The following is a 57384-nucleotide window of genomic DNA, read 5'->3' as shown; positions in this document are numbered from 1 at the left end:
GATCTGGATTGCCGGCTGCAGCACGGGCGAGGAAGCCTATTCCATGGCCATCCTGTTTCGCGAAGTGATGGCCGCCACGGGATCCGGCTTGAAAATTCAACTGTTTGCCTCCGACGTGGACGAGGACGCCGTTGCCGCTGCCCGCGAAGGTTTTTATTCAGCCGCGATAGAGGCCGACGTCTCGGCCGAAAGGCTGTCCAATTTCTTTTCGAAGGAAGACCTTGGCTATCGTGTTTTGCCGGAAATACGTTCGTCCATCGTCTTTACCGTGCACGATGTGCTGGCCGACCCGCCATTCTCCCGCATCGACATGGTTTCCTGCCGGAACCTGCTGATCTATCTGGAACCCGAATCGCAAGCGAAGGCCATCGCTCTTTTTCACTTCGCCCTCTGTGACGGTGGCATATTGCTGCTGGGCAGCTCGGAAACCGCAGGCAGGGTGGAAGGGCGATTTGAGACGATTTCCAAACCAGACCGCGTTTATCGACGCATTGGACATAGCCGTCCCGGCGAGATGATGTTTTCGCTGGGTGTCGATTCTGCCAGAATGCGGCCGCAATCAAGTCGCCAGCCGTATTCACCTAGACCCACCGCTCTCGCCGATCTCTGCCGACAGCTGGTTCTGGAGAATTTCGCGCCGGCCGCCATTTTGATCAACCAGAAAAATGAGTGCCTCTATTCTTTGGGGCACATCGCTCGTTATCTGGCGCTTGCACCCGGCTATCCAACTGTCGATCTTTTCGCCATGGCGCCGCAGAACCTGCACATAAAGCTGCGGTCGGCAATCCAGCGCTGCAGACAGCAGAATGAGCCTGTGATCGTCTCCGGCGGCGAAATCTCCGGCGAGAATTACAAAAGGCGCTTCGATATTCACGTTCGGCCTGTCGAAAACGAGGGGCAGAGCCTGTGCCTGATCTGCTTCGCCGATAAGCCGAAAGAGGCAAGGCGCGTGGCGACAAACGCTGCTGTCGACTCTGCCGATCTGACGCGCGTACGGGAGCTCGAGAGCGAGCTGGAAGCAACCAGAACGGAACTAAATGGAGCAATCCGCAACCTGGAGCTTTCCGGCGAGGAGCAGAAGGCTGTTAACGAGGAGGCTCTGTCGTTCAATGAGGAATATCAGTCCGCCAATGAAGAACTGTTGACCTCGAAAGAAGAATTGCAATCGTTGAACGAGGAGTTGACGGCGCTGAACGGCCAGCTTCAGGAAACGCTGGAAAGGCAGCGCACGACCTCCAATGACCTGCAGAACATTCTCTACAGCACCGCGGTCGCCACCCTTTTTCTCGACGCCGACCTCAAGATCAGGTTTTTCACACCGGCGACGAAGACGCTCTTCAACGTGATTGTCGGCGATATCGGCAGGCCCCTGGCAGATCTGAGCTCGCTTGCCGTCGACACGACGCTGCTGAGCGATGCTGCCCTCGTGCTGGCTGATCATGTTCCGCTTGAACGCAATATCGAAGCCAGGAGCGGCCTGTGGTATATGCGTCGCATCATGCCCTATCTGGATGAGGATCGAGCCGTCGAAGGTGTCGTGATCACCTTTGTCGATGTCAGCGAATTGCGGCGGACGTCCGAGGCCCTCCAGGAAGCCAAACGTCAGGCGGAGGCAGCCAATGCGGCAAAATCACGCTTTCTCGCCGCCGCAAGCCACGATTTGCGTCAGCCGCTGCAAACGATAAGCCTGCTGCAAAGCCTGCTGGTTCGAAGAGTGAAGGAAGACGGTGCGCGGGCGTTGCTCGTCAGGCTCGACGGAGTCCTCGGCACGATGTCGGGCATGCTGAACGATCTGCTCGACATCAATGAGATCGAGGCGGGCAAGGTCACCGCGGAGATGGGCAACATTCCCATTCAGTCGCTGTTTGCCAAGTTGCGGGGCGAACTGACGCTGACCGCCAATGCAAAAGGACTGGATCTCCGGGTCGTCGACAGCAGTCTTGTGGTTCACACAGACCCGCATCTGCTGGAGCAGATGGTACGCAACCTGATGTCGAATGCCTTCAAATTTACCAAGACTGGCAAGGTTCTGCTGGGATGCCGCCGGCATGGCGATATCGTCAGCGTCGAAGTCTGGGATACAGGCATCGGCATCGCCGAAGCAGAACTACAGGCGATATTCAACGAATACCACCAGATCGACAACGACGCGCGCGAACGCAGCAAAGGTCTGGGCTTGGGCCTGTCGATCGTCAAGAGGCTCGGCGGCTTGCTCGGCCACCAGATCCAAGTCCGGTCGCGGCAATCGAAGGGATCGGTGTTTGCCATCGAAGTCGGTCGGGTAATATCCGATATGCAGGAGCCTGTGGAACAACGCATTTCACCGACGGCATCGATTGCGCATCCCACCACGCGTTCCGCCACGATCCTTGTTATCGAGGACGATCCCGAGATACGCGACCTGCTGCAGCAACTCCTCACCGATGAAGGCCACGTGGTGTTGGCGGCCGCCAATGGCCCTGCGGCGCTCAAGCTCATGAGAATGCAGGTGAAAACGACGGATCTTATCATCTCAGACTACAATTTGCCGAGCGGGATGAACGGAGCACAGGCGATAAGAGAAATACGCAACGTGAGAGGCGACGAAATTCCCGCCATCATCCTCACAGGCGATATTTCGACCAGGACAGTTGCAGATCTATCCAGCAAGCATCTGATCCGGTTGAGCAAACCTGTCAAACCCGATGAGGTCATGAATGCGATCGCTCAATTGTTGGCGTTACCAATCGTAAAACCGGCGGCTTTGGACGTCGACGTCCCGGAGAGAACGGTCACGATCGGCCAATCGGTGATTTTCGTGATCGACGACGATGAAGAACTGCGCGCGGCATTGTGCCTCGTGCTTGAAAAACATGGTCTTTCCACGCAGTCTTTTGCCAGCAGCGAAGCGTTTCTGAGAAGGATGCCTCACGATCAAGACGGATGCCTACTGGTCGATGCCTACCTTCCAGGCATGAACGGGGTCGAACTCCTACAAAATCTCAAGCAGTCCGGCAACAGGATGCCGGCGATCATGATCACCGGCAGCAGCGATGTGCAGATGGCGGTCAACGCCATGAAGGCCGGCGCGGCCGACTTCATCGAAAAGCCGATTTCCGATTCCCACCTGCTGGAAATCATCGAGCGTGCGCTGGCGCATTCCCATGATGTCGCGAACCGCAGCCTGTGGACTGCCAAGGCCGTCAGACAGATCGCGTCCCTGACCGTCCGTCAAAGGCAGATCATGGAACTCGTCCTTGCGGGACATCCCAGCAAGAATATCGCCGCCGACCTTCATATTAGCCAGCGCACGGTCGAAAACCACCGCGCGTCGATCATGGCGAAAACCGGTTCGAAATCCCTGCCTGCGCTGGCGCGCCTCGCTGTGGCGGCCGCAGAGGCCGCATAGAACGGCGCCATTCGGGATTTCGGCGCCATCGCTGAGTATTTTCCGAAGCTTCATGTCCAGCCCGCAATGGAATAAAAACATGCAATGCACTGGACTCATTCTCGTGCGTGACCTCGGTTGCCGTCGATCTCGTAAAACGCACCACTGAACGACACTGCCGGTGGCGTGCGAGATCGCTTTCAATGTGTCGGCAAATCCCATTTCAGGAGAGCATTATGAAACTTCGCGCAATCGCCCTGTCGACCGCCCTGCTCGCAATCGCGGCAGGCGAAAATTCAGCATATGCCGCACAGAACGTGAAGGTGGGAGCGCTGCGTTGCGACATCGCCGCCGGTCTCGGCCTTATCATCGCGTCCAGGAAGGAAATACAGTGTAACTTTGTATCCACTCAAGGTCGCGCCGAAAAGTACTACGGTGTGATAGAGAAACTTGGGATCGATATTGGCGCCACCAACGGCGGCGTTCTCGCCTGGAACGTCTTCGCACCAATCGCCGGAATGAAACGCCATGCACTTGCGGGAAAATATGCCGGCGCCGATGCATCGGCATCCCTCGGCGTCGGGTTGGGAGCAAACATCCTTCTCGGCGGTTCGAAACGCTCCTTTGCACTGCAGCCCATATCGCTCGAACTTCAGTCGGGCGTGGCCCTGGCGGCCGGCGTCACCTCGCTGACGCTGCGTTCCGATAAATAATGGCCACGAGGTCGACTTGCCAAACGCCGCCGCGAACCCGCCGTCCGCATTCTGGACGCAACGCGTCGTCGGTGCCGGTCCGGATCCTGTCGCCCGCACCGAATGAGCCGCATCAATAGACCTTGCCGGCAGTGGTGGGATCGGCCGTCGTCTTGCCCATGTTGAAATCGGCAATCAGTTTCGTCGTCGCATTGACCAGCAATCCGACATCGGAGCCGATGCCGACGAAGCCTGCACCCATCTCGACATAGCGGCGGGCCAGCGTCTGGTCCGCCGTGAGGATGCCTGATGCCTTACCGTGGGATTGGATGCGCGTCAACGCATCCTCGACGGCAGCCTGCACCTCCGGTGCGCCCGGTCTGCCAAGGAAACCCATGTCGGCGGCGAGGTCGGCAGGGCCGACAAAGACACCGTCGACGCCATCGGTCGAGGCGATCGCATCGAGATTGGCGAGCCCTGCCCGGCTTTCGATCTGCAACAGCAGGCAGATCTCGTCATTGGCCGTCTGCAGATAGTCCGGAATGCGGTTGAAGCCGGAAGCGCGCGCCAGCGAGGCGCCGACGCCGCGGATGCCGTGCGGCGGATAGCGCACGGCGCGGACCATGGCTTCGGCCTGCTCCTTCGTCTCGACCATGGGCACGAGGATCGTCTGCGCGCCGATGTCGAGGATCTGCTTGATGATCCAGCCCTCGCCGATCGGCGGCCGCACGATCGGATGGACCGGGTATTTCGACATGCCCTGCAACTGCGCCACCAGCGTCTGGATGTCATTGGGCGCATGTTCGGCGTCGAGCAGCAGCCAGTCATAGCCGGCACCGGCGCAGATTTCCGCCGTATAGGGACTGGTCAAGGCTACCCAGAGACCAATCTGGGCCTTGCCCTGTTTGAGGGCGGCCTTGAACGTGTTCTTCGGTGCAGGCATCGGCGGATTCCGGATTACTTGAAGAAGCAGGAGATCGTGCCATAAGGCCCGAAATCGGCATTGATCGTGTCGCCATGACGCGCCTCGACCGGGCGGATGAACGAGCCGGCGAGCACGACCTGCCCCGCCGCGATCCCGTCGCCATACTGCGCCAGACGGTTGGCAAGCCAGGCAATGCCGCGTGCCGGATGGTTGAGCACGCCGGCACCCAGGCCCGTCTCCTCGACCTCGGCGTTGCGGCTGACGATGGCGCCCATCCAGCGCATGTCGACCGTATCGGGCCGCATCTGCCGGCCGCCGATGACGATGCCGGCATTGGCGGCATTGTCGGAGATGGTATCGACGATGGTGCGCGCCTTCTTGGTCTCCAAATCGACGCGCAGGATGCGGGTGTCGAGGATTTCCAGCGCCGGCGTCACATAATCGGTGGCATTGAGCACGTCGAAGACGGTGACACCCGGCCCCCTCAACGGCGCCTTCATCACGAAGGCGATTTCTGCCTCGATGCGCGGCTGGATGAACCGGTCTTGCGGGATGACCGCGCCATCCTCGAACCACATGTCGTCGAACAGAACGCCGGAATCGGGGATGTCGATGTTGAGTGCATATTGCATCGCCTTCGATGTCAGCCCGATCTTCCAGCCGATCACCTTGCGGCCGGCGGCGATCTTCTTCTTCACCCAGGCATCCTGGATCGCATAGGCATCATCCATCGTGGCGCCGGGATGCCGAAGCGAGATGAGGCCGGTCTGGGTCCTGGTCTTCTCGGCAGTGTCGAGCCGTTCGGCAGCCTGTCTTACCTCTTCCGCTGTCAGCATGATCAAACCTCGTCGGCCACGGTGTTGCGCAAGAGGCCGATGCCGTCGGCCTCGACTTCGATGACATCGCCGGGCTTCAGCCAGATCGGCGGCTCGAAGCGGGCGCCGGCGCCGGTCGGCGTGCCGGTGACGATGACGTCGCCTGGCACCAGTGTGGTGAAGGTCGAGATATAGTTGATGATCTTGCGGAAGGAGAAAATCATCCGGCTGGTCCGGTCCTGCTGGCGCACTTCGCCGTTGACGCGCGTGGTGAGCTGGATATCGGCCAGTTGCGCCTCGTCGGTAAACGGCACCAGCCATGGGCCGATCGAGCCGGTGCGGTCGAAATTCTTGCCCTGGGTGACGTTGAACTTGGCGTGCCGCACCCAGTCGCGGATCGTGCCTTCGTTGCAGAGCGACAGCGCCGCGATGTGATCGAGCGCCTGCGCTTCGGCAATGCGCCGGCCACCCTTGCCGATAACGATGACGATCTCGCCTTCATAGTCAAGCTGCGGGCTTTCCGGCGGCCGGATCAGCGGCTGGTCATGGCCAGTGAACGAGCGCGGAAAGCGGATGAACAGTGACGGATTGGAGGGTGCGGCCTGCCCGTCCTTGTATTCCTCGTTGCGATCGGGAAAATTGACGCCGACGCAGATCAGCTTTTCCGGCGCCGGAATGGGGATTTCATAGCGGATGTCGTCGAGCGAAAAATCCGGCCCCAGCGCTGAAGCCTCATCCGCCAGCCGGACCAGTTCCCCAGCCTCGATCACCTCGCGCAAGGTCGGCCATTGCGCCCCATAACGGGCTGCAAGATCGACAATGCCGCCATCTTTGACCAGCCCGTATTTGAGCGTGCCAGCGTGAGAAAACGCGGCAAAACGTGGCCGTTCGTTCATATCCGTCTCCTGATCTTCACGCTTGCGCGTCTTATTTTAGCGTGCGGGCGATCTCTGTGATGACCGCAAAGGCGGCCTCCGCATCGTCGCGCGTCATGTCGAACTGTCCCGCCTGGAAACGGATCGCGATCCGCCCGTCGACGCGGGTCTGGGTGAGGTAGATGCGCCCGTCGTCGTTGATCGCATTGACCAGCCGGATATTGTGCTGATCCGCATCGTCCTCGCCCTGGTGGCGGAAGGAGAAGAGCGACAGGACGGGGGCGCTGACGATCTCGAAATCCGGCTCCGCAGCCAGCCTCTCTGCCAGCTCAACGGACCAGGCGACGTGATTGCGGATCATGGCGCGCAACCCTTCGAGCCCGTGATAGCGCAGCAGAAACCAGATCTTCAGCGCCCTGAAGCGGCGGCCGAGCGGCACGGACCATTCGGAATAGTTGATGATGCCGTCATGGCCATGGGTTTTCAGATATTCCGGCTGGATTGCCAGCGTGCGGACCTGTTCCTCCGGATTGCGGATGAACTGCACCGAGCAATCGAACTGGGCGCCGAGCCATTTGTGCGGATTGAAGACGATCGAGTCGGCTTCCTCCACGCCCTGCCAGAGGGTGCGGAATTCAGGGCAGATCATTGCCGAGCCTGCCCAGGCGGCATCGACATGCAGATAGAGGCCATATTTCTTCGCCACGGCGGCGACGTCTGCGATTGGGTCGCAGGCGCCGATCGAGGTGCCGCCGGTACAGGCGATGATGCCTGCCGGGATCAGGCCTGCCGCGCGGTCGGCGGCGATGGCCGCGTCCAGCGCCTCCGGATCCATGCCGTTCAGCGGCCCCTTGGTCGCAATCCTGACGAGATTGGCCTCGCCGATACCGGAAATCCAGATTGCCCGGTCGATCGAGGTATGCACCTGCTTGGACGCATAGACACGCACGGCGGGATGCGCCGCCAATCCGTCCTGGTTCCCCTTCCAGCCTAGCGCCCGCTCGCGCATGACGAGGACGGCCGCGAGCGTCGCGGTGGACGCCGAATCCTGGATCACGCCGGAGAAGCCATCCGGCAGGCCAAGCCCCTGGCGCAGCCAATCGACGACGCGGGTTTCGAGCTCGGTCGCCGCCGGAGAGGTCTGCCAGAGCATGCATTGCGCGGCGATGGACGTCACCAGATAGTCCGCGATCACCGACACGGGCGCGGCATTGGCGGGAAAATAGGCGAAGAAGCGCGGATGCTGCCAATGGGTGAGCCCATCGGGGATGATCCGCTCGAAATCGGCAAAGATCGCTTCCATCGGCTCACCGGCCTCCGGCACGACCTCGCCGATCTGCTTGATGATGTCGCCCGGCTTGGTCCGGGCGCGCACAGGGCGCTCCCGCAATCCGTTGCGATAATCGACACCCCAATCGGCGGCCTTTTGCGACCAATGCCTGAATTCTTCGCTGTCCATTGCCATGCTTTCGTGATCTCGTTTTTCCGCCTCGCGACCGTCGGTTACGGCGCGACGATCGGCTGAGACTTTAGCACGGAATCGACCACGTCGGTGCCGGCAAACGTGCTGCCTTCCTCGAACCAGGATCTTGGCGCCGGCGCACCCCAGAGCGTCTGGCGCTGCGGGTCCTTGAGGTCCCATTTGATCGGCTCGAGATCTGGATCGACCGTCTGGTAGTCCGAGCAATAGATCTCGATACGGTGGCCGTCGGGATCGCGGATATAGAGGAAGAAGGCGTTGGAAATGCCGTGCCGGCCGGGGCCGCGCTCGATATTGGCAAGCCAGCCGGTGGTCGACATCAGGTCGAGCAGATCGATGATGTTGAGCGGCGTCGGCACCCAGAAGGCGGTGTGATGCAGGCGCGGACCGCGGCCATTGGTAAACGCGATATCGTGCACGCCGCCCTTGCGGTGCGTCCAGGCGGCCCAGAGGCGGCCCGTCTCTTCATCGGCGGTATATTCCGTCACCCGGAAGCCGATCTCATTATAGAAGGCAACGCTCTCGTCGACATTGGGCGAGAAGCAGTTGAAATGGTCGATGCGCAGCGGCTTGACGCCCCTATAGAGCGCATATTTCTGGTGGATCGGCGGCAGCCGGTCCATGGTCGCATAGAATTCCAGCGGAATGCCATGCGGATCGCGGGTGCGGAAGGTGCGCGACTGATAGGGCCGCTCGACCCATTCGACCGGCAGGTCTTTGCCCCTAAAGAAATGTTCGGCCTTGTCGAGATCCTCCTCCGAAAACACCTTGAAGCCGAGGTCGCGGGCTTCGGCAGTGGCGGATTTCCTTAGCACGATGCAGTGGTGGCCGCGCTCTTCCATCGCCCGGAGATAGATCGCTTCGCCGGTCTCGTCGGTCACCTGCAGGCCGAGTGTATCGACATAGAAGGCGCGCGACTTGGCGAGATCAGTAACGGCGAGCTCGACATGGCTAAGCCGCACGATGTTGAAGGGCGGATAGAGATTGGGTTTCGGCAGGGGCATTCATTCCTCCTCGGAGCCTGTCTCGGCAGGCAAATCTGTGAGAATGCGGCGGGGGCGACGCCCTCAGCCGCCGAGTTTCTGGATGGCGTGGGGCGCGGTGGCGAAGGCGATGTTCTTGGTTTCCATGTAGAAATCGAACGACCAGTCGCCGCCGTCACGGCCGATGCCGGAATTCTTGACGCCGCCGAACGGCGCCGGCAGATGCCGGACATTTTCCGAATTCACCCAGATCATGCCGGCATCGAGCGCGTCGGTGAAACGGAAGGCGCGGGTGACATCAGACGTCCAGAGATAACCGGTCAGGCCGTATTGGACGTCATTGGCAAGTGCCAGCGCTTCGGCTTCGTCCTTGAAAGGAATGGCGGTCAGCACCGGCCCGAAGATCTCTTCCTGGGCGATGCGCATCTGGTTGTTGGCGCCGGTGAACAGCGTCGGCGAGACATAGCAACCACCACCAGGGCCGGCGAATTTCTCGCCGCCGGCAGCAACCGTCGCACCTTCGCCTTTGCCGATCGCGATATATTCGAGCACCTTCTTCTCATGCACCGGATGGATCAGCGGGCCGATCACCGTCTCGGGATCGAGCGGATGGCCGATCTTGATGCGCTTGGCTTTTTCCGCCACCAGGGCGGTGAACTTGTCGTAGACGCTCTCTTCGACCAGCAGCCGCGAGGACGAGGTGCAGCGCTCGCCGTTGAGCGAATAGATCATGAAGACGGCGGCATCGGCGGCACGTTCGAGATCGGCATCGGCAAAGACGATCACCGGATTCTTGCCGCCAAGTTCGAAATGCACGCGCTTCAGCGTATCTGCCCCCTGCTTCATGATCATCGAGCCGGTGCGGCTTTCGCCGACAAAGCCGATCGCCTTGATGTCACGATGTTCGGTGAGCGCCTTGCCGGCATCCTCGCCAAAACCGTTGACAAGGTTCCAGACACCTTTCGGCAGGCCGGCCTCTTCGGCGATCTCGACCAGCAGGCGTGCCGTCAGCGGCGAGAATTCCGCCGGCTTGTGGACGATGGTGCAGCCGGCGGCGAGCGCCGGCGCGATCTTCCAGGTCGACAGCATGAACGGCGTGTTCCATGGCGTGATGATGCCAACAGGCCCAATCGGCACGCGTGTCGTCATGTTGACCTGGCCCGGACCACGCAGCGTCCTGCCGTCGCGCGCTTCCGGCGCGCGATCGGCAAAGAAGCGGAAATTCTCGGCGCCGCGCAGGGCTGCCTTGGCCATGAATTTCAGCGATTGGCCGGTATCCATGCATTCGACGAAGGCGATTTCTTCGGCACGGGCGACGATGGCGTCGGCGATCTTGTGCAGCAGCTTCTTGCGCGCGGTACCATCCATGGCCGCCCAGGCCGGAAAGGCCGCCTTGGCTGCCTTGACGGCACGATCGATATCCTCGGCCTTGCCACGTGCCACCTTGGCCAGCGGCTTGAGATCGACAGGCGAGATCGTCTCGAATGTCGAGCCATCGACGGCCGCGACATCCTCGCCGCCGATGCGGTTCAGCACGCCGCTTTCGAAACGGGCGAGATAGGCCTTGGCCTTTTCCAGGTTTTCTTCGAACTTCGACATGCAGTCTCCATCAGGCGGTGCGCCGCAATGCGAGCGCAGGATTGGGTCTCGGATAGCAGATGGGCTCAGGCGCCTTGCGCCCTGAGCCGGGGGTGAATGGCGTTCTTCTTCCAGCTCAAATCCGGATCGATCTCGCGAACCTCCAGCGTCAGCGCGAAATGCGGCGTCTGGAACAGGTCGGAGAGAAAGTCGGTGACCGTCGCGAAAATTGCTTCGCCCGTGGCCTTGCGCTCTTCGAAGGAACGGCCCTGGCCGATGCGGAAGGACATGTCGATGAAGGCATTTTCCGGCAGGAGATCGGCGACTGCATAGGACTCGCAGCGGATCGCCCGCACGCGCACCGCCCCCAGCTCAAACAGGCCGGTCTTCATGATCGTCGCATGCACGGCGCGGCAGAGACCGTCAAAGTCAACCTGGTTATCCAGGTTTGCCGAATATTCCATGGTGAAGTGCGGCATCGTTCCTCCCGTACCTCTTCCTTGTTATATTTAACATGTTAAACATATCTCTTGCCGTGTCAAGCCATTTTCGTCATCATCGGCACACACCGCCAATTGCAAAATCCCGGCAAATGGACCATAGAACCGCTCATGACCGACCGCCCCGCCGCCAAGCCCAAACTTCAGCAAGACGCACTTCTGCCCCGCAACACCCGCCGCTCGCTGCCGATCGCGCTGCTCAGGGCGCGTGAAGCGGTGATGGGCCATTTCCGCCCGATGCTGGCGGCGCATGACATCACCGAGCAGCAATGGCGGGTGATCCGCATTCTCGCCGAGGCCGGCATGGTTGATGCGTCCGAAATGGCCGACCGCGCCTTCATCCTGGCGCCGAGCCTCACCCGCATCATCCGCTCGCTCGAAGAGCGCGGCATCATCACCAAGGCCAAGGACGACAATGACGGCCGCCGGGTGCTGCTGCAAATCACCGCCGCCGGCCTCGCCATCATCGAGGAAGTGGCGCCGGAAAGCCGGCTGATCTACGACCGGCTCGAAAAGCATTTCAGCCGCGAGAAGATCGAGCTGCTGCTCGACATGCTCGACGAGGTCGCGACCTTCAACGAGAGCAAGTGAGCTCACGCCGGCTCCTCCAGCATGCCGGCCAGTTCACGCACATCCGCGACATAGCGCGCCATCCGCTCCCCGGCATCCGGCAGGTCGGGCCTGTCGCCCACCCAGCCGATATAGGTCAGGCCGCGGAGCAGCAGGAAGAGCGGTAGATGCGAGAGCGCCTGATCGCTCAACGGGCGATGTGATCGATAGCCGGCGACGAGGGAGGCTTTGATCGACGCGTAATGCGGATCACGCCGGCTGCGCAGCAAAGCCGTAGCAATGTCGAACAGTCGAAAGCCGTAACCGCAGTCGTCGAAATCGATCACGGCGATGCGCTCGCCATCGACCAGCACATTTTCGCGCACCATATCGGCATGGATCAGTCCGTAATCGAGGCTTGGCGCGACCGCATCGAGCCGGCGTTGCAGCCGTAGACGCAGGTCCGCAAGGAATGTCGCATCGGCGGCGGAAAATCCGGCGCAATCCCAGAACCGGCCCCAGAGCGGATTTTCGCCGAGCAGGCCAACGCTATCCCAGGCCAGGCGGCTGAAACCCGGCGGCGGCGCCCAGCGGTCGGTGATGTCGTGCATCCTGGCCATGGTCACGCCCAGAGAATGGTAGATCCGCGCGATCTCCTCTGCCGGACGGTCGAGCACCTTGCCGCCCTCGCCGATTTGCCGGCCTTCGACCCAGCCTATGAGATCGGCGAATTGTGGCTCGGCGCCATTCAGGTTGACCAGCAGCGAACCGTCGAGCGCCGCTATGGGCTGCGGCACGTTCAGGCCATTGTGCCGAAGGTCGTCCATCCAGAGCAGTTCCGAGCGAAGGGAGGCCTCCGAATGATAGCCAGGACGGTGCAGTCGCAATGCCGCCTTGCCGCCATCGCCGAGCCGAACCTCGAATACGGCGTTCTCGCGATATTTCAACAGTTCCGGCTGCTGGTCGGGCAGGCCCCAGGCCGCGAGCGCCTTTTGCGCTCTGGCCCGCAATTCCTCATGAAGCGCCGACATCATAGCCCCGCCAGCACGTCATCGAGCGCCGACAGCATCAAGTCGGCATTCTCCTTAGTGAAAGGCATGGGCGGGCGGATCTTGGTGGCATTCTGGTGGATGCCGAGCTTGCCCATCAGCACGCCGCGCTCGCGCATCTCATTGATCACCGTCGTCGCCAATGCGGTTGCCGGTTCTTTCGTCGCTCTGTCGAGCACGAGTTCGCAGCCGAAGAACAGGCCGCTGCCGCGCACATTGCCGATGATCCCATGCTTGTCGGCCAGCCTGCGAAGGCCCGTCTGCGCATAATCACCGACCACGCGAGCATTCTCGATGAGCTTTTCATCCGTGAGCACGTCGAGCACCGCCATGGCCACGGCACAGGAAACGGGGTTGCCGCCGAATGTATTGAAATAGCGGAAGGCCTTGCGGAAGGCGTTCAACGTCTCCGAATTCGCCACGACGCCGCCAATCGGATGGCCATTGCCCATCGGCTTGCCAAGAGTGACGACATCGGGCACCACGCCGGCGCGCTGGTGGCCCCACATATGCGTGCCGGTGCGGCCAAAGCCGGGCTGCACCTCGTCGCAGATCAGTAGACCGCCGGCTTTCTTCACCACCGCTGCCGCCTTCTGCAGGAAGCCATCCGGCAGGTCGGGAAAACCCTCATTGGCGAAGAACGGATCGATGATCAGGGCGGAAAAGCCGAAGGGCGATGCTTCCAGCGAGTCGATCGCCTGTTCGACCGCCGCCGCCCAGGCATTGGCGAAGGCCTCGCCGCCCTCTCCTCCCAGTGGCCGGTAGCCATCCGGCGCCGGCACGTGGCGGACATGGCCGCCATAGCCGCCGACTGGCGGCATGCGGGTGGAGAGCTGCGACACGGCCGCGGTGTTGCCGTGATAGGTGTGGTCGGTGGCGATCACGCCGGTCTTGCCGGTGACCGCCTGCGCCATGCGCAGCGCGATATCATTGGCCTCGCTGCCGGTGCAGGTGAGGATGGCAGTGTCGAGGCTGCCGTCGAATGTCGCAGTCAGCCGCTCGACATAATCGAGAATGCCTTCATGCAGATAGCGCGTATGGGTGTTGAGCGTCGATGCCTGCCGCGCGATCGCCTCGACCACGCGCGGATGGCAATGGCCGACATGCGGCACATTGTTATAGCAGTCGAGATAGCGCTTGCCGTCCGCATCCCAGAGCCAGACGCCCTCGCCTTTCACCAGATGCACGGGATCCTGGTAGAAGGTCGACATGTTCCTGCCGAGCAGCTTTTCGCGCCGGGCAAGCAAAGCTGCATTGTCGGCCATCTCACTTGCCTCCAGCCGCGGCGGCGAAGCCAGCATCGAGGGCAGAGATAATGCGCTGGACGTCGGCGGCGGTGATGACGAGCGGCGGCGAGATGATCACATTGGTACCGGACGTGCGAACGATGACGCCGGCCTCATAGGCCGTATCATAGACCTTGGCGACCACGTCCTTGGCGGCCGGTGTCTTCTTGGCACGGTCGGAGACGAGTTCCAAAGCCGCCATCAGGCCGAGGCCGCGCACGTCGCCGATCAATTCATATTTCGCCTTCAGCCCTTCGAGGCCGGCAAGCAGCTCCCGGCCGCGTTCGGCGGCATTGGCCGCAACATTGAGCCGCATCGTCTCCCTGAGCGTCGCCAGCGCCGCCGCCGCGCCCACCGGATGGCCGGAATAGGTATAGCCGTGGCCGATCGAGCCGAAGGTGTTCTTGTTACTCTCGAAAGCCGCCGCGACCTTTTCCGAGATCATCACCGCGCCGAAGGGGAAATAGCCGTTGGTGATCGCCTTGGCAGTGCATGTCAGGTCCGGCTTGACGTTCCAGCCGCGCGAGCCGGTCCAGGCACCGGTACGACCGAAGGCGCAGATCACCTCGTCAGCGATCAGCAGGATGCCGTGCTTGTCGCAGATCTGGCGCATCAGCGGCATGAAACTCTCATGCGGCACGATGACGCCGCCCGAACCCAGCACCGGCTCCATGATGAAAGCGGCGATCGTATCGGCGCCCTGGAAGGCGACCTCATCCTCAAACTGGCGGGCGATAGCCTGGGCGATTTCAGCCGGATCCGAGGTGTTGAACGGGTTGCGATAGCCATAGGGTGCCGCGAGATGGAAGACGCCCGGCAAAAGCGGCTCGTAGTTGCGGCGGAAATTGGCATTGCCGTTGACCGAGGCGCCGCCGAAATGGGTGCCATGGTAGCCCTTTTTCAAGGCGACGAATTTGGTGCGTTCCGGCTGGCCATTGATCTTGTGGAACTGGCGGGCGAGGCGAAGCGCCGTCTCGACCGAATCCGAGCCGCCCGAGGTGAAGAAGGACCGGACGAGCCCATCTTCCTTGAACCACTCCGCCAACTCGTAGGACAGCTCGATCAGCGGCGAGGTCGTCGTGCCGCGGAAGGCAGAATAATAAGGCAGGTCGTCGAGCTGGTCGCGGATCGCCTTCTTCACCGGCTCGCAGGAATAACCGAGATTGACGTTCCACAGGCCGCCGACGGCATCGAGCACCCTTTTGCCGTGCACATCGGTGATTTCCACGCCTTCGGCGGCATGCACGATGCGCGGCGGGCTGGCCTGCATCTCGGCCGGATGCGCCATGGGATGCCAGAGATGGCGGGCATTGTTCTCGATCAGGAAATTGGTCTCACGCATCGGGATATCCTCTCAAATTCCAAGCATTTCGAGCGCTTGGGCATAACTCTCGGCAGGGTGGGTGACGTCGAAATGCACATGCGGCAGGCCGACGGCGATCGCGCCCTCGATGTTCTTTTTCTGGTCGTCGACGAAGACGCAGTTTCTGCGATCGAGGCCGAGTTCGGCCAGCACCTGTTCGTAGGCGCGCGGATCGGGCTTCAGGATTTTCGTATAGGTGGCGTCGACGATGACGTCGAACAACTCGATCAGCGGGAAGCGCTTGCGGAAGGCGACGCCATAGAAAAGGTCGAGCTCGTTGGACAGGATCGCCAGTTTCAATCCGGCCTGTTTTGCTTTCAGGACGGCGTCACGGGCTTCGGGCCTGAGCACGAGTTCGGCATCCGCCCCCCTCGCCCGCTGCACGAAGGTCTTCATGTCGGACCAGTCCTCGCCGATGAGGGCGCCGACTTCCCGCGTGCGGGTCATCCAATAGTCGCGCTCGGTGATCTCGCGCGCCTGCATCGAGACCCACAAAGAGTCGGTCGACGGATCGAAGGGGCCGCGCCATGTGAGTGTCCCGGGCTTGAGGCCAAGCGCTCGCTCGGTGATGTCATGCGTCTCGAACAGGGTTCGCGTGACGACGCCGCCGAAGTCGAGGATCAGGGCTTTTTCTGCATTCGCGACGGTCATGGGCGGCCCCGTGCGACCACGCCCTCATCGATCCAGCGATCGAAGATCTCCAGCGCCTTGGCCGAAAACGCCGCCGAATTGATGTGCTCGTCGATCTCTTCGACGATCACCGAGGCTGGCAGGGACTTGCGCATCTCATCGACAAAGGCGTCGAGTGCCTCGGGTTCGTAGAGCGGCTCACCCTCCTGGTCCCATTCCTGGATGCCGCGTGTCGGCAGGATGAAGGCGGTCGGCGCGGACGACGCGCGGAGCTTCTCGCCGATCACGCGGGCAATGGCGCGCCGGCCGTCGGGATCGGTGGTGATCGAGGCGATCAGGCGGTTATGGGCGTGGAAAGGTCGCCCGGAAAACTGCTGCGGCAGCGGCTGCCAGGCTTGCAGGTCGACCATATCGATGGCGCCGGGCGCCACGATCTGCGGTATGCCGGCGCGGCCGGCATTTTCCATTCGGTCGGGACCGGAGGTGACCACCGTGCCGTTGTGGTGGTTCGAGACTTCCTGGATGCAGAGATCGAAGACTGCGGCAAAACCCTTCTGCGCCGCGATCGCCTCGAAGGCGCGGCCGCCCATGCCGGTGGCGTGGAAGACGGCAACGTCATAGCCGCGCTTCTCGAGCTCGGGTTTGAGGAATTTCATATATTTGAGACAGGACGAACCGAGCGAGGTCATGCCGATCAGCGGACGATCGCGATCCGGCCGCGTGCCGTGCCTGGCCGCTCCGACCACGGCGCCGCAGGCCTGCGACAGGACGGAGCGGCAGATCTCGTTGAGCCCATAGAGCCCGCCGGCCCAGAGGATCATCATTAGGTCGGGTGCGATGCGCTCGGGCGGCAGGAGATGCGAATAGGCAATAGTCGAGACGACGAATTTCGGCACGCCGAGCGGCAACACAGCCGCGACATCGAGCGCCAGGTCCGTACCCATCGAGCCGCCGAGCGCGATGACGCCGTCGACCTGTCCCGCTTCGTAGAGATTTGCAACCAGCGCGGATGCGCCCTTCGCCATCAATGCCATGGCGGTGTTTTCATCGCCACTGTCGATGATCGCCTGAATGGTCGTCTCGGCCGCCGCGGCAATATCATGCCTGGAATAGTCCGGCTGGTAAGGCGGATCACCGAGAACGCTGACATCGACCATGATTGGCAGACCGCCGGCCTCGCCGATCACGTCGGCCATGAACAGCAGTTCGTCGCTCTTGGTGTCTCCGGTGCCGATCACCAGAATGTTGGGAATGCGAGGGCTTGCCCCCATCAACTCGTCCTCCTCAATACCGGCACCGCCGGCTGCCGCCGGTCCGCGCCGAAGAATGCATCTGAAATTCGCGATGCCGCCGCAACGACGTCGAGCCCATGGGCCTGGATCTTCTCCGCGTCGGTGCGCACCAGCGGTGCGGCTATGGTGATGCAGCCGATCGGCCGGGCGCCGGGCGCCCTGATCGCGGCCGAGGCGCTGATCACGCCGGCTTCGATGCCCTGGCGATTGACGGAATAGCCATTCGCCCGCGTCTCCTCGATCGCCCTGCGAAAGGCTGCTTTGTCCCTCATCGTAAAATCGGTGAAGACCGCCAGCGGCGCGTCGAGGGCCGCTTCGATCTCGGTCTCCGGACAGGCGGAAATGAAGGCCAGGCCGGAGGCCGTGGCGTGAAACGGCAGAAGCGTGCCGACCGCGACGAAGACGCGATGTGCCTTGGTGGAATCCTCGACATGAACAGTCGACAGCCGCCCGCCGCTATATTCGGAAAGATGCACCGTCTCATCCACCCGCTCGGCCAGTTGCCGCACGAAAGGCAGCGCGCTGCGCAGGAAGGGATAGCGCGCCTCGCGGATACGCCCCAGGCGAACCAGCGCCGAACCGAGCCGATATTTGCGCGAATCGGGCAGTTGCTCGACAAAGCCGTGTTTTTCGAGCTCGACCAGGAAGCGCCGGGTCGTCGCCTTGTCGAGCGCGCAGGCCTGGGCGATCTCGGTGAGACCGGCCTCCTTGTCCATCAGCGACAATGTGTCGAGCAATGTCAGCGCCTTGCTGATCGTTCCCATTTTCTTTCCTCGTTTTGGCCCGCGCTCTCCTCAAGCCGGGTGGTGGATCGCCACCTGTCAAGCACGCCTTGCCAGCGCCGAGATACTTAACATGCGAATTAACTTGACAGGAACGCATTCTTTTTGCAAGTCTATATTTGAAGCACTGGTTCACATATTGAACCATACTTACGATAGGCCCGGCAAGACAAAAGACTCTCAAATCCGCAAGGGCCGACGAACTGGGATCGCCGCATGATCGGCGCAACAAATCGCAACGCCACAGGGGAGCAAAAGCGATATGAGCAATTCATCCATACAAAGCAGCGGTGAGAACCAGCTGCGCAAGAACAGTCTCGGCGTCGGCGCCGTGACATTCCTGGTCGTGTCGGCGGCGGCCCCGCTGACGGCGGTCGCCGGCGGCGTACCGATCTCCATGCTGCTCGGCAACGGCCCCGGCATCCCGCTCGCCTTCGCGCTGGTGACGCTGATCCTGATCCTGTTTTCGGTCGGCTATGTCGCCATGGCCCGCCACATCCGCAATGCCGGCGCCTTCTACGCTTATACCGCACAGGGCCTGGGCGGCCTGATGGGCGGGGCGGCGGCGCTGATCGCTATTCTGGCCTACAATGCCATGCAGATTGGTGTCTTCGGCCTGTTCGGGGCTGCGACATCTGGCTTTTTCGCCGAGCACCTAGGTCTTTCCTGGCCTTGGTGGGTCTGGACCTTTATCGGTATCGCCATCGTCGCAGTATTCGGCTATCGGCGGGTCGACCTGTCGGCCAAAGTGCTGACAGTGCTGGTGATCCTTGAATATCTCGTCGTGCTGGTCATCGACGCCGCGATCCTGCTCAAGGGCGGCGATAGCGGCCTGACCATGAAGCCGTTCACGCCGACGGCGTTCATGAGCGGCGTTCCGGCCATCGGCGTGCTGTTCTGCTTTGCCGCCTTCATAGGCTTCGAAGCCACGACGATCTACAGTGAAGAAGCCCGTGATCCGCACAAGACTGTGCCGCGCGCCACCTATATCTCCGTGGTCATTATCGGCATATTCTACATGCTGACCTCCTGGCTGATGGTCAACGGCTCGGGCTTCGACAAGCTGGTGCCGGAGCTTCAAGGTCTCAAGGACCCGACGACCTTCCTGTTCGGCATTGCCGAGCGCTATGTAGGCCATTGGATTACGGTTGTGATGAGCGTGCTTTTCATCACCAGCCTGTTCGCCGGCGTGCTGGCCTTCCACAATGGCGTCGCCCGTTACATGTACGTTGCCGGACGCGAAGGCCTGCTGCCGCAATCAGTCGGCGTCACGCATCCGGTGTTCCAGAGCCCCCATGTCGGCTCGATCATCCAAACAACCATCGCCGTGATCGTGGTTGCGCTCTTTGCCTTTACTGGACAGGATCCGGTCCTGGCCTTGTTCTCCTGGCTCACCAATGTCGGCACGCTGGCAGTGATCGTGCTCATGGCGATGTCGGCCTTCGCCATCGTGCGCTACTTCGCAAACAATCCCCGCTTGGAAAACAATGCGCTGGTGACGACCGTCATTCCGATCATTGCCGGCCTTGCCCTTGTCGCTGTTGCAGTCGCGACGATATGGAATTTCGGCACACTGACTGGTGCAAGCGGCTTCCTCGCCATCTTCCTCCCTGCCCTGGTGCTGATCTTCGCGATCATCGGCCTGCTCTTGGCGGCGCGGTTGAAATCTGCCGATGCCGTCGGCTTTGCCCGGCTCGGTGCCGGGCAGGAAGCCTGATAGAATTCGGACTATGATGGCGGGCGCTTTGCCCGCCATTTTGCTATGAGGATAAGACATGCAGGACAAGATCGAGCAACTCCGCACAGTGGATGTCGCACCGCAATCGCTGTTCATCGGCGGCAATTGGCAAGCCGCGATGGGCGGCGCGACCATGGATGTCATCTCGCCGATCGACGGACGCAAGCTGACGACGATTGCCGATGCAGGAGCTGAGGATGTCGATCTCGCAGTGAAGGCGGCCCGCGCCGCGTTCGACAAGGGTAGCTGGTCGAGGGCCGCACCTGCCGAACGCAAGAAGGTGCTGCTGAAGATCGCCGAACTGATCGAAAAGCACGCATTGGAACTCGCCGTCCTCGGCGTTCGCGACAATGGCACTGAAATCTCGATGGCGCTCAAAGCCGAACCGGGCAGCGCTGCCGGCACCTTCCGCTACTATGCGGAAGCGATCGACAAGGTCTATGGCGAGATCGCGCCGACGGCTGAGAATGTGCTCGGCCTCGTCCATCGCGAGCCGATCGGTGTGGTCGCGGCGATCGTGCCGTGGAATTTCCCAATGATGATCGGCGCCTGGAAGATCGCGCCGGCACTGGCTGCGGGCAATTCGGTGGTGCTGAAGCCGGCCGAGGGCGCCTCGCTGACATTGTTGAAGCTCGCGGCACTCTGCGCCGAAGCCGGGCTGCCGGAAGGGGTGCTGAATGTCGTCACCGGCCGCGGCGCCGTTTGCGGCGAAGCGCTCGGGCTGCATAGGGATATCGACGTGCTCGCCTTCACCGGCTCCGGTCCGGTCGGCCGTCGGCTCCTGGAATATTCGGCGCGCTCTAATCTCAAACGCGTCTATCTCGAACTCGGCGGCAAATCACCGAATGTGGTTTTCGCCGACGCGCCGAACCTGGACCAGGCCGCGAAAGTCTCCGCCTACGGCATTTTCCGCAATTCCGGCCAGGTCTGCGTTGCCGGCTCGCGGCTACTGGTCGAAAAATCCATCCATGCGGAATTTTCCGAAAAGGTCGCGACCATTGCCGCAGCGATGAAGCTTGGCGACCCCCTGCTGATGACCACCGAAGCCGGTGCGATTTCGAGCGAGATCCAGCTCAAAAAAGACCTCGGCCATGCCGAACAGGCGCTTTCGGAAGGCGCGGTCTTGCGCACCGGCGGCAGCCAAGTGCTCGAAGAGACCGGCGGCTTCTACATGCAGCCGACCGTCTTCGACGTGACGCCGGCAATGACGCTGGCGAAGGAAGAAGTATTCGGCCCTATCCTGTCGATCATCCCCTTCGAAACCGAAAACGAAGCCCTCAGGATCGCCAACGGCACAGACTATGGTCTCGCCTCGGCGGTCTGGACCTCCAACCTGTCGCGCGCGCATCGCATGGTCCGTGGCATCAAGGCCGGCGTTGTGCACGTCAACACCTATGGCGGCGCCGACAACACCGTGCCGCTCGGCGGCGTCAGGCAATCCGGCAACGGCCACGACAAGTCGCTGCATGCGCTGGACAAGTATGTGGATTTGAAGACAGCTTGGATTCAGTTGTGAGGTTATGAGGGGGGGAATTTCACCCCTCACCAACTTCGGCCAAGGGCTCGCTGACGCTCACCCGGCCTTCGTATCCTCTCCCGCAAGGGGCGAGGAAAACCCGAGGCACTGCCTCACCACAATCGCGACGTTGCAGCAGGTTGAAAGGGCGCCACAGGTTATTCCTCGCCCCTTGCGGGAGAGGATAGTAAGCCCGCGTGAGCATAGCGAACGCTTGGGCGCACTTGGTGAGGGGTGAAAACGCCAGAGATGGGGCGCTACCCCCCAAAACTCCCCACCTGCGTCGGCACGTTGATATAATTCCGATCGAAATAAACCAGCGCATTCCCATCCGCCCGCGACCGGATCCCCATCACCTGGCCGATGAAGATGTGATGCGTGCCCACGAGCCTCGCCTCGACCAGCCGGCAATCGAAGGATACCATGGCATTGGCGAGCGCCTGGCTGCCCGAGGGCATGTCGACCCATTCGGCGGCGGCGTAGCGGGCGGACATGTCCTGCTGGCGGCCGGCGAAATAGCCGGCCAGTTCCTGGTGATCATCGGCAAGCACATTGACGCAGAAACGGCGGTTTTCCAGGAAAAGCCCTGACTGCGCAGACTTGCCGTTCATGCAGACGAGCAGGCTCGGCGGTTCGTCGGTGACGCTGCACATGGCGGTGGCGGTGAAACCGCCCCGCCCTGCCGGGCCATTCGAGGTGATGACATTGACCGGCGCGCAGACACGCGCCATGGCATTGCGAAACTCCGCCTTCGAAATTGCCTCCTCCATGTCACGTCCTCCTCAGTTCAATGGCGGCAGCCAGGTGGGATTGGTCCAGCCTGTCTCGTCATAGTCGCCCATGCATTGGTCGACGAGCGCTTCCATTTCGCGCAACCGGCCGCCGCGCTCGGCGCCCTTGAGCACCTGCAGGCGAACTTCTTCCGGCGCACCGGCATAATTGAGCTCATAGAGCGCATGGCGGCCGCCGAATTCGGTGCCGGTCGCATCCCAGAGCAGTTTCATGATCTTGATGCGCTCGACATGGCCCATATCGCCGGAACCGCGGACATATTGCGCCAGGTAGCGATCGATCTCGGGATTGGAGAAATCCTTGGCCGATGACGGCAAATAGATCAGGCCCGAGGCGATCACTCGGCGGACGGTATCGATCACGCGCGGATAGGCTTCCGACATGAAGGTGCGGTAGCTGAGTGCGGCTTCCATGTTGGGCAGGACGGCGCCGTTTGCCCAGGGCTGCGGATTATAGGCCATGGCGTTGGAAAAGCTCCAGAACATGTGCCTGAGACCGATCACTTCGCCGAGAGCGGCCTGGTTGCCGCGGAAGGCATCGCCGCCGGTGGCGCGCAAGGCCTTTGCCAGAAGCCCGGCGAGGAAATCCAGCTTGACGGCAAAGCGCGTGCAGCCCTGGAAGCAATAGCCATGCATGAAGCCGGACGCCGGATGGAAGGAGAGGATCTTGCCCGCATCACGCAAAACCAGCACGTCTTCCCAGGGGATGAAGACATTGTCGAGCACCAGGATCGCGTCGTTCTCGTCGAAGCGCGACGACAGCGGATAGTCGAACGGCTGGCCGACCGTATTAGCCGTCTGCTCATAAGAGACGCGGCAGAACATTTTGATGCCAGGTGCATTCATCGGCACGATGAACATCACCGACAGCGAGGGGTCTTCGGTCACCGTCGCCGAGCCCTGGGCGAGGAAATTGTAATGCGTCAGCGCCGACGAGGTCGCCACCACCTTGGCGCCCGAGACATAGATGCCGGCGTCGGTTTCCTTGGTGATGTGGACGAACACGTCCTTGACCTGGTCCGCCGGCTTGTGGCGGTCGATCGGCGGATTGACGATCGCGTGGTTCATGAACAGCGCCGCTTCCTGCGCCCGCTTGTGCCAGGCAAGCGCGTTGTCCTTGAACGGGCCGTACCAATCGGCATTGGCGCCGAGCGTGTTCATCAGCGCCGCCTTGTAATCGGCGGTGCGGCCCATCCAGCCGTAGGACATGCGCGCCCAGTCGGCGATCGCGCCCTGCTGGGCGACAAGTTCCGACGACGACCTGGCGACGCGGAAATACTTGTGGGTGTAGCCGCCATTGCCGGTGTCGGTCGGCGAGGTCAGACGGTCCTTGGTCTTTTCGTCGTGCAGGGCATCGTAGAGCCTGGCGAGCGAGCGCACCGAATTGCGCATCGCCGGATGAGCGGTGACGTCCTCGACGCGCTCGCCGTTGATATAGACTTCACGGCCGTCGCGAAGGCTCGCCAGATATTCCTCGCCTGTGAAGGGCCGGGTCTTGTCAGCGCGAAAATCCTCGGCGCGCATGAATTGGCGGTGCTCTTGGGCTGTCATGAAACTCCTCCTTTGACTTTCATCAAGAGAATAGAACTTGCTTAACATGTGCACCATGGACAGAATGACAAAATGACTTGGACTTTTTCAGGTGCTGCCCATGGCCGACGTCATTCCCAGTTTCTTCGTCTACGGCGAACCCGACAAGCCGCTGGACATCGGCTTCATGCATGTCGAAACCGTGATGCAGCGCAAGAATGTGCATCAAGGCCATGTGAAGGCGCACAAGCACGAGCGCATGGGGCAGATCACGTTCTGGACCAAGGGGCGCGGCAGCTATTTCATCGAGGATAGTGCTTTGGACTTTTTTGCGCCAGCCGTCAGCTTCGTGCCAAGCGGCGTCGTCCACGGTTTTACGGTCGAGCCGGAGGAAACCGACGCCATCGTCGTCTCCATCGCCGATGGCGCGCTGCTGCCCATGCGGTCCCAGACCCTGCTGCCACTCGACATTGCCACCATGGCCCTGGGCAATGCCGGCCATCCTCTCTGGCAGAGGCTGGCTTCGATCATGACCCTGCTCGCTGATGAATATCGCGAGGCGCTGCCCGGAATGGACAAGGCTCTCGCCTCACTTGTGGCCGTGGCGATGACCGAGATCGCCCGGCTTGCACAGGAAAATCCTGCGGCAACGGGAACCAATCCGGCGGCCTTGGCCACTGATTTCCGCCGCCTCGTCGACCGCCATTTCCGCGACAACTGGCCGGTCGAACGCTATATCGACGATCTCGGCACGACGCCGCACTTGCTCGCCAAGGCCTGCCGCAATGCCTTTGGGCTGTCGGTCAAGGAATTCATCAATGAAAGGCGCCTGCTCGAAGCAAAGCGCCTGCTGCTGTTCACCGTCCGCTCGGTCGAAGACATTGCATACGAGATCGGTCTCAAGGAGGCCGCCTATTTCTCCCGCTTCTTCAAGGCAAGCACCGGCATGCCACCCAGCGAATGGCGGGCGGCACATCTGCATGCCCCTCAGAATTGATGGGATAATAATTAACGTGTGAAATACATTGACAGGCTCCATGCTCTGCGCCATGCTAATAAATGAATAGATGGTTCACATATTGAACCATTTGGGAGGAGCACAAGCATGGACCGCAAGGCGGACACCATTCTGACGAATGGCCGTGTCTATACCGTCGACCCCGCACAGCCCTGGGCCGAAGCCGTGGCCATTACCGAGGGCCGCATCCTGGCGGTCGGCAAGGCCGATGACATCATGGCGGCAAAGGGTCCGGAGACTGAAATCGTCGACCTCGGCGGGCGCATGGCAATGCCGGGCTTTGCCGATGTCCACAATCACATCATGATGGGTGGCGAAGCGGCCCTATTCCACCTGCAATTCGCTCCGAGTTCGTCAATCGACGAGATCTGCGACTTCGTCCGCGCCGCCGCGGAAAAGGCATCGCCCGGCCAGTGGATCATCGGCAACCAGTGGGGCGCTGACCGGATGACCGAGCTTAACAGCGAGGCATCGCTTGCCAGGCTCGATGCAGCCGGTCTCGGCCATCCCGTGCTGTTGCGCGATGAGACCATGCACAATCGCTGGGTCAACAGCGAGGCAATGCGTATTTCGGGCATTTCAGGCAACCAGCCCGATCCGCCGCAAGGCGCCTTTGCCCGCGACCCGGCGAGCGGCCGGCTCACCGGCGTGCTGATCGAAGCGGCGGCCGGCATCGTCGAGCGCGCCGCGGCCAATGATTTCACCGAGGAGATGGGCGAAGCGGCCGTCGCCCGCGCGGTTGAGATCGTCAATTCCTTCGGCGTCACCGCCTTCCAGGACGCGGCCTCCGTGCTGCCGATCCTCAAGGCGCTCACCAATCTCGACAACAAGCAGAAGCTGACCGCCTGGGCCGTCACCTCGCTGCCGCTGATCGAGCCGAGCTTCATGTTCGGGCTCTCCGGCGACGCATTGCTGGCGCTGCGAGACCAATACCGCACACACCATGTCCGGCCGAACTACACCAAGATTTTTCTCGACGGCGTGCCCGGCGCCCAGACGGCGGCCTTCCACCAGGCCTACAAGCCCGATCCGGCCCATCCCCATGGCCATCGTGGCGAGGTGCTGGTCACTTATCCCGATCTCGTCAAGCATATCGACAAGTCGGAAAAACTCGGCATGGGCCTGAAAATCCATTGCACCGGCGACTATGCGGTCACCGAAATGCTCGATGCCGTCGAGGCGGTCAGGCATTTCAACGGTCCGGCCAAGGTGCTGCACCACATTGCTCATGCGAGCTATATCCGCCCGGAGGATCTCGAGCGCTTCGCCGAACTTGGCGTGGTCGCCGATCTCTGCCCGATGATCTGGTATCCGACCACCTTCCTCGAAGGCCACAAGGAAGTGATGGGCGAAGAGCGCGCCACCCGCTTCTGGCCGATCCGCAGCCTGCAGGACTCCGGCGCCCTGCTTGCCGGCGGCTCGGACTGGCCGGTGATCCCGGTGCCCGATCCGTGGCACGGCATCGAGGGCATGGTCACCAGGCAAAACCCATCCGGCGCCTTCCCCGGCGTCTCGCTCTGGGCCGAACAGGCGATCGATCTCGCTACGGCGATCCGCATTTACACGCTTAATTCCGCCATCGCGATGGGCATCGACAGCGAGACAGGATCGATCACGCCGGGCAAGTCGGCCGATATCATCGTGCTCGACCAGAATGTCTTCGACGTGCCCGCCGATCAGATCGCTGACACCAAGGTGCTGACCACCTTCTTCGAGGGAAGAAAGGTCTTCGAGCGCTGACATTATTGGGCGGAGAGGAACCGCCAGGGAAAGAAAGGGAGCAATATGCAAAGTCTATCGAAGAGTTTTGCCGCAGCCGGCCTGGCTGCGCTCGGCTTGATGGCTGCCGCCGCCGCGGCCCAGGCCGCACCCACCTGCACCAACGGGCCGATCCAGATCGGCGCCGTCTCCACAATTACCGGCATTGTCGATTTCTCCGATGCGCCGAAGGCGACCAAGGCGGTGTTCGACCAGCTCAACGATGCCGGCGGCATCAATGGCTGCAAGATCGAATATACGTTGGCCGATGACAAAGCCGATCCGCAGGTGGCAGCCCAGGCGGCCCGCGACCTGATCGACAACAAGGGCGTGGTGGCGCTCGCGGGTGGCGCCAGCCTGCTCGATTGCGCCGTCAATGCTGGCACCTATGCGCGCAACGACGTGCTGTCGGTCCAAGGCGTCGGCGTCGATCCGCTGTGCTTCAACGCGCCGAGCGTCTCGCCCGTCAATGTCGGGCCTTACACGCTCACCACCGTGATGCTCAACTATGCGACCAAGAATCTCAATTCGCAAAAGGCCTGCGCCTTCATCGCGGTGATCGGCGGCACGCAGGAAGCCTATGCGGCTGCGATCGCCGAATGGGAAAAGACCAGCGGCAAGAAGATCACCCTGGTCGATTGGACGCTACCGCTGCAGGGCGACCTGACGCCTTACGTGATCAAGGCGCGTGACGCCGGCTGCGATGCGGTGCTGACCAACCAGGTCGAGCCGGGCGTCGTGCAATGGGTGAAAACCGCCGATGCACAGAAGATTTCCGGCATCAACTGGCTCTTCCTCGCGCCAGGCTATACCGAAGGCGTGGCCAAGTCGCTCGCCGACTCCAAGCAGCCGGTCTATATCGGCACGGAGTGGGAGCCCTATACCGAGCAGAACAGCGCGGCGAACAAGGACTGGATCGCCACCATGGACAAGGCCGGCCTGGCAAAGACTGCCTTCTCGCAGGGCGGCTATATGGCCGCCAAGGTGATGATCGACACCATTTCCAGCATTGATGGCGACATCACCCGTGACTCCGTGACTGCGGCGCTGAAGGCGGGCAAGGAAATGAAATACCCGATCGCCGGCAGCGCCTATGTGTTCGGCGATGCGGCGAAACATTCGCCGATGCAGGCGTCGAAGATCATGCAACTGGTCGACGGCAAGTGGACGGTGAAGACGCCGGATTGGTTCACGCTGCCGAAGGCGGAGTGAGTGGGGCACTAGCTTTAAGAAGTGCCAACTGCACATTGGATAAAGACCCTCTCTGGCCTGCCGGCCATCTCCCCCACAAGGGGGGAGAAGATTCGCGGCGCGCTCCCTGCCTCAATTGAGGCCCCGAGGATACGGCTGGGTTAAGCCCCTCCCCCTTGTGGGGAGGGGTTTGGGGCGGGGTCTTCCTGACACCCTCAGGACAACATGGCGGGCGAGCACCCGCATCCGGAGCTTATATGAACTCTCTCTTCACAGCCGCAGTTGCGGGCCTGTCTGCCGGTGGCGCCTATGCCATTCTGGGGGTCTGCGTCATCTTCACTTATCGGCTCGTGGCGGTGGTGAATTTCACCGGCGCGGCAATCGGCGCCGCAGGCACTTTCGTCATGGTCGGCCTGCATGAAGCCGGCGTCCCGCTCCTGCCCGCAACTTTGCTCGGCCTCCTCAGCGGCGCTTTCGCCGGCGTCCTGATCGGCCTGGTCATGACCCGCTGGTTTGCCAATTCCAACGCCTCGACCAAGGCTGCCGTGACGGCCGCCCTGCTCGTCGGCATCATTGCCATCGGGCTTCGGCTGACGGGCGGCCAGCATCCGCACTATTTCCCCGAACTCATCCCTGGTTCCGCCTTCCGGCTTGCCGGTGTCGAGGTGACCTGGGCGGCGCTGACGACACTGGTGCTGGCGCTTCTCTTCACCCTTGCAACCGAGCAATTCCTGGCGCGGACGCGGACAGGGCTGGAGCTTCGCGCCCTGTCGCAGCGGCCGATGGCGGCTGAACTGATCGGCATCCGCGTCCGCACGCTGGCGCTCGGCGTCTGGGCGGTCACTGGTGCGACCACCACGCTGGCGCTGATGATCATCGCGCCGCTGCGTTCGCCGGATTTCGCCTCGCTCAGCCTGCTGGTCGTGCCCGCGCTTGCTGCTGCCCTGATCGGTGCCTTCACCAGTTTCCGCGCGGCGCTTCTGGGTGGCGTTCTGATCGGCATTCTCGAAGGCCTTGTCAGCGCCGTGGATTTCGTCAGCCAGTTTCGCAGCACGGTGCCGTTCGTCGTCATTCTCGCCGTGCTTCTGTGGTCGCAGAGAGGAGCCCGCTGGGATGAAGCTCGCTAATTCCTCGGCCTGGCGCCCTGCTGTCACCACCGCTTTGTCGCTCGCCGTCCTCGGGACGCTGATCCTGCTGCTCCTGCCCAAATATTGGGTCTTCCTGGTCACCGCCGTCTTCATCGTCGGCATCGCCCTGCAGAGTCTCGGTCTCGTCACCGGCCGCACCGGCATGATCTCGCTTTGCCAGATGTCCTTTGCGGGCGTCGGCGCCTGGGTCACTGGCTATCTCAACGTCATGAACGCACCCGGCGGCCTGATCGTCTGGAGCTTGATCGGCGGGCTCGCCGCGGTGCCGGTCGGCGTCGCCATCGGTCTGCCGGCACTCAGGTTGCGCGGCATCAATCTCGCCATCGTCACGCTCGGCTTTGCCGCCGCCTTCGACACGGTGCTGGCAACCATCACCTTTCCGGGCCAGACAACCTTCACCCAGGTGGCTCGCCCTGCGGCCTTCGACAGCGATCGCGGCTATTTCATCCTCGTGCTCCTCGTCTACGGCGTGATCGCGGTGGCGCTCGAATTCGTCAGCCGCTCCCGGCTCGGCGCCTCCTGGCTCGCCGTCAGGCATTCGGAGCGTGCCGCGGCGGCCCATGGCGTTTCGATCCCGCGGGCAAAGCTGAGCGCCTTTGCCATCAGCGCCTTCATCTCCGGCATTTCCGGCGGCATCCTCGCAGGCTATCTCGGCACGCTCGTCGCCGACAATTTCAACATGATGCAGTCGCTGGCGCTGTTCGCCGTCTCGACCATGGTCGGCGCGCATTTCACCCTCGGCGCCATCATCGGCGGCATGCTGATCACGCTGTTTCCGGAATTGCTGCGCCGGCTGCACTTGCCACAGGACATCGGCAATGTCTTCTTCGCCATCGGCGCGGTGCAGGCCCTGTCGAGCGGCGAGACGATCAGCGAGACCTGGACCCGGCTTTTCCGCAAACTGGCTCCCAAGCGTCACGCCGCAGCAAACCCCTCCTCCGACGGCGCCTTGCCGCCGGCTGTCGACCATCAGGGTGGCCTCGCGTTCGAAATCGCCGACCTGACCGTGCGCTATGGCAATGTCGTCGCCCTCGACAAAGTCAATCTGAAAGTTCCCGCCCGCACCGTCGTGGGACTGGTGGGGCCGAACGGCGCCGGCAAATCGACCATGGTCGATGCGATCGCCGGTTTCCTTGCGCGCTATGAAGGTTCGGTGCGGCTAAACGGCCAGCCGGTGGAAGGCGTGTCCGCCACAGATCGGGCACGCATGGGTATCCGGCGGACCTGGCAGACGACGCGCATCGCGCCGGAGCTTCGCGTCGGCGACTATGTCCGCCTCGCCGCCGGCTCCATCTCCGACGCGGAAATTGCAGCCATTCTCGACTGGTTCGATTGCCCGCCGCCGGCAACGCCGATTTCCCAGGTCGATGCCGGCACGCGCCGCCTGCTTGATGTCGCTGGCGTCGTGGCGGCCCGGCCGGCGATCATCCTGCTCGACGAACCCGCCGCCGGCCAATCCTATGCCGAAGCGCTGAAGCTGGGCGAACGGATTGCGGCAATACCGGAAAAATTCGGCAGTGGCGTGCTCCTGATCGAGCATGACATGGATCTCGTGCGGCGGGCCTGTTCGGCGATCACGGTGTTCGATTTCGGACGCGTGATCGCCGCGGGCGCCCCGCAGGCGGTGCTGGCCATGCCCGTGGTGCAGAGGGCCTATATGGGTATCGAATTCGAGGAGGCGGCCGAATGACGTCCCTGACAATCACCGATCTCGTCGTCAACCGCGCCGGCCTGCCGATCGTCCGCGGCGTCGATCTCGAAGCCAAGAGCGGCGAGATCAGCGTGCTGCTCGGCGCCAATGGCGCAGGAAAGACGACGCTGCTCGAAAGCATTTCCGGCATCATTCCGGCTGCAGGGGGCCAGATCGAGCTGGACGGCGCCGCCTTGAACAAGCTGCGGCCGGGCATGCGCGCCCGCGCCGGCATCAGCCATGTCGAACAGGGCCGGACGATCTTCCCGGAAATGACCACCGAGGAAAACCTGAAAGTCGCGCTCCATCGCGACGCCACACTCGAAGAGGCCTACAGCCTGTTTCCGGAACTCATGCAGCGGCGCGATATACGCTGCGGCATGCTGTCGGGTGGCGAACAGCAGATGGTGGTGATTGCCCGCTCACTGCTCACCCGGCCGAAGGTGATCATGATCGATGAAATGTCGTCGGGCCTGGCGCCTGTCATCGTCAGTCGCCTGATGACGGCGGTGCGCAAGCTCGCCGATGCCGGCATGGCCGTGCTGCTGGTCGAGCAGTTCGCGACTCTGGCGCTTGCCATCGGCGACCGGGCTTACGTGCTCCGGCGCGGCCGCATGGTCTATGACGGTGCCTGCGATGCGCTGGCCCGCGATCCCGCGCACCTGCACCGGCTCTATCTTGGCGAAGCGGAGACGGCGGCGGCCTGATTGCCTCCCTCCCCTCCCGCCGCACGGATTTTTCACGCTCAGTCAAAAGCCGTTCACGCTCGGAAAAGCCAAACGGCGGCGGCGGCATTAGACTGACCGGCAATCAGGGAGGAATTGATGAGATTTTCGGGCAAGACAGCCGTCATTACCGGCGGCGGCACGGGCATAGGCGCAGCCGTGGCACGGCGCATCGCCGGCGAAGGCGGCAAGGTGGCTCTGGTCGGGCGCCGGCGTGAACCGCTGCAGGCGGTGGCGGAAGAGATCGGCGCCAGCGTCGTCCAGGCGGATGCGGCCGATACGCCATCGATGAAGGCCGCCGTGGCAACGATCGTCGAGAAACTCGGCGGCATCGATATCCTGATTGCCAATGCCGGCGGCCACGGCATGGGGCCGACCACGGAAATGAGCGACGAAACCTGGGCGCTGGCCACCCGGCTCAACCTCAACACCGCCTTCGTCAGCGCTCGCGAAACCCTGCCGCAGCTGATCGAACGGAAGGGCAATATCGTCGTGCTCGCCTCGATCGCCGGCCTGTTTGCCGGTCCGGATGCGGCCGGCTACGTAACGATGAAACATGCCTGTATCGGCCTCGCCAAGTCGCTTGCCCGCGACTATGGCCGCAAGGGCGTGCGCACCAATACCGTCTGCCCCGGCTGGGTGACCACGCCCATGGCCGACGAGGAGATGGACTATGTGATGAAGAAGCACGGCCTCGCCTCGACCGAGGAGGCCTATCGCCTGGTCACGAAGGATGTACCGCTCGGCAAGCCGGCGTCGCCCGAAGACGTCGCCGCCGCCGTCTGCTTCCTGGCCTCGCCCGAGGCACGGATGATCAACGGCGCGATCCTGACCGTCGATGGCGGCGCCAGCACCGTCGACCTGCCGACGCTGGCAATGGTCGATTGAGGGAGGAAACGATGAGCCAGCAGAATCCCAAGGACTGGAAGACCTATGACCAGTTCGCCTATGGCATCGACACCAACCGGCTACCGCCGACACAGGCGCTGGATGGAACATCGCACGCTGTGACCTTCGACGATGGCCGCCGGCTCGCTTTGGCGATCTCCTCCGGCCGCGCGGAATGGTCCGACGATGCCGGGCATGGCGAAGACGGCTGCGAAGTGATCGAGGTCGCGCCGGACACCTATTTCATCGAGTTCGTCTTCGCGAGCCGCCCGAAGGAATGCGAAACGCTGATCCTCAACACGCGGACAAAGCGGGCGCTGTCGATCTATTCCATCGTTCGCGACAAGGAACAATCCATCGGCGAGCCGCAGGTGGCGCAGATTTTTCGCTCCGGCACGGCGGGTGTGGCAAGCGGCTTTCAGCCGGCCGAGACCCGTGACCTGATCGGACTGAGGGCACATTTCACCTACAGCCCCAACCATGTTTATGAGCACACCTATCTGTCGTCGCAGCGCTATGCCTGGCAGAACCTTGTCGGCGTGCAGCGCGGCCATGGTGATGTCGATCTCGCCACCACCTATAAATTCGACGAAGACCAATACGTCTTCACCTTCCGCGAATTCAAGATCCCGGTCGCCTCGACCTTCTTCTACAATTTCAAGGATATGCGCTCGACCGGCAAATTCCTCGGCATTGCCGGCGACGGCTCGATCCAGAACAGCCCTGCCGGCGCCTTCATCCGCAAGGCATCGATGACTTATTATCTGCCCGGCCAGGAGCCGGTGTGAGGAGCACTATGCGCAGCACCTATGAACTCGTCCGTGATCACTATGCCGCCAATGACCGCCGCGATCTCGCCGGCATGATTGCCGATATCGCACCGGATTGCCGCTGGACCGAAATGGATGGCTTTCCCTGCGCCGGCACCTATATCGGGCCGCAAGCAGTCGTCGAAAATGTCTTCAAGGCGCTCCCCGCGCAGTTCGACAATTATACGTTCACGCTTGAGCGACTGCTGGATGCCGGTGACGAAGCCGTGGGGATCGGCAATTACACCGCCACCCACAAGGCCACCGGCAAGGCGATGAATGTCCGTGTCGTGCATGTTTGGGGCGGATCGGAGGGCAAGATCCGCCGTTTCGAGCAATTCACCGACACGCTGCGGGTCGCCGAAACTATGACGTGAGCCGCCTCAGCGCCGCGTGGCGATAGTCACGCGGCGTTGTCCCGAAGCGGTCACGAAAAGCGCGCGAAAAATGCGCACTCGATGAAAATCCTGCGGCAAAGGCGATATCGGAAATCGTCCTTTCCCCGGGCAATTCCAGCGCGCTCCGGGCCTTGACCAGACGTGTTTCCCAGATGAACTGTGCCGGCGTCAGGCCTTCCCGCTCGAATGCCTTGAAGATATAGCGCGGTGTGCAGCCCATGCGCGCCGCAATCCGCTCGACCGATAATCCGGCTTCGTCGAGATGATCGAGGATGAATGTCTGTGCTCGCTGAAGCAGGACATCGAGCACGCCTGGACGATCGGGATCATGGTCCGCACCACTCTCTATCAGGGGACGCACCATATCGATGAGCGTGCGCCCCAGGCCGGTTCGGCTGACAGGATCGAGATTATCGGCCTCGGCCAGGCTCGAATGCAGCGTTGCCGACAATATCTGGCAAAAGCCCCACATCTCGCGTGACGGCTGCTTTGGCACTGCGAGAGAGGACAAGGTTTCGGCGGCGAATGCCCGCCGCGGCACCTGCAGCATCACCAATTGCACATCGCTGTGGTTGGCCAGTCTGTAGGGTCGTGTCGGATCGTAAATCACCGGCAGCCCGGAACCGAAAGACACCAGCCGGCCGCCCTGCTCGATCGACGAGGCGCCTTTGCCCTGGATCAGGATCTTCAGCGCATCGGGATCATGACTGGCGCGAGCAACCTTGTCGCCAAAGACAATGTGAGAACCCGCTTCGAGCTCCGATATGCGGCACTCGCCAAGGATCACGGATCTGAGGCGTCGTCGGTCGACCGGCGCTTCGTCGAAATGCAGGCGGACATTGCCGAAGAGCTGTTGAGCGAGCATGGGAAACGCTTCCCCAATAGCTGTCTCCACCAAGGCGCCCATCCCCGCCTCCTACTGCGCCAGATAGGCGCGGTGCAGGATTTCCGGTTCGTCGATCAGGCGGCCGGGCATCCCGGAAAAGGTCAGCTTGCCATGGGACATGACATTGGCGGCACCGGCGAGTTTCAGCGCGATATGGGTGAACTGCTCGATCAGCAGCACGCCCGTCCCCTGCTCCGCCAGCTTCACCGCCACGCCCATCAGCCGCTTGACGATCAACGGCGACAGTCCGAGCGACATTTCGTCAGCAAGGATGAATTTCGGCCGTGCCACCAGCGCCTGGCCGAGCGCCAGCATCTGCTGCTGGCCGCCGGACATCGACCCAGCCTTCTGGCCGTTGCGTTCGGCAAGCTCGGGGAAAATGCCATAGACATCGCCGACGGCGGCGTTTGCCGTCGCAGCATTATGGCCGAAGCCTGCCGCCAGCAGGTTGTCATGGACGCTGAGGCCGGAAAGCACGCGATGACCTTCCGGCACGGCGGCAAGGCCCGCGGCGCGGATCGTCTCGGGCGATTGCCCGGCCATCGTCCGGCCGTCGATCTCCACCACGCCGCTCTCGATCGGCAGCACGCCGGCGAGCGCCAGCACGAGCGAGCTCTTGCCCGCCCCGTTCGGGCCAAGCAGCGCGGTGATCATGCCGGTTTCGAGCGTCAGCGACAGGCCGTCGACAACCCGCTTGTTGCCGCGGCGGATGACGAGATCGCGGATGACGACGCGGCTCATACCAGTTCCTCCACACCGAGATAGACGGCCCGCACGCGGGAATCGCTCAGCACGTCGCGCGTCGGCCCCGCCGTGACCAGAGAGCCGAAATCGAGCACCATGGTCGACGAACAGACGGCCTGGATCAGATCGACATCATGGTCGATCAACAGCGTCGTCGCCCCGTTGAAAGCGTGGATGTCGGAGATTGTCCGCCGGAGCACCTCGACCTCGTTCTGCGACAGGCCAGCGCCGGGCTCGTCGAGCAGCAGCAGTTTCGGCTGGCCGGCGGCGCAGCGGGCGATCTCAGTCATGCGGCGCTGAAAGGCATTGAGGCCAGCGGCTCGCTCGCGCCGGACCGATGTCAGGCCGGCAAAGTCGAGAGCCGCCGCCAGGACATGTTGATATTGCGCCGAGGAGAGCGGCAGATTGTCGAGCACAACGCTGATATTCTCCTCGACGCTCAGTTCATCCACCACCTGCTCCTTCTGGAAGGAGCGGCGCAGGCCCCAGCGGCTGCGCTGATGCGGACGGAGCGACAGGAGCTCGGTGCCGAACGCGTTGATCGTTCCGGATTTCGGGGTGACGAAGCCGGAAAGCACATTGAGAAAGGTGGTCTTGCCGGCGCCGTTCGGGCCGATAATGCCGACGACGGGGTCGGCAAGGTCGACGGTCAGCGCATTGAGCGCGGTGACGCCGCCAAAGGCCACAGTGATGTCACGGATGGCGATCATGGCCGCTTCTCCTTGCCTGTGATACGGCCGACGAGATCGGTCAACTGGCCGGCAATGCCGCGCGGCGCGGTCGTCAGTGCGTGGATCAGCGCTCCGCCGAAAATGATGAAGGCAGCATCGCCATTGACACCGAGGTCGTTGAGCAGCGCCGGCACGAAACGATAGAGCATGGCAGCGATCACCGCGCCATACCAATGCCAGGCGCCGCCGACAATGGTCAGCGCGAAGATCATTACCGATTCCGCCGGCGGGAAGGATCGCGCATCGAGGAGCTGGAGATTACCGGCCAGAAGTCCGCCCGCGACGCCGGCGAGAAACCCTGATAGCGCAAAGCCCCAGATCTTGTAGGCTGTGACATTGATGCCGACGGCCATGGCAGCGGCCTCGCTCTTGCGGATCAGGAGCCAGGCGCGCCCCGGCTTGCCGCGCTCGTGCAGGTGGATCAGCACGAAGCCGAGGAAGACGACGCCGATGCAATAGCGGAAATAGGCCTCATCGGTTTGGGCTATCCAGGGCCGCGGCATATAGGAGATCGCCTTGACGGCAAACCCGAGAAAACCCTCGCCGCCGTTCGGAAATTGGATGACATTGATCAGGATGCCGAAGCCACCGGACGCCATGAGCGTGACCAAGGCAAGATAAAGCCCGCGCATCCGCAGCGCCGGATAGGCGAAGATCATGCCCACCACAGCTGCGAAGACGCCGCCCGCAAGTATGTTGATCTCGAACGGAAGCCCGATGCCATAGGAAAGGCGCAGTGTCACCCAGCCCCCGCAGCCCATGAACGCCACCTGCGCCAGCGACACCTGGCCGAGCTTGCGATAGAGCAGCGCAATGCTGGCGGCCGTCAGCGCATAGATGACCACCGAGGTCAGCACTTTCAGCCAAAGCGCTGCAAGAAGCACCGGCACGACAGCCGCAGCAACGACGAGCGCGAGCAGCGGCCAAAGCGCTGCCGGCCGCAATCGGGGACGTGGGCCGATGGCCGTCACGGATATCTGGTTTACGATGGCCATCAGTCTTGCCCTGAAAAAGTGAGCCGGCGGCCGCGCTGCAGCCACATCAGCGCCAGGATCGCCACGATAAAGGGCGATGCGACGCGGAAAGGCGCCAAGGGTTTATAGAGTGTGAGAAAGCTCTCGATGATGCCGATGGCAAAACCGGCGAAGAAGGTGACCTTGATCGAAACCAGCCGGCCGACCACGGTGGTGGCGACAATCGGGATGACGATGAAGGTCAGCACGGCCGGATCGAGCCGCACGAGATCGCCGAACAGCATGCCGGTTATCCCGGCAAGCAGGCCGGAAAAGCCCCAGGCAATGGTTTCCACCTTGCGGATCGGCGTGCCGAGAATGGCGGCAAGCTGCCGGTCGTCGGCCAGCGTCCGCATCATCAGGCCAAGCCGTGTCCTGACGAGGAAAATGCTGGTGCCGACGGTGATGGCAATGCCGGCCGCCAGCGCCAGAATGCGCGTACCGGTCATCCTCAGACCGACCAGATTGACGCTGACGCCATCGAGCGCCAGCGCCAGCCGCCGCGGATTGACGAGCCAGAGCAGGTTCATCGCGCCGAGAATGGCAATGCCGAAGCCGAGCGTCGCGACGGCCTTGACGATCGGTTCGCGATGGCTGAGGCCGGGCGCGATCAGCACGCCATAGCCTGTCGACAGAAACACGCCGATGGCGAGGCAGACAAGCCACGCCACGGCTTCCGGATAGCCCCATTGCAGCATCTGCCAGGCGCTCATGGCGCCAAGCGCCCCGATCGCGCCATAGGCGAAATTCAATACGCCCGTGGCGCGGTTGAGAAGCACCAGGCCGACCCCGCCGAGGGCGTAGAGCGCGCCCACGGCAAGGCCGGATGCCAGTATGAGGCCATAGACACCCATGAGGATCGTCCGTCAGTTCTGAGCGATGCCGAGCGCCTTTTCCTGGGCGCGGATCGGATCGAGATAAGTGCTGTCGACATCAGCGCATTTGCTGACCTGCTTGAAGCCGCCTTTGACGAGCTGCATCATGATATTGGCATGATTGGGCATATGGCGGTCGCCGTCTCCGACATAGTAGGGGCCGCACATCAGGTCGGACTTCTCGTTCTTGATGGCGCGGATGGCTGCCGTGACTGTCTTGCGGTCGATCTTGGCCGGATCGAGCTTCAACATCGCATCGACGAAGAAGCGTGCCGCAAGGTAGCCCGCCTGGCTGAACGTGTCGCGCTGGTCGCTCGCATCGGCATATTTGTCCATCACCGCACGCCAGTTGGTAGCATCCGGGCCGGTGCCGTCGATGGGGTTCAGTTCGGCATTGACATAGATGAGACCGGCCCAGGCATCGCCGAGCAGGCCCGGCACGTCCTGGTCATAAAGCGGTGTAGACGAGATCCACTTATAGTTTGCCTGCGCACCGGACTCGGTCACGACCTTGAGGAAGGCGGCGGCCATGCCGGCCGGAAGATTGACGAGGATCGTGTCGGGATCGGACCCCACGGCTTCGAGATAGGCGGCATTCATGTCGGCCGTACCCGGGTCGAGCAGCACGCTCGATCCCTTGAGACCCTTGGCCTTCATGTATTTTTCCATCCAGCCGCACGAATAGGGGCCGACCGAGGGAATGGTCACGCCGATGCACACGACATTCTTGGTGCCGAGATTGGCGACGGCCCATTGCGCCGCCCCCACCGTCGACGGCAGCGGCCCTTCATTGGTCGAAACGATATTCTTGGATTCGAAGCACTCGGCCACGGCGCAGGCTGCCGTCATCGACATCACGCCCTCCTCTTCGTAGAGCTTGGCGTTGACGCCCATCTCGACGAAGGAGCCGCTCGCCACCAGCGCCACCACTTTTTCGTCCTTGACGAGCTTGGTGGCCACCTGGCCGGCCACTTCCGGGTTCCACTGATCGTCCTCGACCAGATATTTGATCGGCCGGCCATTGATGCCGCCATTGTCGTTGACGCATTTGAAATAGGCGGCGGCGGAACGCGCAGAGGACGAGAAATCGTCGGGACCGGTGCGGCCGACCACGGCGCCGATCACGATCGGTTCGCCCTCGGCTTTCTTGCCGTTATTGAGGCCGCAGGTCGTCGCCGCGAAAGCGCTGGATCCCGCCATGATGACGAGCGCAGTTGTGGCGCCCAGAATGTAAGCAATGTGTTTCATTGTTCTCCTCCATGTTGTCCGCCCCGCGCCCGACAGGGTGCAGCAGCGTGCGGCGATCTCCCTCGCGCCGCGTCTCAAAGCCGTCAGGCCGTGATCGTCTTGCCTGTCATGAACGATGCGGCACGGGCCGCGATCATCATCACAGGTGCATTGGTGTTGCCCGAAACCAGGGTCGGCATGATCGACGCGTCGCTGACTCTCAGCCCCTCGACGCCATGAACCCTGAGGTCGGCGCCGACGACGGCGGTGCGGTCATCGACCCGACCCATCCTGGCCGTGCCTGCCGGATGGAACACGGTCTTGGCGGTCGCGCGGATATAGTCGCGGAGCGCCTCGGGGTCCTTTTCGACACCCGGTCTTGGGAGGACGCGGCGCTTGATCAGTTTGGCCAGTGCTGGCGCTTCGAGGATGCGGATCGCCACATCGACGCCGCGCATAAGCGTGTCGACATCGGCGGGATCGGAAAGCGCATTGGCATTGAAGAGCGCGGCTTCCTTCGGATCGGCCGATTTGAGGCGGATCGAACCGCGCGAACGGGGCCTGAGGAAACAGGGGCCGATGCTGAGACCATGGCCCGCTTCCGGCTCGCGATCGACAAAGCCCACCAGAACCGGAAGCACATGGAACTGAATATCCGGTTGGCCCGTCCCGGCTGTATCGACGAAGCCGCCGCTTTCGACGACGTTCGAGCTCAGCAGGCCGCGATGGGTCAGGAGGTAGCGCGCCATGTGCAGTGCCGCCTTCAGGCCTCGGTCTTCGCCGAGCATAGAGATCGGATCTCTCGTCTCGCCCTGAACCGGGACTTCCAGGTGATCCTGGAAATTCGCGCCGACCCCCGGCAGGTCCGCCACGACCGGGATGCCGAGCGAGCCGAGCAGACCGGCATCGCCGATGCCGGAAAGCTGCAGGATCTTCGGCGTCGCGATCGCGCCGGCGGTCAGCACGATTTCCCTGGTGGCACCGATCTGGGTGCCGTCGAACAGCTCCACGCCGCTGGCGCGCTTGTCCTGGAACAGGACGCGCGCCACCTTGGTCTCGGTCATGATCCGAAGGTTCGGGCGCTTCTCGGCATCACGCAAAAAGGCCTGGGCCGAGCTCCAGCGACGACCATTGTGGGTGGTCGACTGGTAGAATCCGACCCCTTCCTGGTCCTCGCCGTTGAAATCGGGATTGGCCGTCAGCCCCGCCTCGACACCGGCCTGGACGAAGGCTTCGTTCAACGGATGCCGGTGGCGGGGATTGGAGACATGCAGCGTGCCGGACCGGCCGTGATAGTGACCGTTGAGCTCGGCATTGTTCTCCAGCGACCGGAAGGCCGGCAGGACATCCTCATAGCTCCAGCCCTGGCAGCCCATTTGCGACCATGTGTCATAGTCGTTGCGGTGGCCACGGATATAGATCATGGCGTTGACCGAGCTGCCGCCGCCGATGACATTGCCCTGCGGCACGATCTGCGGCCGGCCGTTCAGCCCCTTTTCGGGCTCCGAGGCATAGCCGTGGATGTCGATGCCCTTGCCCAGCACCTTGAAGAAGGTTGCGGGGATGTGGATGAAGGGATCGCTGTCGCGGCGGCCGGATTCGATCAGCAACACCTTGTGCGCCGGATTTTCCGATAGCCGGTTGGCGAGCACACAGCCCGATGATCCGCCGCCGACAATGATATAGTCGTAGCTTTCCATCAGCTCAGCACCGTCTGGACCGTGGTGAATTCCTTGAGGCCTTCAATGCCGAATTCGATGCCGATGCCGGATTGCTTGACGCCGCCGAAGGGAGCGTTGGGCTGGATGGTGCCATGTTTGTTGATCCAGACCGAACCGCATTCGAGCTTCAGCGCGTAGTGCTTTGCCTTCTCCGGATCGGAGGACCAGACCGAGCCGCCGAGGCCGGCCGGGTTGCGGTTGGCGCGTACGATCACCTCGTCGATATCGCTGTAGCGGATGATCGGCAGTGCCGGACCGAACTGTTCCTCATCCACGAGGCGCACGCCGTCGGTGACATCGGCCACCAGCGTGATCGGATAGAAATAACCCGAGCCGCCGATCGGCGCGCCGCCGGTCAGCACCCGGCCGCCTTGCGCCTTGGCGTCTTCGACGAGATCGCGGACCTTGTTGAACTGCATCTCGTTCTGGATCGGGCCGAGCACGCTTTTCTCGTCCATGCCATCGCCGATAACGATGCCGCTGGCATAGTCGGTCAGTGCGGCGCAGACGTCTTCATAAACGCTGTCATGCACATAGAGCCGCTTCAGCGCCGCACAGGTCTGGCCGTTGTTGATGAACGCGCCCCAGAACAGGCCCTCGGCGATCCGCTTGGGATCGACATCGGGGAGAACGATGCCGGCATCATTGCCGCCGAGTTCCAAGGTCAGCCGCTTCAGCGTCTCGACGGCGGAGGCCATGATCTTCTTGCCGGTCTCGGTCGAGCCGGTGAAGGTCATCTTGGCGACGCCGGGATGGGCCGAGAGTGCTGCACCGATGCTGTTGGCGCCGGTGACGACGTTGACGACACCGGCCGGAAGCACGGTGTTCATCACTTCGACGAGACGAATGGTCGACAGCGGCGTCAGCGGCGATGGTTTGATGACGACGGTGTTGCCGGCGCGGATCGCCGGAATGATATGCCAGCAGGCAATCATGACAGGCCAGTTCCAGGGGGTGATCGAGCCGACCACGCCAACCGGCTTGCGGTGCAGCTCCACCCTGCCCTCATTGTCGTCCTGGAGGATTTCGACCGGCAGGCTAAGCTCCGCCGTGTAGCGCGTCCATGCAAGTGCGGCGCCGATCTCAAAGCGCGAACCGAGACCGTTCATCGGCTTGCCCTGTTCGAGCGTCAGGAGCGTTGCGAGGTCTTCGCTATAGGCGGCGATCGCTTCCGCAACGTCCCGGCAGGCCTGCGCCCGCTCTTCGTCCGACCTCATGCTCCAATCGCCGAATGCCGATGCCGCGGCATCGACGGCGCGGTCGAGATCGGCCGGTGCCGCCATCGGCATGCGGCCGACAACGGCTCCGGTCGATGGATTGCAGATATCCTGATAGGTGGCCGCTGCGATTTTTTCACCGCCGATGAGCAGCGTGTAATCCATAATGATGCTCCTCCCTGGAATGATCCCTGGGACCAAACCAACTTTCTGGGAGGATCATGCGCCAAGCGGTTTCATCCGTCTTGGGCTGGGGCGCGCGCCGAATTGGAGAAAAACGCGAAAACTGCGCGATTGTCCGATGTGCTTCGCTTTAGGCTTTTTGTTTGAGCATGTCTTTGCCCCGAAACCGGAAGCCACTTTCGGGAGACATGCTCAGTCGCCGGATTTCAAGACGTCGGTCGGTGCACAGTCGAACAATTCGCGGAAGCTGCGGTTGAAATAGGAAATGTCGTTGAAGCCCGAGGAATAGGCGACTTCGGCAATCGTTTTGCCGCCCCTGACATCCTTGATCTGCTCGATCTTTTCACGCGCATAGCGCAGCCGCTTGTCACGGATGACGGTGGTGCAGGTGATGCCCACACCCTGGAAATCCTGCTGCAAGGTGCGGATCGACACGCCGATACGGGTTGCCAGCCATTTGGCCGAAAGATTGCTGTCGGTCAGATGGCGGTCGATCAGGATATCGACCATCTGCAGGCGTCTTGCCGCGCTGTCATGCAGAGATTGCAGGTTGGGCAGCGTCGGGGATTCCGAGACGAAAGCCTGGCGCGTCGCATCGAACATCAGCGCACGGAGATTGGCCGAACTCGCATCGGATTCCGGCGTCGACAGGATCTTGGCGATCAGTGCGCGCAGCATGATCGCCATCGGATCGAAGCCTTCGAGCTTGCGGGCGATATCGAACTTGCTGCGCTGTTCCGAATACATGATCTGGCGCGGCAAATGCATCGACAGGTGATTGGAAAAATGACCGCCAAAATGGAATGTGGTCGGCTTGGTCGAATCCACCAATATGCAGTCGCCGACATCCAGCATGGTCTGCTGGCCGAGATGATCGACGCCACAAAAGCCCTGAAGCTGGACGATGAGGAAGAGATGTTCGGCGGTGTCGCGTCTTATATCGTCCCAATTGCGGTGCACGAGGTCGAGATCATTGGAAACATGGGCGAACTGCATGCCGCAGACGTCGATGCCACGTGCCGCGCCGCGGACCGGCCTGCCACGTTCCGTGAGCCGCGGGTTGAAGCGACCGCAGATCGCGTGCAGATCATCCGACCATTGCTCGTAGGAGACCGGCAGCCATTGTTGCGGGACGAGATTGGCGCTGCTGAGTAGTTCCACCGCTGCCTCCCAACAGTCAGGTTGAATATGCCTGGTTCATACCAGCGATACGCTAGTTAACATATGAAGCATCTCTTTTTTGGCTGCGAGAGTCAATCGGGCCGGCTCCGCGCATGCTGGAGAGGGCCATTTCCAGGTCCAGATGAACTTCGATTCACCACCGAGCTCACGGGGATGACTCCGTGTTTTTGACGGCCTACATCGAGAAACTCGCGCAATTTCCGTCTCCCGCATCACAATCCGCTCACATCATCGTGAAGTCCCGTGTCCGCAAAGTCATTTGTGCGGGCCAGCCATGCCCGCTAACCGTAATAGTTAACATGTTTACTTGTTTGGCCCGTGTCCTTCGACTTAAAGGAAATTCCCGTGCTGGCTCAGATAGTTCTGTCTACGCTCATCGGCCCCATGGTGCTGGGCGGGCTGGCCTATTTCGTCGGAACCTTCCGCGCCGGGGCTGAAACCGGCCTGTTGGCCGCATGCCTGTTGCTGGCGGTCGTCATCGCCTACCTGACATTGGAAGGCTGGCCCGGTTGGCCGCCGGTGTCCTCCAAGCAGAAGCTGCCTTTCATCCTCGCCGCGGGTGCGATCGTATTCGGATTTTGGCCAATCGCGCTTCGGAAGTTGGGAACAAAGGGCATCATGGTGGTGTTTGCCGMGCTCTTGATTGTGCCGCTGTTGTTGATCGGTACGCATATCGTAGCGCGGAAACCAGTGGAGTTCTCGATTGCCGCCGCCGCTCTGGCCGTTACCCTGATTTCAACCATGCTGACGCGCGATCATGCCGCCCTTCCGCGGCCGATACAGGTCGCGCAGATCGCTGCCGGCACATCGGCACTCGTCGGATTGGCGCTTGTCGCAGCCTTTGGAGCCTTCGTTGGAATGGCACAGGTCAACGGCGCCGCAGCGGCGGTGCTCGGAAGCACTGTGCTTCTCGCCATAGGCGCGAGCCTGTTTCCACGTAAATCCGGAGAAGCGCTTCCGCCAGGCGTTTTCTTCACGGTGAACTGGCTCTTCGCGACTTTTGCCGGATTTACGGCGCTCTACACACCGCACGCATCCGGCATCGCCATTTTGCTTTCGTCGCTTTGCCTGGCCATTCCGCCGCTGCTTCGTCTTTCTCGCCTCAAGGTGTTTCTCAGACCGGGTATCGCTTCGCATCTGGTCGCATCCATCGCCGTTGGAATTCCGGCGCTCGCAGCTGTCGCCTGGGCGGCAACCGCCTTCATCGTTCAACAAAACGCTCAATAACGGAGGAGAGCTATGAATAAAGTCCTATTTACCGCGGCAGTCTTGTCGCTGCTGTCGTCGGCCGCATTCGCCGCCGATAAATATGAGATCGACCCACAGCACGCCTGGATCGGTTTCAAGGTGAACCATGCCGGCTGGTCCAATGCCCATGGGCTTTTCCAGAAAGTCTCTGGCGAAATCGAATTCGACAAGACCGACGTGACCAAATCGTCGATGTCGCTCGACATCGACGCTACGTCGATTGCCACCAATTTCGCTCAGCGCGACTCCGACCTGAAGAGCCCCGATTTCCTCAACGTCGACGAATTTCCGACGATCACCTTCAAAAGCACCTCGGTCGAAAAGACTGGCGAGCGGAGCGGCAAGGTCACGGGAGACCTGACATTGGCGGGGATAACGAAGCCTGTGGCACTTGATGTCACCTGGAATGCGGAAGCGCCGCTGCCCTGGGACAAGAACACGATCAAGACCGGCTTCTCGGCCGTCGGCTCGTTCAATGCGGTCGATCTTTTCGGGTTGAAGAAACTCGCTGACTATGGTCTTGGACCGGACATCAAGCTCGATATCGACGTTGAAGCCATCAAGAAGTGAGGCATCTCTTCCGTTGTCCGCAATGACAGCGAACCGCATGCAGCGGTCAAACCTTCGACTGCTGCATGCACTTGCTCTGAACCTTTAGGTTCCCGCGACAACGCGGACGCCAGAACCGGCGTCCGCGTTTTGTCATTCCTGCGGATTATTCCTTGGTGTCGCCCTCGAAATCCAGGACGCCGCCGAGCGGGACATATTTCTGGCCGTCGAACTGGTAGAGCTGAAGCGCCTCTATCGGGTAGATGTCGGAGCCTTCCTTCGTCGTCATCGCAATACCGTCGAGCAGCAGAGGGTTCTTCCAGCCATCCATGTTGTGGACGACCTTCATCAACTCCTCGCGGGTCGGCTGCTTGAGCTTCTCAAGCGACTGGATGAGGGCGTCGCCGATGGCATAACCGGTCTGGCCGATCGTGTTGGCGAAAACGAAGTTCACCTTGGCCGCCTTGATTGCCTCGAGATAACGGTCGACACCTTGGTCGCCGGATTTCTGATCGCTGATGATGGGCTTGAGGAAGCCGGATGTGATGATGTCCTTGGCATTGTCGAGGCCGACGGACTGGAGGACCGGATAGGCCGACGACAGGTTAGTGACCAGGGTCAAGGGCTTCCAGCCGCTTTCGGCTTGAAACCGGATGGCCTCACCGCCCTGGCGAGGTGCCGCGATGATGACCAGGGTGTCAGCGCCCGACGCCTTCAGGGTATTGAGTTGAGTCTCGACCGTGGGGTCCTGGGACGTCACTGGCTGGCGTTCGATCACCTTGATGGTGGAGCCGTCGATCGCGCGGTCGAAGGCCTTCATGAAGGTCTCGCCCGTCTCGGTGTTCAGGTAAAGGAAGGCGACCTTCGCGTCAGGCTTGTGCGTCTTGAGGTATTCGGCGAACGAGTCAGCCTCGGTCGAGAAGGACGGCACGAAGCCGACCTCCCACTTTGGGGCGTTCAAGGAGATCACACCGGAATACATGAAGAGGTTCGGAACTTTCTTCTGGGTGATGTAGCGTCCGATCGCGAGATTGTTCGGGGTAGCGGCAGTGCCGACGAGAGCGAACACCTTGTCCTTCTCGACCATCTTGCGGACATTCGCCAGCGTGCGCTGCGGATCGAGGCTGTCGTCCTCGATGACGAGTTCGATCTTGCGGGTCTTGCCGTCGCCCATCTTGACGCCGCCCTCGGCATTCGCCTGCTCGATGCGGGCGCGGATGCCTTCCGCAACGCCGCCGACGATGGCGACGGGACCCGTCAGCGGACCGGTAACACCGATCTTGACCGTGTCGTCGGTGATACCTGGCGATTTTTCCGCGGCGCCGGCTTGGGAGGCGGCGAGCAGCGCGGCCATAGCCAACTGCATCGTGCATCCCTTCAGCATGGAGATCAGTCTCATTTCAATTCCTCCCATTTCGACGGCAGGCATCTCAGCCGGCCGTCCTCCGAAAAATCACCGAAAGCCATTTTTCGATGAAACCAGTGACCCCGTTGCGCGCGACCATCATGACGAGGATCAGCGCCAGGCCGTAAATCAGGTTACCGAGACTGAGGTTGATGTCAGATGCCCAGCTCGGAACGAAGACCATGAACAGTCCGCCGACAAACGCCCCGACGACGCTGGTGACACCGCCGACAATGCTGCCGATCACGATGTTGATGGACAGGATCGCCAGGAAGGATTCCGGGCTGACGAAGCCGCTGATAATGGCGAACACGCCGCCGCCCAATCCTGCCAGCGCCGAGCTTGCGGCAAACGCCCATAGCCGCGTCCGCGTCAGGTTCACGCCGAGCGCCTGGGCGATCTGCGGATTGTCGCGCTGTGCCCTGAGCGCGCGGCCGACGTCACCGAACAGCATCAGCGACACGAGAAGGGCGCCGATACCCGCGCAGGCCAGAGCTATGAGGTAGAGCCAAAGTTCCGGAGTGTCCGTCATGATATCGGGCGTTTCGGGAGCGTCGATCGGAAGCCCCGAGACGCCGCCGGTCAGGCTGCCCATCTTGAGCAGCAATTGCGGGAACGCGGCCGCGATGCCGAAGGTGACGATGGCGAGTTGCAGCCCTTGCAGCCTGAGCGCCGGAAGCCCAATGACCAGGCCGATGACGGCCGCCACCGCAGCCGAGACGGGCAGCGTCGCGAGCGGCGGGATGCCATAGGTGGCGTTGAGGATCGCCGTGACATAGGCGCCGATGCCGAACAGCGTGCCCTGCGCCAGGCAAATCTGCCCAGCAAAACCCATGAGCAGATTCAAGCCCAGGATGGCGATGGCATAGGCGATTGCGACCGCCACCTGTTGGAGCGCGTAACCCGGGGCGAAGACCGGGATCAGGATCGCCACGATCGCGAAGAAGCCGAACTTTGCCGCAACGGCACGGAATCCGTCATTCATAGTTTCGTCACCTTGTAGGAACCGAACAGGCCGACGGGCTTCACCAGCAGGATGAGCAGCGTCAGCGCGATGGGAACCGCGATGCGCATGTCGGCGCCGATGAATGTGAGGTAGCTTGCGCCCAGGCTTTCGGCGACACCGACGGCGAGGCCGCCGACGATCGCGCCGAGCGGGCTGTCCCAGCCTCCGAGCGTGGCGGCGGCAAGGCCATAGAACAGGATCGGCGTCATCATCGTCGGGCTGAGGAATAGGCGCGGCGCGATCAGGATCGCGGCCAAGGCCCCGATCACGGCGGCAAAGCCCCAGCCCAGCATCAGCATGCGTTCGACGTCGACACCGACAAGGACGCTGCGGGCATGGTCGAAGGCGGCCGCGCGCATCGACAAGCCGAGCCTGGTGAAGCGGAAGACGAAACCCATCGCCAAAGCGATGACCAGCAGGATGGCGAGCGTCCCGACCGAGGAGGCGAGAACGCGGACGTCACCGACATTGAAGCCGCCATCGGGAAAGAGGCTCGGAAATGACAGCTGTTCCGCCCCCCAGATCCACATGCAAGCGGCCTGGAACAGAACAAGGATGCCGAGCGTGATGACGACGACCGCTTCCACGGGAGCATTCATCATCGGCCGGATAACGATGCGGAAAGTCGCGACGCCGATGATGAACGCCATTGCGAGGCTTGCGAGGATGGCGAGCCAGAGCGGCACGCCCCAATGCATCAACTGCCAGGCGGTATAGGCCGAAAACGTGGCCATCTCGCCCTGGCCGAAGTTCACGACATTCGTCGCCCTGAAGATCAGGACCAGCGCCAACGCCAGCGCGGCGTAGATTGCACCCGTCGTCAATCCGCTGACGACGAGCTGGAAGAAGAGGCTCATCCGGCAACTCCCAGATAGGATTTCTTGATGTCTTCGTTATCGAGCAGTTCGCTCGCAGCCCCACTCGCGACGATCTGGCCCGCCTCGATGACGAAGGCCCGGTCGGCATATTGAAGGGTGATGTCGACATTCTGTTCGACCACCAGCAGCGTCATGCCGTGGTCTTTGTTCAGCGCCTTGAAGATCGCCAGGATTTCCTGGGTGATCGCGGGCGCCAGTCCAAGCGACGGCTCGTCGCACATCAAAAGCTTGGGCCTGGACATCAGCGCACGCGCCACCGCGAGCATTTGCTGTTCACCGCCGCTCAGGTTTCCCGCCAGCTGGTCGCGCCGTTCGCGCAAGCGGGGAAAGGTCGCGTACCAGCGCTCCTTGTCTTCCCTCACCTGCGCGCGGCTGGACACGATCGTCGCACCGAGCGACAGATTTTCGTCCACCGTGAACTCGGTGAAAGTGCCGCGGCCCTGCGGTATATGCGCAATACCCATAGCGAGACGTTTTTGCGCGGCGATCCTATCAAGCGCTTTTCCGGCGTAGGAAACCGAGCCTTTGAAGGGAAGCAGACCGGAAACGGCGCGCAGCAGCGTCGTCTTTCCCGAGCCATTGGAGCCGAGCAGGCCCACGAACTCGCCATCGCCCACTGAGAACGAGCAGTCGAACAGCGCCTGCGTCTTGCCGTAGAATACAGACAGGTTCTTGATGTCCAGAACTGTCATGCCGCCCTCCCGAGATAGGCGGAGATCACCGCGTCGTTCGATTTGATTTCGGACGGGGTGCCCTCGGCCAGGTTGCGGCCCAGGTGGAAGACCACGATCCGGTCGCAAAGGCTCATCACCAGACCCATGTGATGCTCGATGAGAAGAATGGAGAGGTTGCGGCTGCGCCTGATCCTGTCGACCAGCGCCCCGAATTCGTGGACCTCGCCATGCGTCAGCCCGCCGGCTGGCTCGTCGAGCAGAAGTATTTTCGGCTCGGCCGCGAGCGCCCGGGCGATTTCCATCCGCTTCTGCAAGGGATAGGGAAGCGATCCCGCCGCGCGAGACGCGAGGTTCGCCATGCCGACCTCTTCCAGGACGGCAAGCGCCTTTTCGCGCGCGGAGCATTCACTCGCCCTTGCGCGCAGCGGCGCGAAGATCGCCTGCGCAAACTTGCCGCCCAGGCGATGGTGCGCGCCGAGCATGACGTTGTCGAGGACCGTCATCGAAGCGTAGATGCCGAGGTTCTGGAATGTCCGGGCGACGCCCATGCCGATCATGTCGCGCGGTCTCGCACCCTCGATCGGCCTGCCGTCGAGCCTGATATTGCCGGTGCCGTAGCTCACGAGCCTGGTCACCGCATTGAGAAAGGTGGATTTGCCCGCGCCGTTCGGGCCGATCAGCCCGCAGATCTCAGCCGACCCCACGCAAACCGACACGTCCGTCAGGGCCTTGATGCCGCCGAACTGCACAGAGACGTCCCGCGCGTCCAGCACGGGGCGCGTCTCGGCGATGCTGCTTTCGTTCACTGATTTCCTCCCTCCCGGAGCGGCTCATCCGACAGGCCATCGATTTCTCTTATTGACAGCCGATCCCGCTTTGGATACCTTTCAGTATCTGAAGACGTTATGGTATGTCAAGTGTCAATCGTATCCGGATTGCCTTGCCGGAACGCCCGGAAGATGCCCACCGTCGGGTTGGAGACGATGGCGGAGAATTTAGCGACGGCCCCCGAATCGGGGCGATGGGAGGAAATCGATGGCGGACATCAACACCGAACTGACGGGCGAGAACCTCTACAGGGACCCCTACCCGGTCTATGCGCGGCTGCGCGCCGAAGAGCCCGTGGCCTTCTTCGAAGGAACGAAGGAATATTTCATCACCCGGTTCGACGACTGCCGCACGATCGGCGGCAACGACAAGATATTCGGGCCGTCCGGATCGGCCGACCGGCCCGAAGCCCGGGTCATGGGCATGCCGAACGTGCTGACCATGTCTGGCGAGGACCATCAATGCCTTCGCCAAGGTATCGACGAGAACCTCACGCAGGAACGCGTGCGCTCGTTCGTCGAGGGTCTGACGCGGCCGGTCGTGCAGCGTTACATCGACTCGATCAGGAAGAACGGAGCGGCCAACCTCACCGCCGAGCTTTTCGAGCCGATCTCGGTGCGCTGCATCGGCGATGTCATCGGCCTGACCGAGACCCCCAACGAGACGCTCGTCGAATGGTTCCACGCGATGGCGCTCGGCCTGCAAAATGTCGGCAACGATCCGGCCGTGTGGAAGCGCCTGGACGATGCGCTTGCCGATATCGACAGGCAGATGGGCGACCTCTACCAGGCCTGCCTCACCAGGCCCAATAATTCCCTTCTCAGCCATGTCATGTATGGCGGCATGCCGAAGGGCGAGGTTCGCAGCTGGGAGGAAATCTCGCCGACCATGCGTGTCATCATCCTCGGCGGCCTGCAGGAGCCGGGCCATGCGGCGGCGAATGCCTGCGCCGGTCTTCTTTCCAGTCAAGACCAAGCCAGGGCGATGGCGGAGCAGCCTCAGGAAAACGCCATGCGCGCCTTCGACGAAGGCCTGCGTTGGATTGCACCGATTGGCGTGACGCCGCGGATCGCCATGCAGGACTTCGAGATCGCCGGCACCGTGATCCCGCGGGGATCGTCGGTCGCGATCGTCATGGGTTCGGCCAATCGCGACGAAACGCGGTTCGAGGACGCCGACCGCTTCGACATGTTCCGGAAGAAGAAGCAGCACCTTTCGTTCGGCTTCCGTCCGCATTTCTGTTCGGGCCACTTCCTGTCCAGGGCCATGGGCGAGATCGCGCTCGCGGAAGTCTTCCGGCAGCTCCCCGAACTCCGGCTCGATACGTCGCGGGAGATGACGGGCAAAGGCTGGCGGTTCCGCGGCATTTCCGACCTCCCGGCAAAGTGGAACGCCTGATGTCGCTGATCATCGACTGCCACGGCCATTTCACCACCGAACCGCCGGAGCACCACGCCTTCCGGACTGCCCAGGTCGCTTACGCGGAGGGCAAGTCCTCCGCGCGGCCGGTCTATGCGGGCATTCCAGACAAGCAGCTTCATGACATCATCGAAGCGAACCAGATCAGGATTCAGCGCGAGCGCGGCTCACACGTCACGCTTTTGAGCCCGCGCGCATCCGGCATGGGACACCACGTGCCGGGACTGTCGGTGGCCAAGGAGTGGTCGCGCCTGTCGAACGACAATGTCGGCCGGATCGTCGACATGTTCCCCGACAACTTTGCCGCCGTCTGCCAGCTTCCGCAGACGGTCGACGGTGATCTGTATGATGTCATCAAGGAACTCGAGCGCTGCGTCGAAAACGGCTTCGTCGGATGCAATCTCAATCCCGATCCGTCAGGCGGACGCTGGAGCGCTCCGCCGATCTACGATCCCTGGTGGGACCCGCTTTGGAAGGCGATGGTCGCGCTGCAGGTCCCCGCGATGATCCACGTGTCCAGCTCTTGCGAGCGTTGCCTGCACATGACGGGTGCGCATTACATCAATGCCGACACCGCCGTGTTCATGCAGCTTATCCAGGGGGACCTGTTCCAGCGCCATCCGGACCTCAAGCTGATCATACCGCATGGCGGCGGGGCCGCGCCCTATCATTGGGGCCGTTACCGCGGCCTGTCGATCATGCTCGAAAAGCCTGATCTCGGCACGCATCTCATGAACAATGTCTTCTTCGACACCTGCGTCTACCACCAGGCTGGCATCGACACGCTCTTCCGCGTCGTCGACGTCAAGAACATCCTGTTCGGTTCCGAACTGCTGGGCGCGGTCAAGGCGACCGATCCCGAGACCGGACATCCGTTCGACGACACCAAAAGATATATCGACGGGCTCACCCTCGACGACGAACAGAGACACGCAGTCTTCGAAGGAAATGTGCGGCGGGTCTATCCCCTCCTGGACAAGAGACTGCGCCAGCGCGGCCTTTGAAGCCCGCAATCATCACGGAGAAATCACATGGCTTTCAGCCAACATCTCAGCCTCGCCGGTGGGGCACAAGGGTTCAACTGGCTTCCGGTCTTCGTGGCCGAAGAGCACGGTATTTTTACCAGGCACGGACTGACCATCGAATACAAGAAGATGGGCACTGTCGACAAGGCGACCAGCGCCGTCGTCGACGGCGAAGCCGACCTGGCGATCACACCACCGGAAGGCGCGGTCTCGAACTTCGTCAACGGCGGCGCGCTGAGGGTCATCGCATCGAACGCCAACCGGCTGCCGATGTCATTGGTCGCTCGGCCTTCGATCAGGTCAATCAGGGAGCTCAAAGGCAAGAAGATCGGGACGTCGTCTCTCACCGAGGGGACAGCGATCTACACCCAGATGCTGCTGTCCAAAGAAGGCTTGCAGTATCCGGGAGACTACGAATTCGAGCTTGCGGGCATCCATACCAAGCGCTGGGAAGCCCTGCAGGCTGGAGAGATCGACTGTGCACCGCAGCCCGCACCGTGGAATTTTCTGGCTGAGCGGCAGGGCTTCAATCTGATTGGCGAGATCAATGACATCATTCCCGAGATCGTTTTCGCCGCTGTCATCGGCCGCAAGAGCTGGCTGGACGCCCACGGTGACGTGGTTGTTCGTTTCCTCCAGGCGCTTCTCGAAGCCTACGCGATTGCCAACGACGCCGGACGGGAAGACGTGACACTTCCGATCTTCCAGCGGATCACCACGACGGACGACCCGAACCTCGCTTCCCAAGGCCTTCGCTACATGCGGGACATGGGCATGTGGCCGGGCAACCTGTCGATCCCCCGCAAGGCCATGGACACGACAGTGGATCTGATGATCCGCGCCAACCTGCTCGGCGAGGCCAATCGGTCCAAGGCCGGGGACGTGTTCGACAGCAGCTTCCTCGAAGCTGCGGCCGCCTGACAATACGTTGAGGCATCTCGAGGACATGCTAGGAGATCTCACATGAAGGTAATGACGAGAACACCGCGAGCGGACCGCGAGACCTGCGAGGCCCTCGGCAGGCTGGGCGTCGCAACTGTCCACGAGGCCCAGGGCCGCAAGGGTTTGCTGGCCCCGTATCTGCGTCCCGTGATCGAAGGTGCGCGCATCGGAGGCACGGCACTCACCTGCGAGGTTCCTCCCGGCGACAACTGGATGATCCACGTCGCCCTCGAAGTCGCGCAGCCCGGCGACATCCTGGTTGTCGCGCCGACTTCGCCATGCACGGACGGATATTTCGGCGACCTGCTTGCGACCTCATGCAAGGCGCGGGGAATTCTCGGTCTCGTGATCGACGCCGGTGTCCGCGACGTCGCCGACCTGCGCGCGATGAAGTTTCCGGTTTGGGCCAAAGCGATATCGGCACAGGGGACGGTCAAGGAGACGCTGGCCAACGTACAGGTCCCCATGGTCTGCGCCGGAGCGTACATCGAGCCGGGCGACGTCATCGTCGCAGACGATGATGGTGTCTGCGTCGTCAAATGCGATGAGGCCGCCGCGGTGCTGGAAAAGGCCCGAAAGCGCCAGCGGATGGAAGATGAGAAACGCTCGCTCTACGAGTCGGGCAAGCTCAGCCTCGACATCAACAACATGCGTCCGCAGCTCAAAGCGAAAGGCCTGATCTATGAATGAGGCGACAGAAATTCGCATTCCCCGGCGCGTGGTCACGGGTATCAGGGACGGCAGGTCGATCTTCGTCAGCGACGGCCCGACACCGAACGCCCATGCCTACGACGCGGTGCCGGGTCATCTGACCTCGGTTCTCTACGCCACCGCGGCGAAACCCGTCCTTCCTCAGCAGCATGCGGAACAGGCCCCGCCACAGATCTTGATCACGCCCCAGCCTGGCGAGACGAGACTGATGATCGTGGTCTTCCCACCGGATTCGGTGTTCGCCACAGTCGACCCCGCCGCCGCGTTCGAGGAGCAGGCGATCCACATCCCCGGCCTGATCCAGGCCTTCGAGCCTGATGCGCCCGGCATGCACACGACCAACACTATCGACTACGACATCGTGCTCGACGGCGAGATCTGGCTCGAGCTCGACGACGGCGCCGAGACCTTGCTCAAGCGGGGCGACGTGGTTGTCCAGTGCGGCACCCGCCACGCCTGGCGCAACAAGAGCGGCAGGTCCGCGACGATGTGCTTCGTCCTGATCGGCGCCGAAAGAAGGCACTGAGATGAAGCTGGACACCCTCAACCGCTCTTTCGATTGCGTCATTGTCGGCGGCGGGCACGGCGGCGCACAGGCCGCGGCCGCGCTCAGACAGTCCGGTTTCGCTGGAAGCATCGCGCTCATCGGCGCTGAACCGGACGTGCCCTACGACCGTCCGTCGCTGTCGAAGGAATATCTCGCGGGTAAGAAGACATTCGACAGGATGCATCTGCGCCCCGAGGATTTCTGGACGGCGCGTCAGGTGGAACTGGTCCTCGGCAGCCGCGTGACCTCCGTCGATCCCACCGCCCATGCCGTCCTGACCGACCGCGGCGAACGGTTTTCCTACGCCAAGCTGATCTGGGCCGCAGGCGGCGATCCGAGGAAGCTTTCCTGCCCCGGCAGCGATCTCGCGGGCATTTTCTCCATCCGCAGCAAGGCGGACTGCGATGCTCTCGTCGAAGTCCTTCCGAAGGCTGAGAAGATCGTCATTATCGGCGGCGGCTATGTCGGCCTCGAGGCGGCCGCGGTGTTCCGTGAGCAAGGCAAACAGGTGACGCTGGTCGAAGCACTCGACCGTGTGCTGGCCCGTGTGGCCGGCGAACCCGTGTCGCGGTTTTACGAAGGCGAGCATCGCTCGCACGGAGTCGACATCCGCCTCAACAGCGGAGTCGCTTCCCTTGACGGAGCGGACGGACGCGTGACGGGCGTCGTTCTTTCCTCCGGCGAAAAGATCGCAGCCGACCTGGTCGTGGTCGGAATCGGCATCGTTCCATCGGCCGCGCCGCTGATAGCTGCGGGAGCGGAGGGTGGAAACGGAGTGGACGTGGATCAATATTGCCGCACGTCGCTCGACGACATCTATTGCGTCGGCGATTGCGCCCGGCTGTGCAACGGCCGCGGCATCCGGATAGAATCGGTGCAGAACGCGACGGACCAGGCGACGACCGCGGCGAAAGCGATCTGCGGTGAAGCCAGGCCTTACGAAGCGACGCCCTGGTTCTGGTCCAATCAATACGACCTGAAAATGCAGACCGTCGGTCTCAATCATGGCTTCGACACTATCGTCACGAGAGGCGATCCCGCGACCAGAAGCTTCAGCGTCATCTACCTCAGGAACGGAGCGGTTCTCGCGCTGGACTGCGTCAACGCGCCACGTGACTACGTGCAAGGCCGGAAACTGGTGGAAAGCGCGGTGAGGATCGATCGCGACATTCTTGCCGACACATCGAAACAACTCAAGGAAATCGCCCTCGAAACGCAGTGAGCGTCGAGGCAGGAATGAAGGCGGAGAAAACATGGCTACGATATCGGTGCGCACCAGGGACGGCGAACTCCACAGTTTTGGCGGACGCGTGGGAATGTCGCTGATGGAGAATATCAGGAATGCGGGGCTCGACGAGTTGCTCGCGATGTGCGGCGGGTGTCTGTCCTGCGCCACCTGTCACGTCTATGTCGAGCGGTTTTCGCAAAGCGCCAGCCTCGCCTCACCGTCGGTGGATGAAAGCGAATTGCTGGAAGGCTCGGATTATCGGCAGGACAACTCCCGGCTCTCCTGTCAGATACAATTCAGCGAGGCCCTCGACGGCATCGTCGTCGCCATCGCTCCCGAAGAGTAAGCCGGGGATACCATTCCAGGCCGGGTCGCGAACGCAGTCGCGGCCCGGTATTTCTGTGTTGCAAGCGGCTCGCTATTTCGAAGTAAAATGTCTGTCGCCGGTGCAGATCTCAGATGCTTGGTCATGGTCGCACAGACAGCCGTTGCCGGAGCCACGCAGCGCCGTAGCGATCAACCCGGCCCATATCTATGAAGATGACGTTGTAGATGATGGCGTGCTGAAAACGCATTGTCGTGCGTTAAGACAGGCTTGGCCCGGACGGTCCTCCGTTCGAACGAGTTCAGGAAAGCCCGAAGCCGATACAAAGGAACGCGTGGCTGACAATCTCCGGAGAATGCTTCGGCTGGCGGGACATTCCCGCCAGCCAAACTATGATCGAAACACTCAATGCGCCATCGCCTTGACGATTTCCTCGGTGACCTTCTTGGCGTCGCCGAGCAGCATCATGGTGCCGTCCTTGTAGAACAGCGTGTTGTCGATGCCGGCATAGCCCGAACCGAGCGAGCGCTTGACGAACAGGCAGGTCTTGGCCTTGTCGACGTCGAGGATCGGCATGCCRTAGATCGGCGARGWCTTGTCGTCGCGCGCCGCCGGATTGGTGACGTCGTTGGCRCCGATGACATAGGCGACATCGGCCTGGGCGAATTCCGAATTGATGTCTTCGAGTTCGAACACATCGTCATAGGGCACRTTGGCTTCGGCRAGCAGCACGTTCATATGGCCCGGCATGCGGCCGGCCACCGGATGGATGGCATATTTGACCTCGACSCCSGCCTTCTTSAGCGTGTCGGCCATTTCCCTGAGCGCATGCTGCGCCTGCGCCACCGCCATGCCATAGCCCGGCACGATGATCACCTTGGATGCATTGGCCATCAGATAGCCGGCATCCTCGGCCGAACCGAGCTTGACCGTCTTGTCGGAATTATCCTGCGCCGGCCCACCCGTCTCGCCGCCGAAGCCGCCAAGGATGACCGAGATGAACGAGCGGTTCATGCCCTTGCACATGATGTAGCTGAGGATCGCGCCCGACGAACCAACCAGCGCGCCGGTGATGATCAGCGCCAGATTGCCGAGCGTAAACCCGATGCCGGCGGCGGCCCAGCCGGAATAGGAGTTGAGCATGGAGACGACGACCGGCATGTCGGCGCCGCCGATCGGGATGATCAAGAGCACGCCGAAGGCAAGCGCCAGAAGCACGATCAACCAGAACACCACATGGCTTTCGGTGACGACCAGCACGCCGACGAGAATGATGATCGCGGCGAAAATCGCAGCATTGATCACATGCCGCATCGGCAGCATGATCGGCTTGCCCGACATGCGGCCATCAAGCTTGAGGAAGGCGATGACCGAACCGGTGAAGGTGATGGCGCCGATGGCGACGCCGATCGACATTTCCACCAGCGCCTGGGCATGAATAGAGCCGACGTCAC

At 62.1% G+C, this 57384-nt stretch carries 53 protein-coding genes (1 of these 53 only partly in view); 23 read left to right on the top strand and 30 right to left on the bottom strand.

Annotated features, from left to right (window positions below):
* A protein-coding gene (locus AC1D06_RS23755) for a chemotaxis protein CheB (RefSeq protein WP_477988272.1) crosses the window boundary here: on the top strand, window positions 1–3388 show its 3' portion. 989 nt of this gene lie to the left of the window's left edge; 3388 of the gene's 4377 nt are visible here — the last part of the coding sequence; its start codon lies beyond the left edge, outside the window; its stop codon occupies window positions 3386–3388.
* 215 nt (window positions 3389–3603) lie between these two features.
* Window positions 3604–4080, top strand: coding sequence for a DUF992 domain-containing protein (locus tag AC1D06_RS23750; RefSeq protein WP_477988270.1), 477 nt, complete (start codon window positions 3604–3606; stop codon window positions 4078–4080).
* A gap of 112 nt (window positions 4081–4192) precedes the next feature.
* On the opposite strand, the gene hpaI is transcribed toward AC1D06_RS23750, so the two are convergent.
* The 7 genes from hpaI to AC1D06_RS23715 all read right to left on the bottom strand — a co-directional run bounded on the left by hpaI (window position 4193) and on the right by AC1D06_RS23715 (window position 11194).
* Window positions 4193–5002, bottom strand: a complete 810-nt coding sequence (gene hpaI / locus AC1D06_RS23745) for a 4-hydroxy-2-oxoheptanedioate aldolase (RefSeq protein WP_477988269.1) — start codon at window positions 5000–5002, stop codon at window positions 4193–4195.
* Between the two features lie 14 nt (window positions 5003–5016).
* Window positions 5017–5820: a 2-oxo-hept-4-ene-1,7-dioate hydratase gene (gene hpaH / locus AC1D06_RS23740; protein WP_477988267.1), complete on the bottom strand. Its 804-nt coding sequence runs from the start codon at window positions 5818–5820 to the stop codon at window positions 5017–5019.
* A gap of 2 nt (window positions 5821–5822) precedes the next feature.
* The gene (locus AC1D06_RS23735; protein WP_477988266.1) at window positions 5823–6695 is read right to left on the bottom strand and encodes a fumarylacetoacetate hydrolase family protein; all 873 of its coding nucleotides are present in this window, start codon (window positions 6693–6695) and stop codon (window positions 5823–5825) included.
* Window positions 6696–6726: 31 nt separating this feature from the next.
* Window positions 6727–8133 (bottom strand): pyridoxal phosphate-dependent decarboxylase family protein, encoded by a 1407-nt coding sequence (locus tag AC1D06_RS23730; protein WP_477988278.1) that lies wholly within the window; start codon window positions 8131–8133, stop codon window positions 6727–6729.
* A 44-nt stretch (window positions 8134–8177) separates the two neighbouring features.
* The gene (gene hpaD / locus AC1D06_RS23725) at window positions 8178–9158 is read right to left on the bottom strand and encodes a 3,4-dihydroxyphenylacetate 2,3-dioxygenase (RefSeq protein ID WP_477988264.1); all 981 of its coding nucleotides are present in this window, start codon (window positions 9156–9158) and stop codon (window positions 8178–8180) included.
* Between the two features lie 63 nt (window positions 9159–9221).
* Window positions 9222–10736 carry a 5-carboxymethyl-2-hydroxymuconate semialdehyde dehydrogenase gene (gene hpaE / locus AC1D06_RS23720; RefSeq protein WP_477876285.1) on the bottom strand — a complete coding sequence of 505 codons (1515 nt, stop codon included), beginning with the start codon at window positions 10734–10736 and terminating at the stop codon, window positions 9222–9224.
* 65 nt (window positions 10737–10801) lie between these two features.
* Window positions 10802–11194 (bottom strand): 5-carboxymethyl-2-hydroxymuconate isomerase, encoded by a 393-nt coding sequence (locus AC1D06_RS23715; protein ID WP_477988263.1) that lies wholly within the window; start codon window positions 11192–11194, stop codon window positions 10802–10804.
* 132 nt (window positions 11195–11326) lie between these two features.
* Here AC1D06_RS23715 and hpaR point away from each other — a divergent pair, with 132 nt between their 5' ends.
* Entirely contained in the window at window positions 11327–11806 is a 480-nt protein-coding gene (gene hpaR, locus AC1D06_RS23710) for a homoprotocatechuate degradation operon regulator HpaR (protein ID WP_477876283.1), read from the top strand.
* 2 nt (window positions 11807–11808) lie between these two features.
* Here hpaR and AC1D06_RS23705 read toward each other — a convergent pair whose 3' ends face one another.
* Genes AC1D06_RS23705 through AC1D06_RS23680 form a run of 6 tightly spaced genes read right to left on the bottom strand, consistent with a single transcriptional unit; the run spans window position 11809 to window position 18148 of the window.
* Entirely contained in the window at window positions 11809–12795 is a 987-nt protein-coding gene (locus tag AC1D06_RS23705; RefSeq protein ID WP_477988262.1) for a phosphotransferase enzyme family protein, read from the bottom strand.
* Complete coding sequence (locus tag AC1D06_RS23700; protein WP_477988261.1) at window positions 12795–14078, bottom strand: aspartate aminotransferase family protein; 1284 nt, start codon at window positions 14076–14078, stop codon at window positions 12795–12797. Before AC1D06_RS23700 ends, AC1D06_RS23705 begins: the two co-directional genes overlap by 1 nt.
* Before the next feature lies 1 nt (window position 14079).
* The gene (locus AC1D06_RS23695) at window positions 14080–15441 is read right to left on the bottom strand and encodes an aminotransferase class III-fold pyridoxal phosphate-dependent enzyme (protein ID WP_477988259.1); all 1362 of its coding nucleotides are present in this window, start codon (window positions 15439–15441) and stop codon (window positions 14080–14082) included.
* 12 nt (window positions 15442–15453) lie between these two features.
* A complete protein-coding gene (locus AC1D06_RS23690) occupies window positions 15454–16113 on the bottom strand; it encodes an HAD family hydrolase (protein WP_477988257.1) in 660 nt (219 codons plus the stop codon).
* The gene (locus AC1D06_RS23685; protein ID WP_477988256.1) at window positions 16110–17363 is read right to left on the bottom strand and encodes a Tm-1-like ATP-binding domain-containing protein; all 1254 of its coding nucleotides are present in this window, start codon (window positions 17361–17363) and stop codon (window positions 16110–16112) included. The genes AC1D06_RS23690 and AC1D06_RS23685 overlap by 4 nt, the downstream gene beginning before the upstream one ends.
* Window positions 17363–18148 (bottom strand): IclR family transcriptional regulator, encoded by a 786-nt coding sequence (locus AC1D06_RS23680; RefSeq protein ID WP_477988255.1) that lies wholly within the window; start codon window positions 18146–18148, stop codon window positions 17363–17365. Before AC1D06_RS23680 ends, AC1D06_RS23685 begins: the two co-directional genes overlap by 1 nt.
* Window positions 18149–18428: 280 nt before the next feature.
* Here AC1D06_RS23680 and AC1D06_RS23675 point away from each other — a divergent pair, with 280 nt between their 5' ends.
* Window positions 18429–19883, top strand: coding sequence for an APC family permease (locus tag AC1D06_RS23675; protein ID WP_477988254.1), 1455 nt, complete (start codon window positions 18429–18431; stop codon window positions 19881–19883).
* A gap of 58 nt (window positions 19884–19941) precedes the next feature.
* Window positions 19942–21420, top strand: coding sequence for an aldehyde dehydrogenase (locus tag AC1D06_RS23670; protein ID WP_477988252.1), 1479 nt, complete (start codon window positions 19942–19944; stop codon window positions 21418–21420).
* 257 nt (window positions 21421–21677) lie between these two features.
* On the opposite strand, the gene AC1D06_RS23665 is transcribed toward AC1D06_RS23670, so the two are convergent.
* Both AC1D06_RS23665 and AC1D06_RS23660 read right to left on the bottom strand, forming a co-directional pair.
* Complete coding sequence (locus tag AC1D06_RS23665; protein WP_477988250.1) at window positions 21678–22190, bottom strand: flavin reductase; 513 nt, start codon at window positions 22188–22190, stop codon at window positions 21678–21680.
* Between the two features lie 12 nt (window positions 22191–22202).
* Window positions 22203–23735 carry a 4-hydroxyphenylacetate 3-hydroxylase N-terminal domain-containing protein gene (locus AC1D06_RS23660; protein WP_477988277.1) on the bottom strand — a complete coding sequence of 511 codons (1533 nt, stop codon included), beginning with the start codon at window positions 23733–23735 and terminating at the stop codon, window positions 22203–22205.
* 127 nt (window positions 23736–23862) lie between these two features.
* On the opposite strand from AC1D06_RS23660, the gene AC1D06_RS23655 reads away from it, so the two are divergent.
* The 9 genes from AC1D06_RS23655 (at window position 23863) to AC1D06_RS23615 (ending at window position 33345) form a co-directional block, all read left to right on the top strand.
* Window positions 23863–24738, top strand: coding sequence for a helix-turn-helix domain-containing protein (locus AC1D06_RS23655; RefSeq protein WP_477988248.1), 876 nt, complete (start codon window positions 23863–23865; stop codon window positions 24736–24738).
* A gap of 108 nt (window positions 24739–24846) precedes the next feature.
* Window positions 24847–26499 carry an amidohydrolase gene (locus AC1D06_RS23650; RefSeq protein ID WP_477988247.1) on the top strand — a complete coding sequence of 551 codons (1653 nt, stop codon included), beginning with the start codon at window positions 24847–24849 and terminating at the stop codon, window positions 26497–26499.
* Between the two features lie 45 nt (window positions 26500–26544).
* Entirely contained in the window at window positions 26545–27729 is a 1185-nt protein-coding gene (locus AC1D06_RS23645; RefSeq protein WP_477988245.1) for an ABC transporter substrate-binding protein, read from the top strand.
* A gap of 236 nt (window positions 27730–27965) precedes the next feature.
* A complete protein-coding gene (locus tag AC1D06_RS23640) occupies window positions 27966–28835 on the top strand; it encodes a branched-chain amino acid ABC transporter permease (protein ID WP_477988244.1) in 870 nt (289 codons plus the stop codon).
* The gene (locus AC1D06_RS23635) at window positions 28822–30546 is read left to right on the top strand and encodes a branched-chain amino acid ABC transporter ATP-binding protein/permease (protein ID WP_477988242.1); all 1725 of its coding nucleotides are present in this window, start codon (window positions 28822–28824) and stop codon (window positions 30544–30546) included. The genes AC1D06_RS23640 and AC1D06_RS23635 overlap by 14 nt, the downstream gene beginning before the upstream one ends.
* Window positions 30543–31253, top strand: coding sequence for an ABC transporter ATP-binding protein (locus AC1D06_RS23630; protein ID WP_477988241.1), 711 nt, complete (start codon window positions 30543–30545; stop codon window positions 31251–31253). Before AC1D06_RS23635 ends, AC1D06_RS23630 begins: the two co-directional genes overlap by 4 nt.
* 117 nt (window positions 31254–31370) lie before the next feature.
* A complete protein-coding gene (locus tag AC1D06_RS23625) occupies window positions 31371–32159 on the top strand; it encodes an SDR family NAD(P)-dependent oxidoreductase (RefSeq protein ID WP_477988240.1) in 789 nt (262 codons plus the stop codon).
* Window positions 32160–32170: 11 nt separating this feature from the next.
* Window positions 32171–32947 (top strand): MoaF C-terminal domain-containing protein, encoded by a 777-nt coding sequence (locus AC1D06_RS23620; RefSeq protein WP_477988239.1) that lies wholly within the window; start codon window positions 32171–32173, stop codon window positions 32945–32947.
* 8 nt (window positions 32948–32955) lie between these two features.
* Entirely contained in the window at window positions 32956–33345 is a 390-nt protein-coding gene (locus AC1D06_RS23615; protein WP_477988238.1) for a nuclear transport factor 2 family protein, read from the top strand.
* Here the strand turns inward: AC1D06_RS23615 and AC1D06_RS23610 are convergent.
* The 9 genes from AC1D06_RS23610 to AC1D06_RS23570 form a co-directional block, all read right to left on the bottom strand.
* On the bottom strand, window positions 33335–34273 hold the full coding sequence (locus AC1D06_RS23610) for a helix-turn-helix domain-containing protein (RefSeq protein WP_477988237.1): 939 nt from the start codon (window positions 34271–34273) through the stop codon (window positions 33335–33337). The genes AC1D06_RS23615 and AC1D06_RS23610 overlap by 11 nt on opposite strands.
* A gap of 9 nt (window positions 34274–34282) precedes the next feature.
* Window positions 34283–34993: an ABC transporter ATP-binding protein gene (locus tag AC1D06_RS23605; RefSeq protein WP_477988236.1), complete on the bottom strand. Its 711-nt coding sequence runs from the start codon at window positions 34991–34993 to the stop codon at window positions 34283–34285.
* Window positions 34990–35706 carry an ABC transporter ATP-binding protein gene (locus tag AC1D06_RS23600; protein WP_477988235.1) on the bottom strand — a complete coding sequence of 239 codons (717 nt, stop codon included), beginning with the start codon at window positions 35704–35706 and terminating at the stop codon, window positions 34990–34992. The genes AC1D06_RS23605 and AC1D06_RS23600 overlap by 4 nt, the downstream gene beginning before the upstream one ends.
* On the bottom strand, window positions 35703–36722 hold the full coding sequence (locus tag AC1D06_RS23595) for a branched-chain amino acid ABC transporter permease (protein ID WP_477876261.1): 1020 nt from the start codon (window positions 36720–36722) through the stop codon (window positions 35703–35705). The genes AC1D06_RS23600 and AC1D06_RS23595 overlap by 4 nt, the downstream gene beginning before the upstream one ends.
* Complete coding sequence (locus AC1D06_RS23590; RefSeq protein ID WP_477988234.1) at window positions 36722–37594, bottom strand: branched-chain amino acid ABC transporter permease; 873 nt, start codon at window positions 37592–37594, stop codon at window positions 36722–36724. Before AC1D06_RS23590 ends, AC1D06_RS23595 begins: the two co-directional genes overlap by 1 nt.
* A gap of 12 nt (window positions 37595–37606) precedes the next feature.
* A complete protein-coding gene (locus AC1D06_RS23585) occupies window positions 37607–38863 on the bottom strand; it encodes an ABC transporter substrate-binding protein (protein WP_477988232.1) in 1257 nt (418 codons plus the stop codon).
* Window positions 38864–38946: 83 nt separating this feature from the next.
* Window positions 38947–40542 carry a GMC family oxidoreductase gene (locus AC1D06_RS23580; RefSeq protein WP_477988231.1) on the bottom strand — a complete coding sequence of 532 codons (1596 nt, stop codon included), beginning with the start codon at window positions 40540–40542 and terminating at the stop codon, window positions 38947–38949.
* Window positions 40542–41948, bottom strand: coding sequence for an aldehyde dehydrogenase family protein (locus AC1D06_RS23575; RefSeq protein ID WP_477988276.1), 1407 nt, complete (start codon window positions 41946–41948; stop codon window positions 40542–40544). The genes AC1D06_RS23580 and AC1D06_RS23575 overlap by 1 nt, the downstream gene beginning before the upstream one ends.
* A 207-nt stretch (window positions 41949–42155) precedes the next feature.
* Complete coding sequence (locus AC1D06_RS23570) at window positions 42156–43124, bottom strand: helix-turn-helix domain-containing protein (RefSeq protein WP_477988230.1); 969 nt, start codon at window positions 43122–43124, stop codon at window positions 42156–42158.
* 366 nt (window positions 43125–43490) lie between these two features.
* Here AC1D06_RS23570 and AC1D06_RS23565 point away from each other — a divergent pair, with 366 nt between their 5' ends.
* The gene (locus AC1D06_RS23565) at window positions 43491–44372 is read left to right on the top strand and encodes a hypothetical protein (RefSeq protein WP_477988229.1); all 882 of its coding nucleotides are present in this window, start codon (window positions 43491–43493) and stop codon (window positions 44370–44372) included.
* Between the two features lie 12 nt (window positions 44373–44384).
* Window positions 44385–44963 (top strand): YceI family protein, encoded by a 579-nt coding sequence (locus AC1D06_RS23560; RefSeq protein ID WP_477988228.1) that lies wholly within the window; start codon window positions 44385–44387, stop codon window positions 44961–44963.
* Window positions 44964–45108: 145 nt separating this feature from the next.
* On the opposite strand, the gene AC1D06_RS23555 is transcribed toward AC1D06_RS23560, so the two are convergent.
* Genes AC1D06_RS23555 through AC1D06_RS23535 form a run of 5 tightly spaced genes read right to left on the bottom strand, consistent with a single transcriptional unit; the run spans window position 45109 to window position 49711 of the window.
* Entirely contained in the window at window positions 45109–46341 is a 1233-nt protein-coding gene (locus tag AC1D06_RS23555) for an ABC transporter substrate-binding protein (RefSeq protein ID WP_477988227.1), read from the bottom strand.
* A 31-nt stretch (window positions 46342–46372) separates the two neighbouring features.
* On the bottom strand, window positions 46373–47332 hold the full coding sequence (locus AC1D06_RS23550) for a branched-chain amino acid ABC transporter permease (protein ID WP_477988226.1): 960 nt from the start codon (window positions 47330–47332) through the stop codon (window positions 46373–46375).
* Entirely contained in the window at window positions 47329–48210 is an 882-nt protein-coding gene (locus AC1D06_RS23545) for a branched-chain amino acid ABC transporter permease (protein WP_477988225.1), read from the bottom strand. Before AC1D06_RS23545 ends, AC1D06_RS23550 begins: the two co-directional genes overlap by 4 nt.
* Window positions 48207–48923 (bottom strand): ABC transporter ATP-binding protein, encoded by a 717-nt coding sequence (locus tag AC1D06_RS23540; protein ID WP_477988224.1) that lies wholly within the window; start codon window positions 48921–48923, stop codon window positions 48207–48209. Before AC1D06_RS23540 ends, AC1D06_RS23545 begins: the two co-directional genes overlap by 4 nt.
* Window positions 48920–49711, bottom strand: coding sequence for an ABC transporter ATP-binding protein (locus tag AC1D06_RS23535; RefSeq protein ID WP_477988222.1), 792 nt, complete (start codon window positions 49709–49711; stop codon window positions 48920–48922). Before AC1D06_RS23535 ends, AC1D06_RS23540 begins: the two co-directional genes overlap by 4 nt.
* A 229-nt stretch (window positions 49712–49940) precedes the next feature.
* On the opposite strand from AC1D06_RS23535, the gene AC1D06_RS23530 reads away from it, so the two are divergent.
* Genes AC1D06_RS23530 through AC1D06_RS23500 form a run of 7 tightly spaced genes read left to right on the top strand, consistent with a single transcriptional unit; the run spans window position 49941 to window position 55951 of the window.
* Complete coding sequence (locus AC1D06_RS23530) at window positions 49941–51131, top strand: cytochrome P450 (protein WP_477876249.1); 1191 nt, start codon at window positions 49941–49943, stop codon at window positions 51129–51131.
* The gene (locus AC1D06_RS23525) at window positions 51131–52156 is read left to right on the top strand and encodes an amidohydrolase family protein (RefSeq protein ID WP_477988221.1); all 1026 of its coding nucleotides are present in this window, start codon (window positions 51131–51133) and stop codon (window positions 52154–52156) included. The genes AC1D06_RS23530 and AC1D06_RS23525 overlap by 1 nt, the downstream gene beginning before the upstream one ends.
* Before the next feature lie 27 nt (window positions 52157–52183).
* The gene (locus AC1D06_RS23520; RefSeq protein ID WP_477988219.1) at window positions 52184–53098 is read left to right on the top strand and encodes an ABC transporter substrate-binding protein; all 915 of its coding nucleotides are present in this window, start codon (window positions 52184–52186) and stop codon (window positions 53096–53098) included.
* 42 nt (window positions 53099–53140) lie between these two features.
* The gene (locus AC1D06_RS23515) at window positions 53141–53809 is read left to right on the top strand and encodes a 4-carboxy-4-hydroxy-2-oxoadipate aldolase/oxaloacetate decarboxylase (protein WP_477876246.1); all 669 of its coding nucleotides are present in this window, start codon (window positions 53141–53143) and stop codon (window positions 53807–53809) included.
* On the top strand, window positions 53802–54356 hold the full coding sequence (locus AC1D06_RS23510) for a cupin domain-containing protein (RefSeq protein WP_477988218.1): 555 nt from the start codon (window positions 53802–53804) through the stop codon (window positions 54354–54356). The genes AC1D06_RS23515 and AC1D06_RS23510 overlap by 8 nt, the downstream gene beginning before the upstream one ends.
* A gap of 1 nt (window position 54357) precedes the next feature.
* Window positions 54358–55599 carry an NAD(P)/FAD-dependent oxidoreductase gene (locus AC1D06_RS23505; RefSeq protein WP_477988216.1) on the top strand — a complete coding sequence of 414 codons (1242 nt, stop codon included), beginning with the start codon at window positions 54358–54360 and terminating at the stop codon, window positions 55597–55599.
* Between the two features lie 31 nt (window positions 55600–55630).
* On the top strand, window positions 55631–55951 hold the full coding sequence (locus tag AC1D06_RS23500) for a 2Fe-2S iron-sulfur cluster-binding protein (protein WP_477988215.1): 321 nt from the start codon (window positions 55631–55633) through the stop codon (window positions 55949–55951).
* Window positions 55952–56335: 384 nt separating this feature from the next.
* Here AC1D06_RS23500 and AC1D06_RS23495 read toward each other — a convergent pair.
* Window positions 56336–57384 (bottom strand): NAD(P)(+) transhydrogenase (Re/Si-specific) subunit beta (locus AC1D06_RS23495; RefSeq protein WP_477988213.1); only part of this gene is annotated, 1049 nt, incomplete at its 5' end.

Source organism: Rhizobium sp. P2_G2 (assembly GCF_056403555.1).
Note: the sequence above shows the minus strand (reverse complement) of the source record. Positions and strands in the feature narration are given on the sequence as shown.

Coding starts and splice junctions, on each gene's coding strand:
- AC1D06_RS23750 (WP_477988270.1), top strand. CDS start 3,604: ATGAAACTTCGCGCAATCGCCCTGTCGACCGCCCTGCTCGCAATCGCG.
- hpaI (WP_477988269.1), bottom strand. CDS start 5,002: ATGCCTGCACCGAAGAACACGTTCAAGGCCGCCCTCAAACAGGGCAAG.
- hpaH (WP_477988267.1), bottom strand. CDS start 5,820: ATGCTGACAGCGGAAGAGGTAAGACAGGCTGCCGAACGGCTCGACACT.
- AC1D06_RS23735 (WP_477988266.1), bottom strand. CDS start 6,695: ATGAACGAACGGCCACGTTTTGCCGCGTTTTCTCACGCTGGCACGCTC.
- AC1D06_RS23730 (WP_477988278.1), bottom strand. CDS start 8,133: ATGGACAGCGAAGAATTCAGGCATTGGTCGCAAAAGGCCGCCGATTGG.
- hpaD (WP_477988264.1), bottom strand. CDS start 9,158: ATGCCCCTGCCGAAACCCAATCTCTATCCGCCCTTCAACATCGTGCGG.
- hpaE (WP_477876285.1), bottom strand. CDS start 10,736: ATGTCGAAGTTCGAAGAAAACCTGGAAAAGGCCAAGGCCTATCTCGCC.
- AC1D06_RS23715 (WP_477988263.1), bottom strand. CDS start 11,194: ATGCCGCACTTCACCATGGAATATTCGGCAAACCTGGATAACCAGGTT.
- hpaR (WP_477876283.1), top strand. CDS start 11,327: ATGACCGACCGCCCCGCCGCCAAGCCCAAACTTCAGCAAGACGCACTT.
- AC1D06_RS23705 (WP_477988262.1), bottom strand. CDS start 12,795: ATGTCGGCGCTTCATGAGGAATTGCGGGCCAGAGCGCAAAAGGCGCTC.
- AC1D06_RS23700 (WP_477988261.1), bottom strand. CDS start 14,078: ATGGCCGACAATGCAGCTTTGCTTGCCCGGCGCGAAAAGCTGCTCGGC.
- AC1D06_RS23695 (WP_477988259.1), bottom strand. CDS start 15,441: ATGCGTGAGACCAATTTCCTGATCGAGAACAATGCCCGCCATCTCTGG.
- AC1D06_RS23690 (WP_477988257.1), bottom strand. CDS start 16,113: ATGACCGTCGCGAATGCAGAAAAAGCCCTGATCCTCGACTTCGGCGGC.
- AC1D06_RS23685 (WP_477988256.1), bottom strand. CDS start 17,363: ATGGGGGCAAGCCCTCGCATTCCCAACATTCTGGTGATCGGCACCGGA.
- AC1D06_RS23680 (WP_477988255.1), bottom strand. CDS start 18,148: ATGGGAACGATCAGCAAGGCGCTGACATTGCTCGACACATTGTCGCTG.
- AC1D06_RS23675 (WP_477988254.1), top strand. CDS start 18,429: ATGAGCAATTCATCCATACAAAGCAGCGGTGAGAACCAGCTGCGCAAG.
- AC1D06_RS23670 (WP_477988252.1), top strand. CDS start 19,942: ATGCAGGACAAGATCGAGCAACTCCGCACAGTGGATGTCGCACCGCAA.
- AC1D06_RS23665 (WP_477988250.1), bottom strand. CDS start 22,190: ATGGAGGAGGCAATTTCGAAGGCGGAGTTTCGCAATGCCATGGCGCGT.
- AC1D06_RS23660 (WP_477988277.1), bottom strand. CDS start 23,735: ATGCGCGCCGAGGATTTTCGCGCTGACAAGACCCGGCCCTTCACAGGC.
- AC1D06_RS23655 (WP_477988248.1), top strand. CDS start 23,863: ATGGCCGACGTCATTCCCAGTTTCTTCGTCTACGGCGAACCCGACAAG.
- AC1D06_RS23650 (WP_477988247.1), top strand. CDS start 24,847: ATGGACCGCAAGGCGGACACCATTCTGACGAATGGCCGTGTCTATACC.
- AC1D06_RS23645 (WP_477988245.1), top strand. CDS start 26,545: ATGCAAAGTCTATCGAAGAGTTTTGCCGCAGCCGGCCTGGCTGCGCTC.
- AC1D06_RS23640 (WP_477988244.1), top strand. CDS start 27,966: ATGAACTCTCTCTTCACAGCCGCAGTTGCGGGCCTGTCTGCCGGTGGC.
- AC1D06_RS23635 (WP_477988242.1), top strand. CDS start 28,822: ATGAAGCTCGCTAATTCCTCGGCCTGGCGCCCTGCTGTCACCACCGCT.
- AC1D06_RS23630 (WP_477988241.1), top strand. CDS start 30,543: ATGACGTCCCTGACAATCACCGATCTCGTCGTCAACCGCGCCGGCCTG.
- AC1D06_RS23625 (WP_477988240.1), top strand. CDS start 31,371: ATGAGATTTTCGGGCAAGACAGCCGTCATTACCGGCGGCGGCACGGGC.
- AC1D06_RS23620 (WP_477988239.1), top strand. CDS start 32,171: ATGAGCCAGCAGAATCCCAAGGACTGGAAGACCTATGACCAGTTCGCC.
- AC1D06_RS23615 (WP_477988238.1), top strand. CDS start 32,956: ATGCGCAGCACCTATGAACTCGTCCGTGATCACTATGCCGCCAATGAC.
- AC1D06_RS23610 (WP_477988237.1), bottom strand. CDS start 34,273: ATGGGCGCCTTGGTGGAGACAGCTATTGGGGAAGCGTTTCCCATGCTC.
- AC1D06_RS23605 (WP_477988236.1), bottom strand. CDS start 34,993: ATGAGCCGCGTCGTCATCCGCGATCTCGTCATCCGCCGCGGCAACAAG.
- AC1D06_RS23600 (WP_477988235.1), bottom strand. CDS start 35,706: ATGATCGCCATCCGTGACATCACTGTGGCCTTTGGCGGCGTCACCGCG.
- AC1D06_RS23595 (WP_477876261.1), bottom strand. CDS start 36,722: ATGGCCATCGTAAACCAGATATCCGTGACGGCCATCGGCCCACGTCCC.
- AC1D06_RS23590 (WP_477988234.1), bottom strand. CDS start 37,594: ATGGGTGTCTATGGCCTCATACTGGCATCCGGCCTTGCCGTGGGCGCG.
- AC1D06_RS23585 (WP_477988232.1), bottom strand. CDS start 38,863: ATGAAACACATTGCTTACATTCTGGGCGCCACAACTGCGCTCGTCATC.
- AC1D06_RS23580 (WP_477988231.1), bottom strand. CDS start 40,542: ATGGAAAGCTACGACTATATCATTGTCGGCGGCGGATCATCGGGCTGT.
- AC1D06_RS23560 (WP_477988228.1), top strand. CDS start 44,385: ATGAATAAAGTCCTATTTACCGCGGCAGTCTTGTCGCTGCTGTCGTCG.
- AC1D06_RS23555 (WP_477988227.1), bottom strand. CDS start 46,341: ATGAGACTGATCTCCATGCTGAAGGGATGCACGATGCAGTTGGCTATG.
- AC1D06_RS23550 (WP_477988226.1), bottom strand. CDS start 47,332: ATGAATGACGGATTCCGTGCCGTTGCGGCAAAGTTCGGCTTCTTCGCG.
- AC1D06_RS23545 (WP_477988225.1), bottom strand. CDS start 48,210: ATGAGCCTCTTCTTCCAGCTCGTCGTCAGCGGATTGACGACGGGTGCA.
- AC1D06_RS23540 (WP_477988224.1), bottom strand. CDS start 48,923: ATGACAGTTCTGGACATCAAGAACCTGTCTGTATTCTACGGCAAGACG.
- AC1D06_RS23530 (WP_477876249.1), top strand. CDS start 49,941: ATGGCGGACATCAACACCGAACTGACGGGCGAGAACCTCTACAGGGAC.
- AC1D06_RS23525 (WP_477988221.1), top strand. CDS start 51,131: ATGTCGCTGATCATCGACTGCCACGGCCATTTCACCACCGAACCGCCG.
- AC1D06_RS23520 (WP_477988219.1), top strand. CDS start 52,184: ATGGCTTTCAGCCAACATCTCAGCCTCGCCGGTGGGGCACAAGGGTTC.
- AC1D06_RS23515 (WP_477876246.1), top strand. CDS start 53,141: ATGAAGGTAATGACGAGAACACCGCGAGCGGACCGCGAGACCTGCGAG.
- AC1D06_RS23510 (WP_477988218.1), top strand. CDS start 53,802: ATGAATGAGGCGACAGAAATTCGCATTCCCCGGCGCGTGGTCACGGGT.
- AC1D06_RS23505 (WP_477988216.1), top strand. CDS start 54,358: ATGAAGCTGGACACCCTCAACCGCTCTTTCGATTGCGTCATTGTCGGC.
- AC1D06_RS23500 (WP_477988215.1), top strand. CDS start 55,631: ATGGCTACGATATCGGTGCGCACCAGGGACGGCGAACTCCACAGTTTT.